46 protein-coding genes, 3 rRNA genes and 1 other RNA gene (2 of these 50 only partly in view) are annotated in these 57671 nt (G+C 46.8%); 26 read left to right on the top strand and 24 right to left on the bottom strand.

The features are described from left to right. The 14 genes from HQQ92_RS20930 to HQQ92_RS20865 all read right to left on the bottom strand — a co-directional run. Positions 1–226, bottom strand: partial view of a tetratricopeptide repeat protein gene (locus HQQ92_RS20930; RefSeq protein WP_173248128.1) — the beginning only. The gene continues 1166 nt to the left of window position 1, outside the view; 226 of the gene's 1392 nt are visible here — the first part of the coding sequence; the start codon lies at positions 224–226; its stop codon lies beyond the left edge, outside the window. A gap of 499 nt (positions 227–725) precedes the next feature. After that, the gene (locus HQQ92_RS20925; protein WP_173248126.1) at positions 726–2309 is read right to left on the bottom strand and encodes a methyl-accepting chemotaxis protein; all 1584 of its coding nucleotides are present in this window, start codon (positions 2307–2309) and stop codon (positions 726–728) included. A gap of 458 nt (positions 2310–2767) precedes the next feature. Further along, positions 2768–3751 (bottom strand): formate dehydrogenase subunit gamma, encoded by a 984-nt coding sequence (locus HQQ92_RS20920; protein WP_131525797.1) that lies wholly within the window; start codon positions 3749–3751, stop codon positions 2768–2770. A 79-nt stretch (positions 3752–3830) separates the two neighbouring features. After that, the gene (gene fdh3B, locus HQQ92_RS20915; RefSeq protein WP_105250558.1) at positions 3831–4400 is read right to left on the bottom strand and encodes a formate dehydrogenase FDH3 subunit beta; all 570 of its coding nucleotides are present in this window, start codon (positions 4398–4400) and stop codon (positions 3831–3833) included. Between the two features lie 29 nt (positions 4401–4429). Further along, positions 4430–7282 carry a molybdopterin-dependent oxidoreductase gene (locus HQQ92_RS20910; RefSeq protein WP_131525790.1) on the bottom strand — a complete coding sequence of 951 codons (2853 nt, stop codon included), beginning with the start codon at positions 7280–7282 and terminating at the stop codon, positions 4430–4432. Positions 7283–7299: 17 nt separating this feature from the next. Continuing rightward, complete coding sequence (locus HQQ92_RS20905; protein WP_105250556.1) at positions 7300–7500, bottom strand: twin-arginine translocation signal domain-containing protein; 201 nt, start codon at positions 7498–7500, stop codon at positions 7300–7302. Positions 7501–7896: 396 nt separating this feature from the next. Next, a complete protein-coding gene (locus tag HQQ92_RS20900; protein ID WP_113940318.1) occupies positions 7897–8925 on the bottom strand; it encodes a formate dehydrogenase subunit gamma in 1029 nt (342 codons plus the stop codon). A gap of 49 nt (positions 8926–8974) precedes the next feature. After that, entirely contained in the window at positions 8975–9571 is a 597-nt protein-coding gene (gene fdh3B, locus HQQ92_RS20895) for a formate dehydrogenase FDH3 subunit beta (protein WP_006083566.1), read from the bottom strand. A gap of 26 nt (positions 9572–9597) precedes the next feature. Then, positions 9598–12450: a formate dehydrogenase subunit alpha gene (locus HQQ92_RS20890; protein ID WP_173248749.1), complete on the bottom strand. Its 2853-nt coding sequence runs from the start codon at positions 12448–12450 to the stop codon at positions 9598–9600. 24 nt (positions 12451–12474) lie between these two features. Continuing rightward, the gene (locus HQQ92_RS20885) at positions 12475–12666 is read right to left on the bottom strand and encodes a twin-arginine translocation signal domain-containing protein (RefSeq protein WP_113940320.1); all 192 of its coding nucleotides are present in this window, start codon (positions 12664–12666) and stop codon (positions 12475–12477) included. A gap of 177 nt (positions 12667–12843) precedes the next feature. Next, entirely contained in the window at positions 12844–13521 is a 678-nt protein-coding gene (locus tag HQQ92_RS20880; RefSeq protein WP_113940321.1) for a molecular chaperone, read from the bottom strand. Positions 13522–13531: 10 nt separating this feature from the next. Then, complete coding sequence (locus tag HQQ92_RS20875; protein WP_173248747.1) at positions 13532–15193, bottom strand: 4Fe-4S binding protein; 1662 nt, start codon at positions 15191–15193, stop codon at positions 13532–13534. 189 nt (positions 15194–15382) lie between these two features. Continuing rightward, positions 15383–16060, bottom strand: a complete 678-nt coding sequence (locus HQQ92_RS20870) for a DUF3306 domain-containing protein (RefSeq protein WP_173248124.1) — start codon at positions 16058–16060, stop codon at positions 15383–15385. Continuing rightward, a complete protein-coding gene (locus HQQ92_RS20865; RefSeq protein ID WP_105250549.1) occupies positions 16060–16524 on the bottom strand; it encodes a DUF3305 domain-containing protein in 465 nt (154 codons plus the stop codon). Before HQQ92_RS20865 ends, HQQ92_RS20870 begins: the two co-directional genes overlap by 1 nt. Positions 16525–16861: 337 nt before the next feature. On the opposite strand from HQQ92_RS20865, the gene HQQ92_RS20860 reads away from it, so the two are divergent. The 6 genes from HQQ92_RS20860 (at position 16862) to HQQ92_RS20835 (ending at position 26349) form a co-directional block, all read left to right on the top strand. Continuing rightward, positions 16862–17734: a formate dehydrogenase accessory sulfurtransferase FdhD gene (locus tag HQQ92_RS20860; protein WP_113940335.1), complete on the top strand. Its 873-nt coding sequence runs from the start codon at positions 16862–16864 to the stop codon at positions 17732–17734. Positions 17735–17803: 69 nt separating this feature from the next. Next, on the top strand, positions 17804–18709 hold the full coding sequence (locus HQQ92_RS20855) for a helix-turn-helix transcriptional regulator (protein WP_006083558.1): 906 nt from the start codon (positions 17804–17806) through the stop codon (positions 18707–18709). A 937-nt stretch (positions 18710–19646) separates the two neighbouring features. Further along, positions 19647–21186: ribosomal RNA gene (locus HQQ92_RS20850) — 16S ribosomal RNA — on the top strand. Positions 21187–21549: 363 nt separating this feature from the next. Continuing rightward, positions 21550–24457: ribosomal RNA gene (locus HQQ92_RS20845) — 23S ribosomal RNA — on the top strand. A gap of 189 nt (positions 24458–24646) precedes the next feature. After that, positions 24647–24762, top strand: a 5S ribosomal RNA gene (gene rrf, locus HQQ92_RS20840). The 16S, 23S and 5S rRNA genes sit together here, the layout of an rRNA operon. A 312-nt stretch (positions 24763–25074) precedes the next feature. Beyond that, complete coding sequence (locus HQQ92_RS20835) at positions 25075–26349, top strand: CinA family nicotinamide mononucleotide deamidase-related protein (protein WP_173248122.1); 1275 nt, start codon at positions 25075–25077, stop codon at positions 26347–26349. Positions 26350–26440: 91 nt separating this feature from the next. Here the strand turns inward: HQQ92_RS20835 and HQQ92_RS20830 are convergent, their stop codons facing one another. Next, positions 26441–26986 (bottom strand): DUF1439 domain-containing protein, encoded by a 546-nt coding sequence (locus tag HQQ92_RS20830; RefSeq protein WP_173248120.1) that lies wholly within the window; start codon positions 26984–26986, stop codon positions 26441–26443. Further along, positions 26986–29655: a phosphoenolpyruvate carboxylase gene (gene ppc, locus HQQ92_RS20825; RefSeq protein WP_113941466.1), complete on the bottom strand. Its 2670-nt coding sequence runs from the start codon at positions 29653–29655 to the stop codon at positions 26986–26988. The genes HQQ92_RS20830 and ppc overlap by 1 nt, the downstream gene beginning before the upstream one ends. A 623-nt stretch (positions 29656–30278) precedes the next feature. Here ppc and argC point away from each other — a divergent pair. The 5 genes from argC to argH all read left to right on the top strand — a co-directional run bounded on the left by argC (position 30279) and on the right by argH (position 35765). Beyond that, entirely contained in the window at positions 30279–31259 is a 981-nt protein-coding gene (argC, locus tag HQQ92_RS20820) for an N-acetyl-gamma-glutamyl-phosphate reductase (RefSeq protein WP_173248117.1), read from the top strand. A 31-nt stretch (positions 31260–31290) separates the two neighbouring features. Further along, positions 31291–32073, top strand: coding sequence for an acetylglutamate kinase (gene argB, locus HQQ92_RS20815; RefSeq protein WP_106649098.1), 783 nt, complete (start codon positions 31291–31293; stop codon positions 32071–32073). A gap of 12 nt (positions 32074–32085) precedes the next feature. Then, complete coding sequence (locus tag HQQ92_RS20810) at positions 32086–32991, top strand: ornithine carbamoyltransferase (protein WP_105250543.1); 906 nt, start codon at positions 32086–32088, stop codon at positions 32989–32991. 59 nt (positions 32992–33050) lie between these two features. After that, positions 33051–34289 carry an argininosuccinate synthase gene (locus HQQ92_RS20805; RefSeq protein WP_173248114.1) on the top strand — a complete coding sequence of 413 codons (1239 nt, stop codon included), beginning with the start codon at positions 33051–33053 and terminating at the stop codon, positions 34287–34289. Positions 34290–34397: 108 nt separating this feature from the next. Next, the gene (argH, locus tag HQQ92_RS20800) at positions 34398–35765 is read left to right on the top strand and encodes an argininosuccinate lyase (RefSeq protein WP_173248112.1); all 1368 of its coding nucleotides are present in this window, start codon (positions 34398–34400) and stop codon (positions 35763–35765) included. Positions 35766–35862: 97 nt separating this feature from the next. Here the strand turns inward: argH and HQQ92_RS20795 are convergent, their stop codons facing one another. Next, positions 35863–38397, bottom strand: coding sequence for a penicillin-binding protein 1A (locus HQQ92_RS20795; protein ID WP_173248110.1), 2535 nt, complete (start codon positions 38395–38397; stop codon positions 35863–35865). Positions 38398–38585: 188 nt separating this feature from the next. Between HQQ92_RS20795 and HQQ92_RS20790 the strand changes: the two genes are divergently transcribed. The 9 genes from HQQ92_RS20790 to HQQ92_RS20750 all read left to right on the top strand — a co-directional run bounded on the left by HQQ92_RS20790 (position 38586) and on the right by HQQ92_RS20750 (position 47606). Further along, positions 38586–39665 carry a pilus assembly protein PilM gene (locus HQQ92_RS20790; protein WP_105253014.1) on the top strand — a complete coding sequence of 360 codons (1080 nt, stop codon included), beginning with the start codon at positions 38586–38588 and terminating at the stop codon, positions 39663–39665. Continuing rightward, entirely contained in the window at positions 39653–40237 is a 585-nt protein-coding gene (locus HQQ92_RS20785; protein WP_105250539.1) for a PilN domain-containing protein, read from the top strand. The genes HQQ92_RS20790 and HQQ92_RS20785 overlap by 13 nt, the downstream gene beginning before the upstream one ends. After that, complete coding sequence (locus tag HQQ92_RS20780; RefSeq protein ID WP_105250538.1) at positions 40234–40857, top strand: type 4a pilus biogenesis protein PilO; 624 nt, start codon at positions 40234–40236, stop codon at positions 40855–40857. Before HQQ92_RS20785 ends, HQQ92_RS20780 begins: the two co-directional genes overlap by 4 nt. Continuing rightward, positions 40857–41372 (top strand): pilus assembly protein PilP, encoded by a 516-nt coding sequence (locus HQQ92_RS20775; RefSeq protein WP_105250537.1) that lies wholly within the window; start codon positions 40857–40859, stop codon positions 41370–41372. Before HQQ92_RS20780 ends, HQQ92_RS20775 begins: the two co-directional genes overlap by 1 nt. Before the next feature lie 21 nt (positions 41373–41393). Next, positions 41394–43445, top strand: a complete 2052-nt coding sequence (locus HQQ92_RS20770) for a type IV pilus secretin PilQ (protein ID WP_113941458.1) — start codon at positions 41394–41396, stop codon at positions 43443–43445. Between the two features lie 216 nt (positions 43446–43661). Next, complete coding sequence (gene aroK, locus HQQ92_RS20765) at positions 43662–44177, top strand: shikimate kinase AroK (protein WP_006083542.1); 516 nt, start codon at positions 43662–43664, stop codon at positions 44175–44177. Between the two features lie 9 nt (positions 44178–44186). Then, entirely contained in the window at positions 44187–45263 is a 1077-nt protein-coding gene (gene aroB, locus HQQ92_RS20760; protein ID WP_173248108.1) for a 3-dehydroquinate synthase, read from the top strand. A gap of 18 nt (positions 45264–45281) precedes the next feature. Beyond that, a complete protein-coding gene (locus HQQ92_RS20755; RefSeq protein WP_173248106.1) occupies positions 45282–46718 on the top strand; it encodes an AAA family ATPase in 1437 nt (478 codons plus the stop codon). Between the two features lie 48 nt (positions 46719–46766). Then, on the top strand, positions 46767–47606 hold the full coding sequence (locus tag HQQ92_RS20750) for a Dam family site-specific DNA-(adenine-N6)-methyltransferase (RefSeq protein WP_131525404.1): 840 nt from the start codon (positions 46767–46769) through the stop codon (positions 47604–47606). An 18-nt stretch (positions 47607–47624) separates the two neighbouring features. Here the strand turns inward: HQQ92_RS20750 and HQQ92_RS20745 are convergent, their stop codons facing one another. Next, positions 47625–47810, bottom strand: a complete 186-nt coding sequence (locus HQQ92_RS20745; protein WP_131525403.1) for a DUF2970 domain-containing protein — start codon at positions 47808–47810, stop codon at positions 47625–47627. Continuing rightward, positions 47810–48175, bottom strand: a complete 366-nt coding sequence (locus tag HQQ92_RS20740; RefSeq protein ID WP_173248104.1) for a hypothetical protein — start codon at positions 48173–48175, stop codon at positions 47810–47812. The genes HQQ92_RS20745 and HQQ92_RS20740 overlap by 1 nt, the downstream gene beginning before the upstream one ends. A gap of 276 nt (positions 48176–48451) precedes the next feature. Between HQQ92_RS20740 and rpe the strand changes: the two genes are divergently transcribed. The 3 genes from rpe (at position 48452) to trpS (ending at position 50873) form a co-directional block, all read left to right on the top strand. Then, positions 48452–49126, top strand: coding sequence for a ribulose-phosphate 3-epimerase (gene rpe / locus HQQ92_RS20735; RefSeq protein WP_012090481.1), 675 nt, complete (start codon positions 48452–48454; stop codon positions 49124–49126). 2 nt (positions 49127–49128) lie between these two features. After that, positions 49129–49806: a phosphoglycolate phosphatase gene (locus HQQ92_RS20730; protein ID WP_173248102.1), complete on the top strand. Its 678-nt coding sequence runs from the start codon at positions 49129–49131 to the stop codon at positions 49804–49806. A 68-nt stretch (positions 49807–49874) separates the two neighbouring features. Next, entirely contained in the window at positions 49875–50873 is a 999-nt protein-coding gene (gene trpS, locus HQQ92_RS20725; RefSeq protein WP_113941452.1) for a tryptophan--tRNA ligase, read from the top strand. A 61-nt stretch (positions 50874–50934) separates the two neighbouring features. On the opposite strand, the gene HQQ92_RS20720 is transcribed toward trpS, so the two are convergent. After that, positions 50935–51807, bottom strand: coding sequence for a LysR substrate-binding domain-containing protein (locus HQQ92_RS20720; protein WP_173248100.1), 873 nt, complete (start codon positions 51805–51807; stop codon positions 50935–50937). Positions 51808–51927: 120 nt separating this feature from the next. On the opposite strand from HQQ92_RS20720, the gene HQQ92_RS20715 reads away from it, so the two are divergent. Continuing rightward, positions 51928–52812, top strand: coding sequence for a DMT family transporter (locus tag HQQ92_RS20715; RefSeq protein ID WP_131525400.1), 885 nt, complete (start codon positions 51928–51930; stop codon positions 52810–52812). Positions 52813–52887: 75 nt separating this feature from the next. Here HQQ92_RS20715 and dolP read toward each other — a convergent pair whose 3' ends face one another. The 4 genes from dolP to HQQ92_RS20695 form a co-directional block, all read right to left on the bottom strand. Then, on the bottom strand, positions 52888–53454 hold the full coding sequence (gene dolP / locus HQQ92_RS20710; protein ID WP_105250526.1) for a division/outer membrane stress-associated lipid-binding lipoprotein: 567 nt from the start codon (positions 53452–53454) through the stop codon (positions 52888–52890). Beyond that, the gene (locus HQQ92_RS20705; RefSeq protein WP_105250525.1) at positions 53451–54044 is read right to left on the bottom strand and encodes a phosphoheptose isomerase; all 594 of its coding nucleotides are present in this window, start codon (positions 54042–54044) and stop codon (positions 53451–53453) included. Before HQQ92_RS20705 ends, dolP begins: the two co-directional genes overlap by 4 nt. A gap of 108 nt (positions 54045–54152) precedes the next feature. After that, a complete protein-coding gene (locus HQQ92_RS20700; RefSeq protein WP_105250524.1) occupies positions 54153–54479 on the bottom strand; it encodes a YraN family protein in 327 nt (108 codons plus the stop codon). Further along, positions 54476–56377, bottom strand: a complete 1902-nt coding sequence (locus HQQ92_RS20695) for a penicillin-binding protein activator (RefSeq protein ID WP_173248098.1) — start codon at positions 56375–56377, stop codon at positions 54476–54478. Before HQQ92_RS20695 ends, HQQ92_RS20700 begins: the two co-directional genes overlap by 4 nt. Positions 56378–56465: 88 nt before the next feature. Here HQQ92_RS20695 and rsmI point away from each other — a divergent pair, with 88 nt between their 5' ends. Together rsmI and rnpB are read left to right on the top strand one after the other, a co-directional pair. Further along, on the top strand, positions 56466–57308 hold the full coding sequence (rsmI, locus tag HQQ92_RS20690) for a 16S rRNA (cytidine(1402)-2'-O)-methyltransferase (RefSeq protein ID WP_105250522.1): 843 nt from the start codon (positions 56466–56468) through the stop codon (positions 57306–57308). 65 nt (positions 57309–57373) lie between these two features. After that, an RNA gene (gene rnpB, locus HQQ92_RS20685) (RNase P RNA component class A) lies at positions 57374–57671 on the top strand (it continues 54 nt past the right edge of the window).

Genomic DNA, 57671 nt, shown 5'->3' with positions numbered 1-57671 from the left:
GGCTGGCGGTGGCATTGTCTTGCGTGACGCCACGGCCGAGATGGTAGGCTTTACCCAGTAAGAATAACGCCTCAGCATTGTTCTCTGCTGCTTGCTGCTGTGCTTGTTGCAAGAAAGCGTCGTATTGTTGTTGCTCAAATAGCTGTTCCAGCGCGGACTTTTCTGCAGTTGCTGCAAAGCTTACTGTCAACAGTAATAGGAGAGTCGCAATAGTGAATATCTTCATAACATCCTTGTCGTTAAGCGGGTACTTGTAAGCGGTAGTGCTAGTGAAGTTGTTTAACGTAGAGGCTTGTTATGCTACAAGCAAGCCTTGCGGTTTACCACTGTGTTATGGATCGGTGGATGAATTGCAGCGGTAGCACTGCCGTGTGTTGGCGTTACATGGAAGCCGACGATAGCTAATCGTTGATTAGCTGAGTCCGAAGTTTTTTAGTGGCATTTAATATTGTGGGAGTGGGAGATGGGCAATACGCATCTTCATTCCTGAACTATAGGCTTCACGCTCTTATTATTGCTTTAGTACTGTTGGCACTGAATCAATTTAATCATTTTTTGATAAATAATTTTTCTAAAAATACAGCATTAATAATAGGTTAGTTTTCTTGGCTGCGATTTATATTGCAGGTGTGTGACTCGCTTTATATCTCATCTAAAAATCTGACAGCCCAATAATTTTTGTTATTAGGCCGCAGATTTAAAAGCTTTTTTCAGGGAGCCTAAACCTAAAGCTTAAAATGCGAGACCACAACGACGAGTTGTTCCTTCGTCGCGGCCAAAGAGGTTGCGCTATTGAGGGTGGCTTTACCGCTTTGATTCAGTTCATCGACCATTTCACGAATGGTGGTCAGATTACGGTTTATCTCTTCGGTCACAGCACTTTGCTCTTCTGCTGCGGTGGCGATTTGATTACTGAGCCCATTAATATCGAACACATAAGTGGTCAGGGTATCAAGGTTTTCCGTCACCAGATTGGTGGTATCGGCGGCTTGCTGGCAACTGTGTTTAGTTTGCACCATTGCGGTTACGGCGGCATTGGCACCAAGATAAAGTTGTTCCAGCATCTGGTTGATTTCTGCGGTACTTGCTTGAGTGCGTGCGGCCAGTGAGCGAACTTCATCGGCGACAACAGCAAAGCCTCTACCTTGTTCACCTGCACGGGCGGCTTCGATGGCTGCATTAAGCGCTAGCAGATTGGTTTGATCGGCAATTTCACCTATTACATTCAAAATCGCGGCGATATGACGGGTATTTTCGTTCATATCATTAATCGCATCAGCAGCGACATCGACTTTAGCGACTAAGGCTATCACAGTGTTGGCAGCTTGTTCGACGGCTTGCTTTGATTTATCCGCTTGCGCATTTGCTTGTTGAGTAAACTGGGCTGCGGATGCAGCATCACCCGCGACATTATGGGCCGTGGCGCTCATTTCAGTCATGGCTGTCACGACTTGGTCGGTTTCAACGGCGTGGATTTGCAGTGCATGATTATTGGCATTTGACTGCACATTCAATTGCCCTATTTGGTCGGACATATGATCCGAGGCTTGGGCAATTTCAGACATAATTTCACGTAGATTACCTATCACGCTGTCGAGATCTTCTGCGAGTGAGCAGAGCTCATTTTGTCCTTTAATATTTGTTTTATGAGTTAGGTCGCCATGGGCAAGACGTTCCATTACCCGTTTTATTTCATTGATTATGTGGACGAGTTGTTTACTCATAATGAGGGCGCTAAAGAGTGACGCTACAATCGCGAACAAGATCAATCCCAGTAGGATTCTTTCTGTCGAGGTGACTTTATCTTCAGCTTGTTTGCCTAACTCATGATTTCTCTGAGTGATCAGCGTGACTAATTGGTTGATTTGATTACTGACCTTAGGCCCGAGCGCAGCACGCTCAGCGGTTAGCTCAGGTACTGCTCCAGTTTGTTTAGCGAGTGCCAGTTCTTCTTGGTAGAGACGAACATAATGTTCTGTTTGTGGTAAAAGAGTGTGAATAGCTTGAGCATCAGCGCCCATGAAGTCGGTATTAAATTTGGTCAGTTGAGAGACAAGCTGTGCGACCTTATGTTGTTGATCTGCGATAGCTTTACCGTTGTGGACTAAGGTGGCTAAGCGCAGCTCAAAAAAGGATTCTCGTACTGTAGTGAAAGTTTCTGCGAGCTGAGTGTTGTCGACTAGGCTTTTACTGGTCTCACCGAGTTCGTTAAAACTGCGATAGCACGAAATACCTATGATGATCAGTAAGATACTTGTAAACACTGATGGCAATGCCGTCAATGTACTGGTTTTGGCATTTTTAAACATGGTGACCTTCTAGGATAAAAAGCAGCAATGCGTAATTTAATTACGCTATAGGTAATTTTAGCGTGCGCGTGAGCTAGCCAGCAAGAGAGTATTTTATGGAAATGTCTACTAAGATACTGTTTTTAATTGAATTGTTTTATTGGTGTTGCATCTGGTTGGTTGCTAAGTTACGAAATGTTGTGTTGTTTAAATTCAACTTTTATCTAGATGATTGTTTTTATTATTAAATAACTATGATACATGCAATTTTTTTACAGTGATTTAGCATTTAAATTGGTCTTTGTGATCTCGTACTCAAATGCTACAAATGCTACAAATGATTCAAAATGTAATTCAGACATATAGTTAAAGCCGATGACTCATGCTGAAATAAAAGCCCCCGCCAGTAGTGATTGACGGGGGCTCTACGTTTGCTAGTGGCTAAGTATTTTTGGAATACTTACAACTAGATTTCAGTCTTATTCTTTATATTTAAGCGTGCCGTTGGCTTTGATTTCATCAAACCATAGGTTGTGATGTTGGCTGGCCCAGTTTTCATCACAGTAGCCTGACACCATACATTCCATACCACCTTCTGACATCACAGTTGCCATGAAGATGTGTACGATAGAGAAAGCACAGATCACGATAGCGCTCACTGAATGCAGTACCAGGGCGATCAAGCTTAATGTACGGCTTGGCTCGAACAGGTTAGGGAAGAGTAATAACATGCCCGAGGCTGAAATGACTAATCCAAACAGGGCAAATGCCCAGAACCACATTTTCTCACCCGCGTTAGCAAAACCTGCATCTGGGTGCTTACCTTTGAACGGACCAAAGTTAATGTAACCGCCTACTACCATGAACCACTTAACGTCGTACATTTTTGGCAGCTGGTTTTTCGCCCATAGGGTGGTCATCAATGCCCAACCTATCATGAAGGGAATCGCCATCACGTCATGGATTTGCTTCGCGCCATAGACGATTGCTTCCCAGATGCCTTCGCCCAACCAAGGTTGGAAGAAAAAGCGACCCGCCAGCAAGGTTAAGCCTGTTAAAATCAACAGTAAGCATGGAATCGCGCCTAACCAGTGGATTGAAACATCAAACTTAGACCAGCGATGCACTAACTTGCCTGAAAAACCATGGTGCAGCTTGGAGATGCCATTCACCTTGATAAATAGGACAAAGATAATGATCATACCGAATAGTGCAGCCATTAAGGCGGGCGCTAACCAGTCGCTACGCAGCGCTAATACCCGTAAATCGTAGGTATTGATCGGCTGAGCATGAAACTCACTTTGGGAGGTAGTGTATCCCGTGGCACCATCCTTCAGTTGTGCCCAAATTTGGGCATCAGACTGTTGAACTTGATTCGCCAGTTCATCACCACCATTGGCTATACACACAGCACTAAATAACAGTGCTATGGCTAAACCTATGTGTTTGAACCATTTGTTCATCATATATCCTCTCTCACTTAGCCGCGCCCACCTAGGAAGGCGCTAAGCTAAGTCTGTGGACAGATCCTGTTGACCTGAATTAATTCCAAGCCGCGTTTTTAGCACCACGATAAGCCACACGCTCACGGAAGATGCTTGAAACCACTTCGGCATCACCCGCTAACAGGGCTTTAGTCGCGCACAGTTCTGCACACATAGGCAGTTTACCTTCGGCAATACGGTTTGAACCGTATTTTTGGCGTTCTGCATCTGAGTGGTTTTCTTCTGGGCCACCGGCACAGAAGGTACATTTATCCATCTTACCGCGGCTACCAAAGGCACCTTTTTTCGGGAACTGAGGTGCGCCAAATGGACAGGCGTAAAGGCAGTAACCGCAACCAATACAGGCATCTTTGTCGTGTAGCACTATGCCGTCGTCGGTTCTGTAGAAGCAGTTTGCTGGGCAAACCGCCATACAAGGTGCATCTGAGCAATGCATACAGGCGACAGAGATTGAGGCTTCACCACGTTGACCATCGTTGATTGTCACTACGCGGCGGCGTTGGATACCCCACTCGAGAGCGGAGTCGTTTTCGTTTTTACAGGCAGTGACACAACCGTTACATTCGATGCAGCGCTTGGTATCACACAAAAATTTCATTGTAGCCATAATGGCAATTCTCCTAGCTTAAGCTGCACTTACGCTTTAACAATCTGACAGAGTGATGCCTTGGTTTCCTGCATTTGTGTCACAGGGTCATAACCATAGGTCAGCGCAGTGTTACAAGATTCACCAATAACGTAAGGCACTGTTCCCTCTGGATAATTAGGCGCTAAACTTTCTCCGTGCATCACACCCGCAAAGTGATATGGCATAAAGGTAACACCGGGTTTTACCCTTGGGGTAACCATGGCTTGTACCTTAATACGGCCACCTTCGGCGCCTTCTAACCAGACGTCTTCACCGTTACGAATGCCGCGATCGGCAGCATCGGCAGGGCTTATCTCAACGAACATTTCCTGTTGAAGTTCAGCCAGCCAAGGGTTGGAGCGAGATTCTTCACCACCACCTTCGTATTCAACCAGACGACCCGATGTCAGTACCAGCGGGTACTTGCCGCTCATGTCTTTGTCTTGGATAGACTTATACAGCGTAGGGAGACGGTGTACTTGCATGTCGTCATAGGTTGGGTATTTCGCCACTAAGTCACGACGTGCTGTGTATAACGGTTCACGGTGCACAGGGACTTGGTCAGGGAAAGTCCAAACAATACAACGAGCTTTAGCATTACCAAAGGGGATACAACCGTGCTTGATCGCCACGCGCACTATGCCGCCTGACAAATCTGTTTTCCAGTTTTTACCTTCGGCTTCCGCTTTTTCTTCCGCCGTCAGATCATCCCACCAACCCAATTGTTTGAGCATATCGGCAGTAAATTCTGGGTAACCGTCTTGAATTTCAGCGCCTTTAGAATAAGTGCCATCGGCTAAAATGCTTTGACCCTTATATTCAACACCGTAACGGGCGCGGAAGTTACCACCGCCGTCTTTAACGTGTTTGGCTTGGTTATAAAGGATTTGAGTGCCAGGGTGTTTAGCCTCTGGTGTGCCCCAACATGGCCAAGGTAAACCGTAGGTTTCGCCTTTAGCTGGGCCGCCTGCGGCTTCCAACGTCTTGTTGCTGAAAGTACCCCAGTTTTGGGTGTGTAACTTGATACGCTCAGGGCTTTGACCTGTCATACCGATAGTCCACATACCGCGGTTGATTTCACGGGTGATTTCTTCAATCACAGGTAATCCATTTTCAATCGCGATGCGTTTAGTGTATTGCTCGGCAATACCCAGTTTTTGGGCCAAACGGTACATGATTTCGATGTCGGTTTTAGACTCGAACAGTGGCTCGATGACTTGCTCACGCCACTGGATAGAACGGCCTGAGTTAGATACTGAACCGTGAGTCTCAAACTGAGTTGCCGCAGGCAGCAGATATACGCCATTCTTACGACGGTGCATAACACCTGCCATCGTTGGGAATGGGTCGACAACGACGACTGTGTCCATCTTGTCTAAGGCATCACGCACTTCACGCTGACGGGTTTCAGTGTTGACAGATTGTCCCCAGAAAAACGCCATACGGATATTATCTTTCTGCGCTAATTTGCTCTTATCTTCTAACACACCATCGTGCCAACGAGAACAAGGGATACCCGGTGTCGTCATTGGATCTTTGCCAAGGTAGGCTGTTTGATCGAAACGACCTTTCACCCATGCCATGTCCAGATCCCAAACATGTGTCCAGTGACTCCATGCTGCTGAGGTCAAACCGTAGTAACCGGGTAAGTTATCAAATAACAAACCTAAGTCCGTTGCGCCTTGTACGTTATCGTGGCCACGGAAAATGTTAGTGCCGCCACCTGAAACGCCCATGTTACCCAGTGCTAATTGCAGAATACAATAAGCGCGAGTGTTGGCATTACCAACGTGGTGTTGAGTTCCACCCATACACCAAATCACAGTGCCAGGACGGTTATCAGCCATTAATTTAGCCGCTTGATAAACCTCGGCTTCGCTCACACCAGTGATGTTTTCGACTTCTTTAGGTGGGAATTTCTTCACTTCAGCACGGATACTTTCCATCTCGAAAACGCGGTGCTTGATAAAGGTTTTATCTTCCCAACCATTTTCAAAAATGTGCCATAACATACCGTAAATAAAAGGAATATCAGTGCCTGGGCGAATTGCACAATGCAAGTCTGAATGCGCTGCAGTGCGAGAGAAACGTGGGTCAACGACGATGATTTTGGCGTTGTTTCTTTCTTTAGCGATAAGAATGTGTTGCATCGAAACGGGATGCGCTTCTGCTGGGTTTGCCCCGATCAGGAAGATGGCATGAGCATTCTGGATATCGTTGAAAGAGTTCGTTTGCGCACCGTAGCCCCAAGTGTTAGCAACACCGGCTACCGTGGTAGAGTGACAAATACGAGCTGAATGGTCGACGTTGTTTGTGCCCCACATAGCCGCCAACTTGCGGTACATGTAACAACCTTCGTTAGAAAACTTAGCGCTACCCATGAAGTACACTGAGTCTGGGCCAGATTCTTTACGAATGTTGAGCATTTGGTCGCCCACTTCGTTAATAGCATCTTCCCAAGAGATTTTTTTCCACTTGCCATCAACCAATTTCATTGGATATTTCAGGCGTTTTTCACCATGACCATGCTCACGCAGTGCAGCACCTTTCGCGCAGTGACCACCAGCGTTGAATGGGTGGTCGAATGCGGGTTCTTGGCCCGTCCACACACCATTTTGTACTTCGGCATACAGGCCACAACCGACGGCGCAGGCACTACAAATAGTACGTTTGATTTCGATTGGCGCATCATGCGGTACTTCTTTGGCTTCGACACGACGCATCATGCCTGTGCCCATCAGAGATGCTGCGGCAATACCACCAGTAGCGATACCTGCGTGCTTCATAAATTGACGACGGCTGATGCCTAACGCCGGTTTGTCTGCCACTGTGGCAACATTGGACTTGCGAGTTAACTTCATCGCTGACTTCTCCTAGATTAGCTGCGCAAGCTATCGTAATAGCTGCTGATATGCGCAGTTTCGTGGTAACCCTTTGACTCTTTAGTGGTTACCTTGCTGCTCTCGCTGACCTGTGCCACGCTCATGCCGGTTGCGGCAATGGCGGCACCCGCTACGCTGCCGACGGTGAGCGCTTTGAGCAAAGATCGGCGAGATAAATCGCTGGGTTGCTGCTTCATGCTGACTCCTGAAATTAGGGTTTAGTTTTTGAGATCGCACGGCTTTTTGTGGGGGTTTATCTTGTTATCAAAAAGTGAAGATTAGCGACGGAAAAGATAATGAAATCATCTTGTTTACCATCAATCATCGCGCGTGACGGCAATATAGTAGGAAAGGGTTGAGTAGGAATTGATCTAGGACAGTTTGCAGCCCTGAAATCGGCGACCGTTCTCTTAAAGCGTTAACTCGCTCATAGTTTAGTGAACTACTGGGGAAGAGGGCGTTGGCGGATTTTTGTATCTCGCTGTTTCAGTTGTTAATTTTTTGTGCTTTTGAATTAATGCGATGGGAACAGTGTGAATAAAAAACACCCCGCGATGCGGGGCGTTTTGAGGATGTAAAAGCTGCGGTTTAACTTAGTCTTTATACTTTAAGCTGCCGTTGGCTTTGATTTCGTCATACCAGAGATTATGGTGCTGGATTGCCCAGTTTTCATCACAATAGCCTGACTTCATACACTCCATACCGCCTTCGCTCAATACGGTCGCCATCCAAATATGCACTATAGTAAAGGCAATCAAGATAATGGCGCTGATAGAGTGGATCAGCAGCGCGCCCATAGAGGCTTCGCGGGGTAAATCCAAGCCTGGCAATACCAACATGATGCCAGATACGCTGATGAATAAACCAAACAACATCAGGGTCCAGAACCACATTTTTTCACCGGCGTTAGCGAAACCACTGTCAGGGTGCTTACCTTTGAACGGGCCAAAGTTGATATAACCACCTACCACTAAAAACCATTTCAAATCATACATCTTGAAGGTTTGTAACGGCATCCATTTCACCACACATACAGCCCAAGCCGCGATAAAAATGGGACCTGCCCAATCGTGGATTGTTTTGCTGCCATAGATCAATGGCGCCCAAAGGTCGGGGCCTAACATTGGCTGTATGACATGCTTACCTAACATTATGGTTAGGCCGGTAAACATCAGTGCCAGACAGCTGCTCGCCATGATCCAATGGATCCACAGATCCGCCTTTGACCAGCGCGAAACCATCTTGCCTGAAAAGCCATGACTCAGTTTTGATGGACCATTCACCAGATAAAACAATAAGAAAGCACCAAACACACCTACCACGGCTAGCGCCATGACGGGGGTTAAGTATTCATTTCTCAGTTCTTTACCTTGGTTACCGGCAACGTTAATCAACACCCCAGTATCTATCCCTTTGGCAGTGGTATAGCCGGCATCGCCTGCTTTTACCGCTCGCCAAAGATCGGCATCGCTGGTTTGCGCTTTCGCCTGTTGTTGACTCGATTGCTGATCACTTGCGTGTACTGGGTTTGAGCTCATGACTGAACCTAATCCCAATCCCATGACGAGCACCAACAGAGCAAACAGACTGCGCAGTGATTTGTTTAACTGTTTGTTTAACATTTTCACTCCTTGCCAGAGGTTAGGGATTTCTCCCTAACCCTCGCTCTGCTTAGTTAATCTCACCTGTCTTGGGGTTGTAACCCCAAATCACGTTAGGATTGCCTCGAGAGGCCATACGTTGACGGTAAATGTTTGATACCACTTCCGCATCACCTGCGAGCAGCGCTTTAGTAGAACAAAGCTCAGCACACATAGGTAACTTGCCCTCAGCAATACGGTTGGCACCGTATTTTTTACGCTCAGCTTCGGAGAAGGTTTCTTCTGGGCCACCGGCACAGAAAGTACACTTGTCCATCTTGCCACGACTACCAAAGGCAGTCTTTTTCGGGAATTGCGGTGCACCAAATGGACAAGCATAGAAGCAATAACCACAACCGATACAAGTATCTTTGTTGTGTAGCACTATGCCGTCTTCGGTACGGTAGAAACAATCTGCCGGACATACGGCCATGCAGGGAGCGTCAGTACAGTGCATACAAGCCACTGAAATTGAGGCTTCGCCAGGTAGACCATCGTTGATCGTCACCACGCGGCGACGTTGAATTCCCCACTCGAGAGCGGAGTCGTTTTCGTTCTTACATGCAGTGACGCAACCGTTACACTCGATGCAGCGCTTGGTGTCACACAGAAATTTCATGACTGCCATAATGGCTTATCTCCTCATCAAGTAGGTTAGGCTTTGCTGATTTGGCATAGGCTGGACTTAGTTTCTTGCATCTGAGTCACAACGTCGTAGCCATAAGTTAAAATGGTGTTTGCAGATTCGCCTATCACGTAAGGCACAGTGCCTTCTGGATAGTTTTTCGCTAGGCTTTCGCCTTCAAACACCCCAGCAAAGTGGTATGGCATAAAACATTCACCGGCAATAACGCGCGGTGTAACCATAGCCTTAACCGTGATTTTGGCGCCTTCTGGACCATGAACAAAAACATTGTCACCGTCGCGAATACCGCGATCCGCTGCATCAGCAGGGTTCATTTCGATGAACATTTCTTGTTGTAGTTCAGCTAACCAAGGGTTAGAACGGGATTCTTCACCACCACCTTCATATTCCACTAGGCGGCCTGATGTGAGTGCCAATGGGAAGTCTTTAGCAAAATCCTTGTCTTGAATTGACTTATACAGTGTCGGTAAACGTGCAACCATACGATCTTCGTAGGTGGGGTATTTAGCGACTAAGTCACGACGAGGCGTGTAAAGTGGTTCGCGGTGGCGTGGAATATCGTCTGGGAATGTCCATACAATACAACGAGCTTTAGCGTTACCGTAAGGGATACAGCCGTGCTTGATAGCAACACGTTGGATACCGCCGGAAATGTCAGTTTTCCAGTTTTTGCCTTCGGCGTGTTTTTTCTCGTTTTCGGTCAGGTCATCCCACCAACCTAATTGCTTAAGCATATCGGCGGTAAATTCAGGATAGCCATCTTGGATCTCACTGCCTTTAGAGTAAGTACCTTCGGCAAGAATATTATTGCCTTCATGTTCCACACCATAGCGAGCACGGAAGTTGCCGCCACCGTCTTTCACATGTTTGGCTTCGTTATACAGAATCTGGGTACCAGGATGTTTCATCTCTGGAGTCCCCCAACAAGGCCAAGGTAAGCCGTAGGTTTCGCCTTTGGCAGGACCGCCGGGGGCTTCTAGGCTATCAGCATCAAAAGTACCCCAGTTTTCTTGGTGCATTTTTAAACGATCTGGGCTTTGTCCGGTATAACCGATAGTCCACATACCTGTGTTAAATTCGCGGGTGATATCTTCAATCAAAGGCTCTTCACCATTGACTTTAATATGCTTGAATAGCTCTTTATCTATACCCACTTTTTTGGCGAGTTTGTACATGATCACATGATCAGGCAGGGATTCGAACAGGGGTTCTATGACCTTAGAACGCCATTGTACTGAGCGGTTAGTCGCAGAGATTGAACCATAGGTTTCAAACTGGGTTGCCGCAGGAAGTAAATAAACCCCATCTTGACGTTGGTGCATAACACCCGCCATGGTTGGGAATGGATCGACAACGACGACGGTGTCCATTTTATTTAAAGCTTCACGCACTTCACGGCCACGGGTTTCAGTGTTGACCGATTGTCCCCAGAAGAACGCCAGACGAATATTGTCTTTTTGCGCTATCTTGGTTTTATCTTCTAACACGCCATCGTGCCAGCGCGAACAAGGAATACCCGCAGAGGTTTGCGGTTTTTGTCCTAGATATTCGCCTTGATCGAAACGGCTCGCTACCCAATTAGGGTCGAGATCCCACACATTATTCCAATGGGCCCAAGCGCCAGTCGTTAAACCGTAGTAACCCGGTAAGTTATCAAATAACAAACCAAAGTCGGTTGCGCCTTGCACGTTATCATGGCCGCGGAAAATGTTAGTGCCGCCGCCAGGTACACCCATGTTGCCTAAAGCGAGTTGTAACATGCAGTATGAACGGGTGTTAGAGTTACCCACGTGGTGCTGAGTGCCACCCATACACCAAATAATGGTGCCAGGTTTGGTTTCAGCCATCATTTTGGCGACGCGGTACATCTGCGCTTTTGGTACACCCGCAACCAGTTCAACTTCTTCTGGGGGGTATTTTTTCACTTCTTCGCGGATACGATCCATGCCATAGACACGGTGTTTGATAAACTCTTTATCTTCCCAGCCGTTTTCAAATATGTGCCATAACAGGCCATAAATGAAGGGGATGTCTGTGCCAGGACGGATATGCACGTACTCGTCAGATTTCGCTGCAGTACGGGTGAAACGTGGATCAACAACGATGATTTTGGCACCGCGTTCTTTACCAATCAAAATATGCTGCATGGCAACAGGATGTGCTTCACTGGGGTTTGCCCCAATAAACATGATGCACTTAGAGTTGCGAATATCGTTGATTGAGTTGGTTTGCGCACCGTAGCCCCAAGTGTTAGCAACACCGGCTACCGTGGTAGAGTGACAAATACGGGCAGAATGGTCGACGTTGTTCGTACCCCACAATGCCGCAAATTTGCGATATAAATAAGCTTGTTCGTTAGAGAACTTAGCGCTACCCATAAAGTAGACTGAATCTGGGCCTGACTCTTGACGAATTGAAGCCATTTTATCGCCGACTTCATTAATCGCTTGATCCCAAGAGATCTTTTTCCATTTTCCGCCTTCTAACTTCATGGGGTATTTCAGGCGTTTTTCGCCGTGACCATGTTCACGCAGTGCAGCACCTTTCGCGCAGTGACCGCCAGCGTTGAACGGGTGATCGAATGCGGGTTCTTGACCCGTCCATACACCATTTTGTACTTCTGCATACACACCACAACCTACGGCACAGTGAGAACAGATGGTACGTTTGACTTCGGTGGGAACATTATGGCCAATATCTTCTTGGGCCTGTGCTTTACGCATCATGCCTGTGCCCAGCATGGACGCCGCAGCGATCCCTCCTGTGGCAAGACTTGCCGATTTTAAGAATTGACGACGATTGAGACCCAGTGCTGGCGCTTTAGTTTCGACAACCTGGTCTGTTTTGCGGGTTAATCGCATCACACACTCTCCTCTATTTTAGTTTTAAAGCGACGCATAATAGCTACGAATATGGTCGGTTTCGCGGTAGTTCTCACTTTTAGGCTCTGTGGTCGCTGCCGTTTTTGTCGAAGCTAACGCTTGACTACTCACAGTGACCACTGCGCCTGCCGCACTGCCGAGTGCCAATGCTTTAAGCAATTGACGACGGCCCATGTCGGAAGCTGGCTTCTTCATAGTGTCTCCTTGTGTTACTGGATAAGGTGGTACAAACGGCTACCACCTCGGTTATTGTGGAAGCCTAAGCTTCCGTTATTGTTGCTAAGGTGAACATTAATCTCACCTTCGCAGTTTGAACTCATCTCTAACATTTACATTTAGCACGCACATGCCGCGCTATCACTCAGTTTAGTCTTAGTTCATTAACTCTACTGGTTTTGCTAAATCGCTGGTGGCTGGCTGTAAGTCTGCGCTGCCTGGGCAATTGACTGGAATATCTAAGCTTAATTGCTCAAAAGCACTGGCTTCCATTGCAAAAAACGCTTTTGCTAGCTGTGCAACCGTGGCGTAAAACGCCGCACTTGGCGCCTTGGCTAAATTGTCGCAAAAACGGCCAATCCAGCTGCCGATATGGCGTTGGTAAAAAGCCAATTGGCGATAACTTGGCGCTTCTAAAATCAGGGTTCCCATCACTTCACACAGTGCTGCAACGTGATCTTCGGGTTCCTTGACGTTGTCTTCGCGTTCAAACCCTAGTTGCATTAAGTCTTGGCGTAGCAATGCCAGTGGTTTATCCATCAATGAGCCCGTCATAAACCAGCTGCCGTAGGGCAGGATCTCACCGCAACCTACACCGAGGAAGAGGGCAAAATACTCGTCTTCTAGTTGTGCGCTGTTGAACTGCTGTGCGGCGAGTTGGAGTGATAACCAAGCTTTAGTCATCTCGTTGTCTTCATTGGCATCAATTTCAAGATTGGCCAAAAAGTGTAGCAGTTCAGGGCTTGGCTGACGGCGCAATAGGGCGGCTAACAGTTGATAGATATCGGCTCTCAACTGATCGTTTTCTGAAACTTGTCTTACTGATTCGGTCATAGCGGATCTCTTATCGCAGTTGCTTTTCAGGATCTTGAAGAATGTCTTCAAACATGTCTTTTACCCGGCAGTCGCCACACATTTTCAAGCGTTCAATATTGGCAGAAAATGCGCTGTGCGCGCCGACCATATCCAGCATCCGATGCACCATAGATTGGGTCGCAAAAGGAGAGCCGCAGCGAATACATTCGAAGGGGGCTTCTTCTTTCAGGGTGTGTTGTTGCTGACGGGCAGCTTTATCAAAGTTAATTTGTGGCGTAAGGCTTATCACTTTTTCAGGACACGCTGCCTCACATAAACCGCATTGCACGCAGTTTTGCTCGATGAAGTGTAGTGCAGGTTTGTCGCCACCATCTTGTAATGCCATCGTGGGACAAATTGCCACGCAGGACATACACATAGTGCACTTTTCTACATTCACACTGACTTTGCCAAAGGGAATATTGTTGAGGCTAAGGCAAGTATCAATTTCACCCGCTTGGCTATTGAGGTGGTCGATCGCTTCAAATAGCGTGTTGCGTTTAGTGGTCGAGGCAAATGCAGCGGGCACGATCACGGGCCAATCTAAGCTGATATCGAGCATCGAATCTAAATCGGCAAGCATGCTCGGGTCGATGAGGCTAATGCGTTGTGGCTGGCCCATTTCATCTAAAATGCTATTGGCTAACGACAGTTCGCCTTTAAGCATTTGCGTTAGGGTTGGCGCTGTTGCATCGGTGTTGAGGATCAGCACTTGGCGCGCGCCCCAAGCGAGAACTGACAACCAATGATCTACGCTAGCAACGGTAATTTCTTCGAGGGCAACGGGGATGATGTCGCCTGCTAAATCGTCGCTAATAAAGTTGGCGCCGACGGCATTATCGTGGAACAAGATCACTGGTGCGGTTTGTGCTTGCTCGCGGAAACGGCTAACGACTTTGTTCAGGTATGAATGCAAAGCTTGCGGCGTAGGTAAATCGTAACTGATAGCACCCGTCGGGCAAGCGCTGGTACAACTGCCTGCGCCGTGGCAAAGATATGGATCGATTTCAATTTTCTTTGCGACACTGCTGATCGCATCTGCTGGGCAGAAGTTGAGGCAACGATTACAGCCATTGATGCCATTGCGGTCGTGTGCACAGATATCTGGGTTAATTTTGACATAGCGCGGCTTATCAAATTGGCCGATGAGATCGGGAATTTGCGCGAGAGCATCTTCGAGTTTTTCTGCGTCTTGGCCTACGTAAAAATAGCCGGGTGGCAGCATTTCTAAGTTCAAACAAGCTGCGCTGCTCAAATCGAGCACGATATCGAAATGGGGTTTACGGATTGACACTAAACTGAGTTCGGCAGCACCATCTTGATGTTCAACACTGACTTGAAATTGGCCTAAAAAGCCTTTTACACCAATGAGTTTGTTGTAATAGCTTTCGACATCAGTTGCCGCTGCCATGACACGTTCTAGGTGTGCTTCATCTTGGCTGGTAATGGCTTCGTTGGCTAAAATCACCCTATGGGCCATAGTGGACAATTTGTCCGCGGCGAGGCGAGCCAGATCTTCTGGGCCAATAATAAGAACATTGCCTTCGGTGGTATAGCTGACAGTTGGCGGGATCAGATTCTGCAACATCTGAGTTTGCGTTAATACCTGTTGTCGCGCTTGTTTTAACGCTTCTTGGGTTTGATTGGTCATCAAATAAGTGCTCACATTGCGTTCCTGAACAGTACTTTGGCTGTTTCTTGTTTTACTGTATCTGGGCAGATTTAGGCGGCTGGTAATAAGTAAGTCATTGCCTTTTCTGCTTTTATCTAAGCTTTTTTATATCTTAGTACAGCAATTCACATACCAAAGTTACGGACATTAAAATTAGCTAAACTGACGTTAAACAACTCGGGTATGTGCCTGAGCTAAGGGCTCTGGTGCATTTTGGGGTAGGTCATCAGTCTCCCCATCCAAATTGTCCGTTATCGGCTCAACTGCCCATTCGATTTCGACTTCATTAGTCTCATGAGTTGTTGTTTTGCTTACATCAAGACCCGCGGATGGATTGCTTTCTTCAGCTTGTTGCTTGGCTAAAGCTGATTCTTCATCCGAGATCTCACTGTCTTCGGCTATGTAACGGAAGACTTTTTGCATCAATTCAGCTGAGACTTCTGCACTGAGTTTCGGTTGATTACTGTAATCGAGTGCATATTCCAAAAGCCCATCTATCTCGTTGAAATGCGGTTGTTTCCACAGTGCACGTAGCGCTGCAGATTTAGCCGCAGGGTCAACATTGGCGCCCATAAAACTTGCAAAGCTGCCGCCTATTTCAATTTCGTCGGGATTGGGTAAATCCGCTGCAGTGAGGATGCGATTAGGATCGTCATGCTCTGCAGTATTAGGTTCAAAGGCTGACTCTGTGGGTTGAAGCTGCTCAACTGCCATAGTGGGCTCGGCTACGATGGTCTCCAGAGGTGTGGTTTCCCCGTCAGCTCGCGCTTCCTCTGCTGCAACTTGTTCGCGCCGTTGGTTCCAGCGACTCAGTAGCCCGCCTGTTTTTTGTATGGATTCAGCCATTAGTCCCTCCGTAATGGATCGTGACTCGGGCCTTGATTATTACGGCCATCGACATGTTTACGGCGATGAGCGGCAATTTCGACTTCACCATATTGGGTGATAAAGGCTTCAATCCAACAAGCGATAGCTTTTGGCATCAATAAGTTGAGGACTGGGGTATTGCCCTCAAGACAACCCGCCGCGACATTCTGATCCGCCGATAATGCCGCCGGTATCCAAGTGCCATCGGCCGTTTCATCACATACTAAATACAGCATGGCGTTATCTAAATCGAGATTGAGGCGATAGCTGGCGCGTTCGTCTTTGTGCAGTTCGAGTAGCACTAAGGTTGCATCGTCTGGGGCTTGATGGGTGGCGGGAAGTAGGTGATCAATTTCCCATTGTACTGAGGTCCAGCGGCCAACTTGCTTCTCTACTTTCTTGAGTGAAACGTACATAGGCCAAACACTAGTTGTATGTTGCATTGTCTCTCCGTCTCAGCCGTGTTGATGGACAAACCGTAGAGTGAACGGTTCGGTTTTACCAACAAATTGCGATAAAAGGTCACTGCAATATTGGTGCCAGTAAACATAGTGGATTAGTTTGAGCTAGATCATCAAAAACACCCTATAAATTGGACATTTTGTCCAGTACAGGATTTTGTTTGGGACATAAAAGGGCTAATGAAAAATCAGCATTGCGGCAGATCACGCATTTAACCCCAATTTTTATGTCTAGGTATAAATATTGCTATGCTCTGGCCATGACTCGTTAAGCGGTAACATTATGATCTCTGAAAATATCACTATTCCTGATAACAACATGAGCACAGATAGCGAAATAGCGGCAGCCAATCCTTCTCAAAAAACTCAGCATCAGTGTTCTTTTGTGAGAACTCAAGTGGAAGTACCGCTAACCATTGCTGTAAAAGCAGTGAATGAAGCCGGGGAAGTGTTGGATAAATTTGTCGCCTGCGAACGTCCGCTTACCGTGTATTTGAACTGGCGACCAATAGTGACACTTATGACCCTAGGGGCGAAACCTGAGTCACTGGCGTTAGGTTATCTTAAGAACCAAGGCTTTATTTCGGATGTCAGTCTATTGGACTCGGTTATTGTCGATTGGGATGTGAGTTCTGCAGCCGTGGTTACCCGTGAACAAACCGCCGATCTGGATGAGAAACTCTCCGAAAAAACGGTGACATCAGGCTGTGGTCAAGGCACGGTTTATGGCAGTTTTATGCAAGATTTAGACGGCATCAATTTACCAACGCCAAGTCTTAAGCAAAGCACCCTTTATAGCTTATTGAAAAATATCAACGAATATAATGAAACCTATAAAAATGCGGGTGCTGTGCACGGTTGTGGCTTGTGCGAAGACGATAAAATTATGGCTTTCGTCGAGGATGTTGGCCGTCATAATGCCGTAGATACTTTGGCTGGGGATATGTGGCTGACTCAGGATCGCGGTGATAATAAGATATTTTATACCACTGGCCGCTTAACTTCGGAAATGGTGATTAAAGTCGCCAAAATGGGGATCCCTATATTGCTATCACGCAGTGGCGTGACTCAGATGGGCTTAGCACTAGCGCAGCAGTTGGGTATTACTATTATTGCCCGCGCGAAAGGCCGTCACTTTTTGGTGTACCACGGCAGTGAAAATCTGCAGTTTGATGCCAATACGGCTCCTTAGCCCCAAGTTAGCTAAGACAGTAATGCTAAGACTTACATGCAGTAACGAAGAATAAGACAAGGAAACAAGATGACGTCTGCCAGTGAATTGGTCTACATGAGCGCGAAGCAAGTGGCCGAGTATTTAGATCTTAATGAGAAAAAAGTCTACGCCATGGCTAATGACAGAATTCTCCCCGCCACTAAAATCACCGGTAAATGGCTATTTCCGAAAGTGTTAATCGACCGTTGGGTAATGGATTCTTGCCACAGTGGCATGCTGACCGACCGTTTATTGATCACTGGTAGTGACGATCCACTATTATCTATGCTGGTGGCGCGTTTGATGGCGCAAGTTGGTAGCCGTGAGTTGATAAGCTACAGCGCAACAGGTTCACGTTTAGGGTTAGAGTTGCTTGCTAAAGGTTATGCCGATGTGTGCACCTTACACTGGGGTAGCATGGAGGATAGAAATATTCGCCACCCAGCTTTACTTAAAGGTTATAACAACCATCAACAATGGATCATGGTGCATGGTTACTCCCGTCAGCAAGGGTTGATCATGCGTGCCGATATGCACCACAGATGCCAAGAAGAAGATAAAGTCGTGAACTTGCCTTGGCGTTGGGTGAGTCGTCAGGGGGGCGCAGGTAGCCAACAGCACTTAGAGCATTGGTTGTTAAAGCAAGGTGCTCGCTTAGATCAACTTAATGTCGTGCTAACTGCCTATAGTGAACGCGAGTTGGCGGGTTATATCGCTAGGGGGGATGCCGATATTGGTTTTGGTTGTCAATCTGTGGCTTTGGAAAGTGGTTTAAGTTTCGTGCCGCTGATTAAAGAGTCTTTCGATTTCGTTATGCCGCAAAGCATTTACTTCCGTCGTCAACTTCAACAACTTTTTACTATGTTGGCGAGCGGTCACTCGAGGCAAATGGCGGCACTACTTGGTGGCTATGATCTTACCGACTGCGGACAACTGCTATGGAGTGCGAGCTAATCCACTCAACTCGGTAATGGATTAAGGTGAATAGAGTTGAATGGTCTCTGAATTACTTATTACTGCTACTACATGCTGATATCTAATGTAGCCAGTTACTAACGAATAAGTATCAAAGAGACCCTCTTTATATTGCTGATTACGTTGTTTCGACTTTCTATGGTGGGTTGATGGGAGGCAACTACTATATATAGGTAAAGTATCTTCATCGCCAAATACACTCAGAGTGCCATCTTCTTCTGTTGTTCCCCGTCATTCTCCCATAAACGACTCCATATCAAAGTGGAGGTGAGATATTCCGGTTCGAGCAGCCGTTATTCTCATTTAAATCTGATAGCATTCATGCTCATGATCCCTTTGTCTTGATACTGTACGCTGGCAATCAATTGGGCCAAATTACAGATAAAGCGCTATTTTGTGGATAACTTTGGGGGTAAGTGGTGGGTATCTTGTGGCTAGATTAGATAATTAGAATTAACTGCAAATTTACTGAAAATAGGGGTTGCGCAAAATCTCCTGCTGCCTATAATGCGCATCCACTGACACGGCAGACAGCGAAAGCCAGCTGACGAGTTAAGTTGAATTGATTAGCTTTTAAGCACTTAATTCAAGCGCAGCAAGAAGTTGTAAAAAACTCCTTGACGCGAAACGGGAAATGCGTAAAATGCACGACCCTGAGCTGATGAAGCATCAGCACGACCCGCCGGCAACGGTATGTGGTCAACGCTCTTTAACAAGATAAAACAAGAAATCTGTGTGGACACTCACAGGTGTTGAGTTAATCGAAACTGCTTAACCTTCGGGTTGGCAGTCAAAATTTAAATCAATGTAACAATGAGTGTTCATAGTAATATGTACAGTTTGTTTCTTTTAGCGAGAAACAAAAAATCAGAATTCATTGAGCCGCTGAAGTCGCAAGACGGAAGCAACAAAACTTTAATTGAAGAGTTTGATCATGGCTCAGATTGAACGCTGGCGGCAGGCCTAACACATGCAAGTCGAGCGGCAGCACAAGGGAGTTTACTTCTGAGGTGGCGAGCGGCGGACGGGTGAGTAATGCCTAGGGATCTGCCCAGTCGAGGGGGATAACAGTTGGAAACGACTGCTAATACCGCATACGCCCTACGGGGGAAAGGAGGGGACCTTCGGGCCTTCCGCGATTGGATGAACCTAGGTGGGATTAGCTAGTTGGTGAGGTAATGGCTCACCAAGGCGACGATCCCTAGCTGTTCTGAGAGGATGATCAGCCACACTGGGACTGAGACACGGCCCAGACTCCTACGGGAGGCAGCAGTGGGGAATATTGCACAATGGGGAAACCCTGATGCAGCCATGCCGCGTGTGTGAAGAAGGCCTTCGGGTTGTAAAGCACTTTCAGTAGGGAGGAAAGGATGTAGTTTAATACGCTATATCTGTGACGTTACCTACAGAAGAAGGACCGGCTAACTCCGTGCCAGCAGCCGCGGTAATACGGAGGGTCCGAGCGTTAATCGGAATTACTGGGCGTAAAGCGTGCGCAGGCGGTTTGTTAAGCGAGATGTGAAAGCCCTGGGCTCAACCTAGGAATAGCATTTCGAACTGGCGAACTAGAGTCTTGTAGAGGGGGGTAGAATTCCAGGTGTAGCGGTGAAATGCGTAGAGATCTGGAGGAATACCGGTGGCGAAGGCGGCCCCCTGGACAAAGACTGACGCTCATGCACGAAAGCGTGGGGAGCAAACAGGATTAGATACCCTGGTAGTCCACGCCGTAAACGATGTCTACTCGGAGTTTGGTGTCTTGAACACTGGGCTCTCAAGCTAACGCATTAAGTAGACCGCACGGGAGTACGGCCGCAAGGTTAAAACTCAAATGAATTGACGGGGGGCCCGCACAAGCGGTGGAGCATGTGGTTTAATTCGATGCAACGCGAAGAACCTTACCTACTCTTGACATCCACGGAATTCGCTAGAGATAGCTTAGTGCCTTCGGGAACCGTGAGACAGGTGCTGCATGGCTGTCGTCAGCTCGTGTTGTGAAATGTTGGGTTAAGTCCCGCAACGAGCGCAACCCCTATCCTTATTTGCCAGCACGTAATGGTGGGAACTCTAGGGAGACTGCCGGTGATAAACCGGAGGAAGGTGGGGACGACGTCAAGTCATCATGGCCCTTACGAGTAGGGCTACACACGTGCTACAATGGCGAGTACAGAGGGTTGCAAAGCCGCGAGGTGGAGCTAATCTCACAAAGCTCGTCGTAGTCCGGATTGGAGTCTGCAACTCGACTCCATGAAGTCGGAATCGCTAGTAATCGTGGATCAGAATGCCACGGTGAATACGTTCCGGGCCTTGTACACACCGCCCGTCACACCATGGGAGTGGGCTGCAAAAGAAGTGGGTAGCTTAACCTTCGGGGGGCGCTCACCACTTTGTGGTTCATGACTGGGGTGAAGTCGTAACAAGGTAGCCCTAGGGGAACACGGGGCTGGATCACCTCCTTACCTATACGACTAACTTAATGTTTGTTGAGTGTTCACACAGATTGCTTGTTTAGCTTCTCTTAGGAGAAGTCAGAGCTAAATGCGCCGCGAGCCGGTACGCATTGTTCTTTAACAATTTGGAAAGCTGATAGTATTTAATTGCATGAGTCTGTCATGTGATTAATTACAAAACGTTTAATGCGAAAGCATTGAACATGAGTTCTCAAACACTTTATTAAGTGTCTTGAATATTCAAAAAGTAAATTATTCTTTATTGAATAGTTTACGTCTAAGGCGCGTCCACTTCTTTGGTCAGAAGTGAGACAAGTAAAACCAAGCTGGTCGCAATGCGACTCAGGTGAGTGAAACTCATTTGGGTTGTATGGTTAAGCGACTAAGCGTATACGGTGGATGCCTTGGCAGTCAGAGGCGATGAAGGACGTAGTAACTTGCGAAAAGCGTTGGCGAGCTAGTAACAAGCATTTGAGCTAACGATGTCCGAATGGGGGAACCCAGCAGCATAAGCTGTTATCGCAACATGAATACATAGTGTTGCGAGGCGAACGAGGGGAACTGAAACATCTAAGTACCCTTAGGAAAAGAAATCAACCGAGATTCCCCTAGTAGCGGCGAGCGAACGGGGATTAGCCCTTAAGTCAGTGGGGTGTTAGTGGAATGCGTTGGAAAGCGCAGCGGCACAGGGTGATAGCCCCGTACATGAAAACTAACCATTGATGAAAACGAGTAAGGCGGGACACGTGACATCCTGTTTGAATATGGGGGGACCATCCTCCAAGGCTAAATACTCCTGACTGACCGATAGTGAACCAGTACCGTGAGGGAAAGGCGAAAAGAACCCCTGTGAGGGGAGTGAAATAGAACCTGAAACCGTATACGTACAAGCAGTGGGAGCGGTTCTTGAGACCGTGACTGCGTACCTTTTGTATAATGGGTCAGCGACTTACATTTTGTAGCGAGGTTAAGCGAATAGCGGAGCCGTAGGGAAACCGAGTGTTAACTGCGCGTTTAGTTGCAAGGTGTAGACCCGAAACCCGGTGATCTAGCCATGGGCAGGTTGAAGGTTGAGTAACATCAACTGGAGGACCGAACCGACTAATGTTGAAAAATTAGCGGATGACTTGTGGCTGGGGGTGAAAGGCCAATCAAACCGGGAGATATCTGGTTCTCCTCGAAAGCTATTTAGGTAGCGCCTCGAGCGAATACCATTGGGGTAGAGCACTGTTAAGGCTAGGGGGTCATCCCGACTTACCAACCCTTTGCAAACTCCGAATACCAATGAGTACTACTCGGGAGACAGACGGCGGGTGCTAACGTCCGTCGTCAAAAGGGAAACAACCCAGACCGTCAGCTAAGGTCCCAAAGTACTAGCTAAGTGGGAAACGATGTGGGAAGGCTTAGACAGCTAGGATGTTGGCTTAGAAGCAGCCATCATTTAAAGAAAGCGTAATAGCTCACTAGTCGAGTCGGCCTGCGCGGAAGATGTAACGGGGGCTAAGCTAGTCACCGAAGCTACGGGTGCACAGTTTACTGTGCGCGGTAGAGGAGCGTTCTGTAAGCCGTTGAAGGTGAAGGGGTAACCCACGCTGGAGGTATCAGAAGTGCGAATGCTGACATGAGTAACGATAAAGGGGGTGAAAAACCCCCTCGCCGAAAGACCAAGGGTTCCTGTCCAACGTTAATCGGGGCAGGGTGAGTCGACCCCTAAGGTGAGGCCGAAAGGCGTAATCGATGGGAAACAGATTAATATTTCTGTACTTCCGCTAACTGCGATGGAGAGACGGAGAAGGCTAGGCTAGCGCGGCGTTGGTAGTCCGCGTTTAAGGTGGTAGGTGGTGTTCTTAGGCAAATCCGGGGGACACGTACTTTAATGTACACACTGAGAGCTGATGACGAGGTCCTAAGGGACTGAAGTAGTTGATGCCATGCTTCCGGGGAAAATCTTCTAAGCTTCAGGTTAGTGGGAATCGTACCCCCAAACCGACACAGGTGGTCGGGTAGAGAATACCAAGGCGCTTGAGAGAACTCGGCTGAAGGAACTAGGCAAAATGGTACCGTAACTTCGGGAGAAGGTACGCTCCTGTTGGTGATGAGACTTGCTCTCTAAGCTGACGGGAGTCGCAGATACCAGGTGGCTGCAACTGTTTATCAAAAACACAGCACTGTGCAAACTCGCAAGAGGAAGTATACGGTGTGACGCCTGCCCGGTGCCGGAAGGTTAATTGATTGGGTTATCGCAAGAGAAGCTCATGATCGAAGCCCCGTAAACGGCGGCCGTAACTATAACGGTCCTAAGGTAGCGAAATTCCTTGTCGGGTAAGTTCCGACCTGCACGAATGGCGTAATGATGGCCACGCTGTCTCCAGCCGAGACTCAGTGAAGTTGAAATTGCGGTGAAGATGCCGTATACCCGCGGCTAGACGGAAAGACCCCGTGAACCTTTACTATAGCTTGGCACTGAACATTGAACCTACATGTGTAGGATAGGTGGGAGACTTTGAAGTTGTGACGCTAGTCATGATGGAGTCGTCCTTGAAATACCACCCTTGTAGTTTTGATGTTCTAACCTAGGTCCCTTATCGGGATTAGGGACAGTGCACAGTGGGTAGTTTGACTGGGGCGGTCTCCTCCCAAAGAGTAACGGAGGAGCACGAAGGTTGGCTAAGTACGGTCGGACATCGTACGGTTAGTGCAATGGCATAAGCCAGCTTAACTGCGAGACATACACGTCGAGCAGGTACGAAAAGTAGGTCATAGTGATCCGGTGGTTCTGAATGGAAGGGCCATCGCTCAACGGATAAAAGGTACTCCGGGGGATAACAGGCTGATACCGCCCAAGAGTTCATATCGACGGCGGTGTTTGGCACCTCGATGTCGGCTCATCACATCCACGGGGCTGAAGTCGGTCCCAAGGGTATGGCTGTTCGCCATTTAAAGTGGTACGCGAGCTGGGTTCAGAACGTCGTGAGACAGTTCGGTCCCTATCTGCCGTGGGCGTTGGATGATTGAAGGGAGCTGCTCCTAGTACGAGAGGACCGGAGTGGACGAACCGCTGGTGTTCGGGTTGTCATGCCAATGGCATTGCCCGGTAGCTACGTTCGGAATCGATAACCGCTGAAAGCATCTAAGCGGGAAGCGAGCCCTAAGATGAGTCATCCCTAGGAATTTAATTCCTCTAAAGAGCCGTTCGAGACTAGGACGTTGATAGGCATGGTGTGTAAGCGTTGTGAGGCGTTGAGCTAACATGTACTAATGACTCGAGAGGCTTAACCATACAACCCAGATGGGTTTTACTGAAAATGTTCCAGACATTTTCTAGCACTTCCTCCTTCCATGGAGGTCGTACGAAAGCCTTAGACAGAATACAGATACTTGATAAAGTTTGAACTCAAACAAAGCAAATCAGCTTTCCGAATTATTATTAACGTGAGTCAGAGATGGACACGGTAATAAACAGAATTTGCTTGGTGACAATAGCCTTGTGGAACCACCTGATCCCATCCCGAACTCAGAAGTGAAACGCAAACGCGCCGATGGTAGTGTGGGGTCTCCCCATGTGAGAGTAGGTCATCGCCAAGCGCCTAATTATCTCATTGAGATGTAACCAAGCCAGCTGAATAAGCTGGCTTTTTTGCATCTGCAATTTGTTAAATCCAGCCTAGTGTCTATTTAATTAGTCAGTTTTCCTCCCATTTTTCTCTCCTTAACACTCTCTTTCACTCTTCATGACATCAATAGTAAGTAATGGTTGTCGATTATTTGTTCGGTTATTTTGTCAATGCTCCGATTTTGCTACAGCTATCTTAGTTCTCGATCGAGCCTAGCTATTGCTATTAGTTAAGCGGTTACTTACCTTATGTTTTAATTTATTGGGGTAGATAAGGATCTGAGATGAAGTTAGAGATGATTTGCACTGGGGAAGAGGTGTTGGCGGGACAGATTGTTGATACCAACGCCGCTTGGTTTGCTAGTACTATGATGGAGCATGGTGTCGAGATCCAGCGTCGAGTGACCGTCGGCGATCGTCTCGAGGATCTGATTGCGGTTTTCCAAGAACGTAGCTTACATGCCGATGTGATTCTCGTTAATGGTGGTCTCGGGCCGACGAGTGATGATATGTCTGCTTTAGCGATGGCGAAGGCGAAGGGCGAACCATTGGTTGAGAATGCGGAGTGGCGTGAGCGTTTAGAGGAGTGGTTTACCCGTAATAACCGTGAAATGCCTTTAAGTAATCTCAAGCAAGCTATGCTACCAGCCTCAGCTGTGATGGTTGATAACCCAGTGGGAACCGCTTGTGGTTTTAGAGTTAAACTTAATCGCGCTTGGTTATTCTTCACGCCTGGAGTGCCTTTTGAGCTTAAGCACATGGTTACAGAGCAGTTTGTGCCCTTTATTCGCGAAGAGTTTAACCTTGATTCCAAGGTTGCCTTAAAGAAACTATTGACCATAGGTCAAGGTGAGTCCGCTTTGGCAGATAAGTTAGAACCGCTAGAGCTGCCAGAAGGCATTACTATTGGTTACCGCTCTTCTATGCCGCATATTGAGATTAAGATTTTCGCCCGTGGCGAGAAGGCGATTGCGGTATTACCTCGCGTCGCTGGGCACATCAAAATGGTGCTGGGTACTGCGGTTGTGGCGGAAGATAAAGCCACCCTTGCCGAAGAAATTCATTATAAGCTGCTTAACTCAGGCTTGACCTTAAGCGTTGCCGAGTCTTGCACTGGCGGCATGATCACCAGTCAGTTAGTTGATTTCCCAGGCAGTTCATCTTACTTACAGCACGGATTAGTGACTTACAGTAATGAATCTAAAGTTCGCGTGTTAGGTGTAAATCCTTCAACCTTAGATGATCATGGTGCAGTCTCCATTGCAACTGTGGAAGAAATGGCTAAGGGGGCAAGGCAAATTTTAGACAGTGATTATGCGCTGGCAACCAGTGGAATTGCGGGGCCCGATGGTGGCACAGATGAGAAACCTGTGGGCACTGTGGCGATCGCTTTAGCAACTCGCGGCGGTGTTTATAGTCAGATGATTAAACTACCGAGACGTTCGCGGGATCTGGTACGCAGTTTAAGTGCTGCTGTGGCTTACGATATGCTAAGACGTGAGCTTTTAGCTGAAGCTGTGATCGTCGATTATCAGTCGATTGGGCGATTCAGTAAGTAACTCTTATACGGGTATATATCCATTTATGCCCGCCAACAAAAATGCTCCCGAGGGAGCATTTTAACTTCTACAGAGATACAAAAATGGCAGATTATTTAGTGAACTTAAGCACTAATTTGCCTGGGGCAACTTGAATGCTTTCGGTCATTTTTGCCATCAGTGCTTGGTTACTGTCCTTGGTATCTAGTACATACACAGGCTGGTTTTCTAAGAATTGCCTTAGATAACCCATCACCTGCGGCGTGGCACTGCTAATCGCTTTTTCAATATCCTTGGGCGTTGATTCCACTTTGACTAATTCGAGTTGGCGCAGATAGACACTGTGCGTTGCGCTGTCATACCAAGGCTTGGCTTCGAAAGTCGTCGTGAGTTTGGCACTCAATGGAAAGATCGGATTCTTAATTGATACTTGAGTTGCGGCACTTACGCTCATAGTGTCAGGTTTTGCACCTAGCTTAACACTGATGTCGTTAATGCGCACTTCTGCGCCAACTAATTGATTGCCTTGTTTAATCTCAAAATGGATCTCTTTACTGAGGTACTGCTCCATTTCGTGCTCGCTGATACTATACTGCGAGACGCAGCCGCCAAGCAGTACAGTCAGTCCCAAGCAAATCGTGCGGGAAAGTTTTTTCATTAACCAGTGTTTCTCATACCCGCTGCCACACCTGCAATGGTCAGCATTAGCGCTAACTGTACATGTTCAGACGCAGGAGTTTCGGTTGTTTCCTTACGTGTCCGCGCTAATAGCTCGGTTTGTAAGAAGTTTAATGGATCGATATACGGATTTCGCAGTTTAACTGATTCGCGATTCCACGGTGTATGCGCCATTAAACTATCCGATTTTGTCAGCTCAAGCACGACTTTAATGCCCAGATCTAAGCGTTGGCGCAAGGTTTCGCCTAAGTGATGCAATTCCTTAGGTACTAAACAGGTTTCGTAGTAGCGGGCCAAATTAGGTTCCGCCTTGGCGTAGACCATTTCCAGCATTGAAATACGAGTGCTGAAGAAGGGCCATTCCCGCTCCATATCTTGCAGTAAGCCCATCTCACCACGTTCACTGGCGGCTTGTAGTGCTTCACCTGCGCCGAGCCATGCAGGTAACATCAAGCGGTTTTGCGACCAAGCAAAAATCCACGGAATAGCTCGCAGACTTTCGATCCCACCATCGACACGACGTTTGGCTGGACGGCTGCCGAGTGGCAGTTTTCCTAATTCCACTTCTGGCGTTGCCGCGCGGAAATAAGCAACAAAATCAGGTTCATCACGCACTATGCCACGGTAAGCACCCACTGATTCTTCAGCGATACGTTGCATGCAATTGCGCCATTCTTGCTTCGGCTCTGGCGGTGGTAATAGGGTTGCTTCCAATACGGCCGAGGTATACAGGGCCAAGCTTTGAACCGCGAGTTTTGGCAAGCCAAACTTGAAGCGGATCATTTCGCCCTGCTCAGTCACACGAATGCGGCCATCTACCGAACCTGGTGGTTGCGATAGGATTGCCTTGTGTGCAGGACCGCCCCCGCGACCAATGCTGCCACCACGGCCATGGAATAATGTGAGCTTGACGCCTGCTTGTTTACAGACCGCCACTAACTGCTCTTGGGCGTGATACTGAGCCCAAGCCGCCGCCATTACGCCGGCATCTTTAGCTGAGTCAGAGTAACCAATCATAACTTCTTGCATGCCTTTGGTATAACCACGATACCAGTCGATATCGAGCAAATCGGTAATACAGGCCGCGGCGTTGTTTAAGTCGCTTAAGGTTTCAAACAGCGGTACCACGCGCATTGGGTGCGAACAGCCCGTTTCTTTGAGCAAGAGTAAAACCGTTAAGACATCCGATGGTTTACCCGCCATCGAAATCACATAGGATCCGAGTGCTTTTGCCGGATGTTTAGCAATCAAACGACAGGTATTAAGCACTTCGGCCACATCGGCTGAGGGTTGCCAGTTACTTGGGATCAGTGGACGACGGTTGCTGAGTTCACGTAATAGGAAGGCTTGCTTCTCGGTTTCATCCCAATGGTTGAAATCACCCATGCCGAGATAGCGAGTTAACTCGGCGAGCACATCGCTGTGACGGCTGGCGTCTTGGCGAATGTCGAGTCTGAGCATATGAATGCCAAAACAGGCGAGACGGCGGAGAATGTCGAGCAATAAACCGTTGGCGATTAAGCGCATACCGCAGTCGGTTAAACTCTTATAGAGCATTTCTAGCGGCGCTTTGAGATCACTTTCTTGCCAAATCAGGCTCGACTTATCGACTTCAGGATTGTGGCCTTCGATGCGCGCATTCAAATAATCTATGGTGTCACGCAGTCTTTGACGAATAGATCGCAGCACGTGGCGGTAAGGTTCGCAGCTGTTATTGGTATAAGCCTTTAACTCATCATTGGCTTCTTCCATCGACAGTTCACCGACCAGTAGGACTATGTCTTTTAAGAATAATCTGGCGGCAGCATGGCGGTTACGATCGAGCACCTCTTGGGTGACTTTGGCAGTTACAAACGGGTTGCCGTCGCGATCGCCGCCCATCCAGCTTGAAAAGCGCACTGGCGCTATATCAATCGGTAATTGCTGCCCTGTGCGTTGCTGCACTCGATCGTTAAGTTGTCTTAAGAAGTCAGGCACCGCATGCCAGAGTGACTCTTCAATGGTGGATAATCCCCAGCGAGCCTCATCTACTGGAGTTGGGCGCTCGCGGCGGATCTCATTGGTGTGCCATATTTGCGCGATTAATTGGCGCAGGCGCAGGTTGATCTGTTGACGTTCTCTATCCGACAGTTGGTCGTTTTCTTGCTCTGTTAAGCAGTCGACAATGGCGGCGTATTTTTGGATCAGGGTGCGACGGGATATTTCAGTGGGGTGCGCTGTTAGCACCAGATCAATATCCAGTGTTTTTAGACAGTCGAGCATTTTAGCTTGGTCGACACGACCATTGAGCATGCGGCCTAGGAGTTGTTCCACTGGGTCTGGTACGCAGACAAGTTCGTCGCAATTACGACTGATAGTATGAAATTGCTCGGATAAGTTAGCTAAGTTAAGAAATTGGTTAAAAGCTTTTGCAAAAGGGACTAATTCTTCGTCTGGCAAAGCTGTCAGTAACTCGAGCATTTGCTCTCTGGCGGCTTGATCGCCTCGGCGTGAGTCTTTGGCAAGCTTACGGATCTGTTCAACCTTCTCAAGAAAAGAGTCCCCAAGATGGGTACGCATAGTATCGCCAAGGATTTGGCCTAACATACTCACGTTCGATCTTAATGACGCATACATATCTGTCATATTGTCTGCCATGGTTACTGACATAGTTACTCCGAATAGAAAAACATGAAAATTCCGCTGTGCATTTAGCCCGTTAGCACAATACCTATCACTTGGGGCTATGGTCAACAGCAGAACTTATAACTTATACGACTGGCTTATCCGATATGCAACCAATCACGGTATTTGATGAAGAATATTCAATAGAAATGCGAAGTCACGCAATATTTTTTGATGATTAGTGCAAGTGAATATGAAGTGCATCATTTTCTGCTTTGCAGACATGTATCTTAGCTGTTAATGAAAAGGACTGATTTTGACTCATGTTGACCCTGGATAACTGTGTTATTAACGAGTTAACTGAATGGGAACTGTGTCTTCGATATCCCAGTTTGAGCTTAAAATATGAAAATAAATTAAAAATATATATTCACATATATTGCATAAGTAGATCTTTGTGGTAGTCTAGCCATCAGTTGAGATGAGTCACCCTCTGTGACCTGTAGAGTGAATATCATGATGCACAGTATTAGCCTGACAGTGAATAAAATAACAACCTATTACGATTTCCTGCGACGATAGTCTTGTCATCATAGATATGCGCGGTTGCGTGTAAGCTATTCATCTACTCTTTAAGTTTCTTTGATTCGGTTAATAAGACAAAAAACATGAAAAATATCGCCATTATTGGTGCCAGTGGTTACACAGGCGCGCAACTGACCGCTTTAATCCATGCAGAAGCAGATCTGACGATTCAGGGGTTGTATGTTTCTGAAAACAGTTTAGATAAAGGTAAACCTTTAGCGGATTTGTATCCTAGCTATAGCCATATTGCATTAACGCTGTCGCCATTGTCCGATGAAGCTAAGGTAAAAATCGTTGCCGAAGCTGATGCCGTGGTGTTAGCGACTGAGCACTCGGTGAGCCTGCATTTAGCGGCTTGGTTTTATAGCCAAGGGTTAGCGGTATTCGATTTAAGCGGTGCTTATCGTTTTAGCGATGTGGCGCAATATCCGAAGTGGTATGGCTTTGAGCATGAATATCCTGAAGTTTTAGCCAAAGCTGTGTATGGCCTTGCCGAATGGAATGCTAAAGAAATCGCTGCGACTAAGATGATTGCCGTGCCAGGTTGTTACCCGACCGCATCATTGACAGCGTTAAAACCGCTAGCGAGTTTACTGACATCGGCTTATCCGGTGATCAATGCCGTGAGCGGCGTAACAGGTGCGGGCCGTAAAGCGCAGTTACACACCAGTTTTTGTGAAGTGAGCCTGACACCTTACGGCGTATTAGGCCACAGACATCAACCCGAGATCGCCACTCAGCTTGGTCAAGAAGTGATATTTACCCCGCACCTTGGCAACTTTAAGCGTGGCATTTTAGCGACCATTACCGTGCAGCTAAAACCAGGCACTACGACTGCCGATGTGGCAGCGGCCTATAGCGTGTATGACAAGGCGCCATTGGTAACCGTAAAGCACAATCAGTTCCCGAAAGTGGACGATGTGGTGCTGACACCTAACTGTCACTTAGGTTGGAAGTTTGATGAGAATAGTGGTTACTTAGTGGTAGCCAGTGCCATCGATAACTTGATGAAAGGTGCTGCCAGCCAAGCGCTGCAATGCATAAAGATTCATTTTAACCTTTAATTGTTCATCCTTATTTAAGAGAGTCGTCAAGATGTCTACAAACAACTCAGTATTAGTGCTTAAAGTGGGCGGCGCGCTGCTGCAATGTGAAATGGGGATGGCGCGATTGATGGATACGGCTGCGGCTATGTTAGCCAATGGTCAGCAAGTGTTGATGGTGCATGGCGGCGGCTGTCTGGTGGATGAGCAGCTAGCAGCGAATGGTATGGAAACCGTCAAGTTAGAAGGTTTGCGTGTGACTCCGCCTGAGCAAATGCCGATTATTGCCGGCGCACTTGCGGGTACTTCGAACAAAATTCTTCAAGGCGCAGCGACTAAGGCTGGCATTGTGAGTGTGGGCATGAGCCTTGCCGATGGCAATACTGTTTCGGCTAAGATTAAAGATGAGCGTTTAGGCCTAGTGGGCGAAGTCACGCCAAACGATGGCACTTATCTTAAATTTATCCTCGCCCAAGGTTGGATGCCGATTTGTAGCTCCATCGCCATGATGGACGATGGCCAAATGCTTAACGTCAATGCAGACCAAGCGGCAACTGCATTAGCCAAATTAGTGGGCGGCAAGTTAGTGCTACTGTCGGATGTTTCTGGGGTGCTCGATGGTAAAGGCCAGCTCATCCATAGTTTAAATGGCAAGCAGATAGCAGACCTTGTTAAGCAAGGTGTGATCGAAAAGGGAATGAAGGTCAAAGTTGAAGCTGCGCTCGAAGTAGCACAGTGGATGGGGCAGGCGGTACAAGTTGCCTCGTGGCGTGATGCAAGCCAATTAATCGCATTAGCAAAAGGTGAAGCCGTAGGAACACAAATCCAACCATAAGTGGAGTAGGTTATGAAGCATTTACTATCGATAAAAGACTTAACCCAGCAGCAGTTACAGGATCTAATTGCCTTGGCAAAAACGATTAAAGCCAATCCGGCTGAGTATCGTCATGCGCTGGATGGCAAGAGTGTGGTGATGTTATTTGAAAAGCCCTCACTCAGAACTCGCGTCAGCTTTGATATCGGTATTAATAAGCTCGGTGGCCACTGTTTATACCTAGACCAGCAAAATGGTGAACTGGGAAAACGGGAATCGGTTGCTGACTTTGCTTCTAACCTGTCATGTTGGGCCGACGCAATTGTGGCGAGAACCTATTCACACACCACTATCGAACAATTAGCCGAGTTCGGCTCAGTGCCCGTGATCAATGCGCTGTCGGATCTTTATCATCCTTGCCAAGCCTTAGCTGACTTTTTAACTCTGGCAGAGCAGTTTGAGGATGTCAGTAAAGCTAAATTAGCTTATGTTGGTGATGGTAATAATGTCACTAACTCGCTGATGTACTGTGCGGCTATTCTCGGTGCCACCATGACAGTGATCTGCCCGGCGGGTCACTTTCCTGATGGCTACGTAGTGGCAGAAGTGCAAGAGCTCGCCAAACGATATGGCGGCAAGATAGTGCTGACTTCAGATATCGATGCGATTGAAGGTCACGACGCTATTTATACTGATACTTGGATTTCAATGGGCGATCCAACGCCTTTGTCGGATATCAAAGCGAAGTTTGCACCATACCAAGTAAACAAAGCTTTGATGGCGAAAGCGGGCGCTAACTTCTTTATGCATTGTTTGCCCGCCCACCGTGGTGTAGAAGTAACAGATGAAGTGATGGACGGTGCAGGATCCTTAATTCTGCAACAAGCCGAAAATCGGATGCATGCCCAAAATGCGGTACTGGTAACCTTATTTAGTTAAATTAACCCTGTTTAGCAGCCTGTTTTCTCCCTGAGAGAAACGAGTCATAGGAATTTAAGATGTCTATCGAGATAAAAAATACTGGCGTGAAAAAAGTGGTTTTAGCCTATTCAGGTGGTCTAGATACCTCGGCCATTATTCCTTGGTTAAAAGAAAACTACGATAACTGTGAAATCATCGCATTCTGCGCCGACGTTGGCCAAGGCGAAGAAGAGCTGGTTGGCTTGACTGAAAAAGCTTTAGCTTCAGGTGCTTCTGAATGTCATATCGTCGATCTAAAAGAAGAATTCGTTAAAGACTATATCTACCCAACGATTGCGAGCGGTGCGATTTACGAAGGCACTTATTTACTCGGTACGTCAATGGCGCGTCCTATTATTGCCAAAGCGCAGGTTGAAGTGGCTCGTAAAGTGGGCGCCGATGCTCTGTGTCACGGTTGTACCGGCAAAGGTAACGACCAAGTGCGTTTCGAAGGTTGCTTCGCCGCATTAGCACCTGATTTAAAAGTGATTGCCCCATGGCGTGAATGGACTATGCAGAGCCGTGAAGATCTACTGGCCTATTTAGCTGAACGTGACATCAAGACGTCAGCGTCAGCGACTAAAATCTATAGCCGTGATGCCAACGCTTTCCATATTTCCCATGAAGGTGGTGAGTTAGAAGATCCATGGAACGAGCCAAGCAAAGGCGTATGGACACTGACTGCCGATCCTGAAGATGCACCGAACAAGCCTGAATATGTGTCGCTAGAAGTAGAACATGGCCGTATCACTAAAGTGAATGGTGAAGCCCTAACGCCTTATGCTGCACTGATGACATTAAACGCCATTGCTGCGCCACACGGTGTGGGCCGTATCGACATTACCGAAAACCGTTTAGTGGGTATGAAGTCTCGCGGTTGTTACGAAACACCCGGTGGCACTGTGATGTTCGCAGCACTACGTGCGATTGAAGAGCTCGTACTCGACAAGACTAGCCGTAACTGGCGTGAGCAAGTTGCCGCACAAATGGCGCATTTAGTGTATGACGGCCGTTGGTTCACGCCACTGTGTAAGTCACTGCTGGCAGCATCTGAATCACTGGCTGAATCAGTTAACGGTGAAGTTGTGGTAAAACTCTACAAAGGCCAAGCGAGCGCAGTGAAGAAACGTTCACCTAACAGCTTGTACTCTGAAGCGTTTGCCACCTTCGGTGAAGATCAAGTTTACGATCAAAAGCATGCAGAAGGCTTTATCCGCCTGTACTCATTAGCGAGCCGCATCCGCGCACTCAATGCTAATGATGTAAAGTCTAAGTAAGAGGTCGTTTAAAAGGGCGCCTAGCGCCCTTTTTTGTTTTTAGGTTTTGATTTAGTTTTTGATTCAGATGAGTCGATTTCAAATAAGCAGTGAGTAAGGGGAGTTAGCATGGCTTTATGGGGTGGAAGATTTCAGGGCGAAACGAGCGCGCTATTCAAATTATTCAACGATTCGTTGCCTGTGGATTATCGCTTGTTCGAACAGGATGTGGTCGGCTCCATTGCTTGGGCGGATGCGATTGTCAGCGTGGGAATTATCTCGGCAACTGAATGCCGCGACTTGAAAAAAGCGCTTAATGACTTACTGGTGGAAGTGCAGGGCGATCCAGCGATTATTCTCGCCTCGGGCGCTGAAGATATTCACAGTTTCGTCGAGTCGGCCTTGATTGCCAAAGTGGGCGATCTCGGTAAGAAATTGCACACCGGTCGTAGCCGTAACGATCAAGTTGCCACCGATTTAAAGCTTTGGTGTCAATCCGAAGGCAAAGCATTACTCGCGCGCCTTCAAGGTTTACATGCTGAATTACTGGCGTTGGCTGAGCGTGAATTTGATGCGGTAATGCCGGGTTATACTCACTTGCAGCGCGCGCAACCTGTGACATTTGGCCACTGGTGTTTAGCGTATGTGGAAATGACTGAGCGGGATATCAGCCGTTTAAGCGATGCGTTAACCCGCGCTAATACCTGTCCTTTAGGTTCTGGAGCATTAGCAGGCACAGCTTATAAGATGGATCGACATGCTCTGGCCGCGGCGCTGAATTTTGCCTCGCCAACGCTGAATAGCTTAGATAGTGTATCAGACAGAGATCACGTGGTAGAGCTTTGTTCAACCGCATCGATCAGCATGATGCACTTAAGCCGTATGGCTGAAGATTTGATTTTCTTTAACTCAGGTGAAGCGAACTTTATTTCCCTGAGTGATGAAGTGACCTCGGGTTCATCCCTGATGCCACAGAAGAAAAATCCAGACGCATTAGAGCTTATCCGTGGCAAAACTGGCCGGGTTTATGGCAGCTTAGTGGGCATTCTCACTACGATGAAAGCGCTGCCTTTGGCGTACAACAAAGATATGCAGGAAGATAAAGAAGGCCTGTTTGATGTGGTCGATAGCTGGGCAATTTGCCTCGATATGGCGGCGTTGGTGTTGTCAGGTTTGAAGGTCAATCGTCCTAATGCACTGTTAGCCGCACAGCAAGGTTATGCAAATTCTACTGAGCTTGCTGATTATCTCGTGTCTAAAGGTATGCCTTTCCGTGAGGCGCACCATGTTGTGGGTGAAGTCGTGGTTGCTGCGATAGCGAAGCAAATTCCGCTCGAGGATTTCTCCTTGGCCGAATTAAAAACTTTTGCCGCCATCATTGAAGATGATGTCTATCCAAACCTGACTATTGAAGCTTGTTTAGCGAAACGTGACGTGCTCGGTGGTACTGCATTGCCACAAATTCAGCAGGCGATCGCGGCTAAGAAAGCCCGCTAAAGTAAGTTGTTCAAATCAACAAGCCAATAAAAAACGCGACTTAAGGTCGCGTTTTTTATTGGGCCACAATTAGTGGTAATGACTTTTTAGCATTTGTTTATTGGAATAAATCATCAGTTGGTGCATCGATGAATAAATTGTTTTCATCCTGAGTTTCGCTGATGTATTCCTTCGGCTCTGTACCTGAAATAAAGTACTCGAACGCACTGGTATAGTCGGTTTTACGGGTCAGTTTACCCGTCGCTAAATCGATGCGTACCGAAACTATGCCTTCTGGTGGAATCGAGGTTGTTTCAGGTGTGCCTTGTAAGACACTGTTCATAAACTCGTTCCAGCCCGGACCAGCTGTTTTCGCACCCGCTTCGGCGCCAGTTATCTGATCTTTTTCGCCGTTTGCATTCCATGCGGTTCTGCCCAGTTGGCGACCATGATCGTCGAAACCGACCCAGAACGTACTGGTGATGACAGGGCTAAAACCACTGAACCAAGTGTCGCGCGATTCGTTGGTAGTACCCGTTTTACCTGCAATATCATGGCGCTTAATCAATTTTGCTGCGCGCCAAGCCGTACCTTGCCAACCCGTGCCTTTACTCCAATCGCCGCCACCCCAGATCACGCTCTTCAGTGCTTCGGTAATGAGGAATGCCGTTTGCTCTGAAATAATTTGCGGAGCGTAGCGACCAGTTTGTTCGAAACACTGCGCAAAGGGGGCACTAGGTTCTGCACTAGAGTCTCCACTTACGCTGAACGCCATAGGATCGCTCGGTGTAACTGGTTGGCTAAGACTTTGGCTAGGCTTACAGGCCAATGTAGGATTCGCTTTTTCGATAACATTGCCGTAAGCATCTTCTACGCGATCAATATAGAAAGGTTCGAGTAAGAAACCGCCGTTAGCAAATACGTTAAATGCAGTAACTACTTGCAATGGCGTGACTGAAGACGAACCTAATGCAATCGATTCGTTGCGAGGTAAGTCGTTAGGATCAAAACCAAATTCAACGAGTTGAGCAATGGTTTCGTCGAGTCCGACATGGCGCATTGCACGCACAGACATAACGTTAATAGATTGCGCTAAACCCACACGTAAACGAGTTGGGCCGCCATAGATATCGGGTGAATTTTTAGGGCGCCATGCAGTGCCTTGGCTGATATCGGGTTTATTAATTGGCGCATTGTCTATGAGGGTCGCTAAGGTAAAGCCTTTCTCTAATGCTGCGGCATAGATGAAAGGTTTAATATTCGAACCTAATTGACGTTTCGCTTGAGTCACTCGGTTGTATTGGCTTTGGCTAAAGCTATAACCACCAACTAAAGTGCGAATAGCACCATTTTTGGGGTCGAGTGATACTGTTGCGCTGGCGACTTCTGGTACTTGCGATAGTTGCAAATATTGGCCGTTATCACGGATCCAAATACGTTCGCCGACCTTGAGCATGTCAGAAGCTGATTTCGGTACACTGCCTTGACGCTTATCAGTAATAAACTTACGTGCCCACTTCAATCCATCCCAAGTAATGACTTTGGTCTCGCCCTTGGCGGTCATTATGCTGGCTTGCTGATCTGCAATGCTGATGACTGCGGCGGGTTGCAATTCTTGTACTGAAGCAATCTTGGCTAGTTCAGTTTTGATTTGAGCAGGCTCAGGTTTTTCGTCCGTCCACAATACGGCAGCAGGACCACGGTAGCCATGGCGTTCATCATAGGCATAGACGTTATTACGCAGTGCCTGTTGAGCTTTAAGTTGTAGATCCGATGAGATAGTCGTATAGACGTTGTAGCCATTGGTATAGGCCTCTTCTTCACCGTACTTCTGTACCATGTAATCCCGAGCCATTTCAGAAATATAAGGGGCATAGAGATCAATTTCAGCGCCATGATATCTGGCCACCAATGGCTCTTGTAGTGCCGCTTGGTATTCGGTTTGGCTGATGTAGCCGACTTCATTCATCCGCATGAGGACGACATTACGGCGAGCCAGTGCACGCGAAGGTGACGTGATTGGATTGAGTGTAGAGGGCGCCTTGGGTAGGCCTGCAATAACGGCCAGTTCAGATAAGCTGAGTTCCTGCACGTTTTTACCGAAATACACTTGCGCAGCAGCCCCAACACCGTAGGCCCGTTGGCCTAAGTAAATGCGGTTTACGTAGAGCTCTAAAATTTCATCTTTGGTGAGTAACTCTTCAATATGATAGGAGATAAAAATCTCCTTCACTTTACGAATAATAGTCTTATCGCGGGTTAAGAAGAAGTTACGTGCGACCTGCATGGTAATCGTACTCGCACCTTGCTTTTTCTCACCAGTGGTCAACATCACTAATGCGGCGCGAAGCACGCCAACAGGATCTATACCACCATGTTCATAAAAGCGGGCATCTTCGGTTGCGATAAACGCCTGTAGCAGAGGTTTTGGCACTTCGTCTAACGTTAGTGGAATGCGACGTTTCTCACCGAATTGAGAAATAAGTTTGCCGTCACTACTGTAAATACGTAAAGGTGTTTGAAGTTGCACATTTTTTAGTGTTGAAACATCCGGTAAATCCGGCAAAACATAAAAGTATGCTGCCACAATGGCGCCTACGCCCAAAAGGGCTAGACTGAATAGTGCTATAACAATACGTTTTAACCACTTCACCAAAATTTATCCTAATGTTCTGTTAAGTGCGACAGTATATAAGGCGCACACGTCTTGGTGAAGTAAAAACGTGAGACTCACAAAATAGCATTTGTAAAATGATGAAACATTCGATACAACTAAGTATAACAAGTTGATTTTGTGCTAATCTCTTTTACTGAAATATAAATAAAAAAGTGACAATGGATATGCTTTCAAATTTATGGAAGCGTCAGGCTCCGCAGATGGTGGGAATCGATATCGGTTCCCATGAAGTTAAGGCCATTTTGTTGAGTAAGACTGCTGACGGATACAAAATATTGAGTCATGCCGCGGTACCCATTAAGAAGGGGGCCGTTAACGATCATGATATTCGTGATGCTGATGCCGTTGTTGAATGCCTTAAGCAAATAAAACGTAGCCTGCCTAAATCCGTTAAATATGCCGCTGTTTCTGTTTCGGGTTCTGCTGTGATGACGAAAGTGATCTACATGGATGCCTCCCTTAGTGAGGAAGAAATGGAGGCACAGATAGAAATTGAAGCCGATAACCTTATTCCGTATTCACTCGATGAAGTTAGCATAGATTTTGAAACGCTAAACGTAAACAGTACCGATCCTACTAAAGTTGATGTGCTGTTGAGCGCATGCCGCACTGACAATATTGATGTGAGAGTCGATGCGCTGGATAGCGTGGAACTTGAGGCTAAAGTGGTGGATGTTGAAGGTTACGCTTTAGGTAGAGCTGCAGAGTTAATTCTGGCCCAGCTTCCAGAAGGAGCGAAACATAAAGCCGTTGCTATGGTTGATATCGGCGCGAATATGACGACTTTCTCTGTGGTTGAATCGGGTGAGACGACTTTTATTCGTGAGCAAGCTTTCGGTGGTGAGCAATTTACTCAGTCAATATTATCCTTCTATGGCATGTCTTATGATCAAGCTGAGAAAGCAAAGATTGAAGGCGACTTACCACGAAATTATATGTTTGAAGTTTTGTCACCTTTTCAAACTCAGCTATTACAACAAATAAAACGTACGCTGCAGATTTATTGCACTTCCAGCGGTAAAGATAAAGTCGACTACCTCGTATTATGCGGTGGGACATCTAAATTAGAAGGTATGGCTAATTTACTGACGAATGAATTGGGTGTTCACACTATTATCGCCGATCCTTTTCAAGGGTGTTTGCATGCCGATGAGTCTGTTAAAAGTGCGCTGCAACCTACAATCAGCAAATATATGGTTGCTTGTGGCTTAGCATTGAGGAGTTACGGTCAATGGCGAACATAAACCTACTCCCTTGGCGAGAAGAGGCGAGAGAAAAACAAAAGCGCGACTATATTGGTATTTTAGCTGCAGTATTTTTAGCGTCGGCGATTTTAGTCTATGTCGCAGTATCTTTATTAGATGTTATGACCGATGAGCAAAAAGCACGTAACGCTTATTTGCAATCGGAAATCAGTCTGCTTGAAACACAAATTTCTGAGATCAAGAAAATTACTGAACGTAAGAAAGATATTGAGCGGCGTACAGAAATTATTCTTAATCTACAGCAATCCCGTAATTTGCCTACTCACGTGTTAGATGAGCTTGTTCGAATTGTACCTCCAGGAATATATCTGTCTAGCCTAGAGAAAAAGGGCAGTTTGTTGCTGATTGAAGGGCGTAGTGAATCGAACAATAACGTCGCCAACATGATGCGAAAAGTGAAAACATCCGAATGGTTAACCGATCCTAATATGCAGTCGATCGTGACCCAAAATGAAGAGTTACGGCAATTACAGCGTTTTAGTTTGAGAGTCACTATTAAAGGCGCGAGTGTAGATGAGCCTGAGAAAATGACAAAAGGAGCGAGTAAATGAAACTCGATCTAAGTCAATTTAATGATATCGACTTTGAAAATATTGGTGGTTGGCCAAATCAAGTTAAAACCTTTTTCGCGATCCTTTTAGCACTCTGTGTTTTTGCTGCGGGATATTTCTTGGTCGTCTCCGATTCGGTAGATATTTATACCGCAGAGCAAGATAAAGAAGTGCAGCTCAGAGATGATTTCAAGAATAAGTATCAACTTGCGGCAAATTTAAAACTCTACCGAGATCAGCTAGCGACGATGGAAGTGCAGTTTGCAGAGTTACTGAAGATGCTGCCCTCTGAAAATGAAATGCCAGGTTTGCTAGACGATTTAACTTTTGTCGCTACGGATGCAGGACTCAAAATTAATAGTTTGAATTGGGAGGCCGAAATTCAGCGGGATTTCTATATTGAGTTTCCAATTAAAATGTCTGTGACGGGAGATTACCATCAGCTAGGTAGTATGGTGAGTGGTGTCGCTAAGCTGCCGCGTATCGTTAGCCTCCATGATTTCACCATTAAGCGAGACGAAGCCGGCAACTTAGCAATGGATATCTTAGCCAAGACATACCGCTTTAAAGAAGGGGCTGAATTACCGCCTGAAAAACCTGCTAATAAGGGGAAGAAATAATGAAATTCTTACCTTTGTTAGCCTTGAGTCTTTTTTTAATGGGTTGTGTTGGCGATCGTAGTGATTTAGAGCTATTTGTTACTACAACCAAAGCGCAACACGTTGCTCATATCCCGCCCTTGAAAGAGCCGCCAAGATTTGAGCACTTTGCCTATCAAGCCGAGTTAATGCGAAGCCCTTTTGTACCACCTTCGCGTGAGTTAACGGAAGAAGTTGTTGATACCAGCAAAGATTGTTTACAACCGGACTTAAAGCGTCGAAAAGGACGATTAGAAACTTATCCTTTAGATAATTTAAAAATGCGTGGCACCTTAAGTGAAGCCGATACAACTTGGGCGTTAGTTGAAACAAATGACGGCAGTGTTTATCGGATGGGCGTTGGTGAGTATTTAGGTCTGTTTAATGGACGCATTTCTAAAGTTACTTCACAAAATGTCGAAGTAGTAGAATTAATTCCAGATGGTTCAGGTTGTTGGTCCGAAAGGACGAGCAATTTAGAACTTTCTGGAGAATAACGAGCGAAGGATGAGGGAATAATGAAATCTTCTGCCGCGATAAAAGTCCCGTTAATTTCTTCAGGCTTAATCAAGTCTGTTATTGGGATCGCATTGGTATTTGGAATTTTGCCATCGAGTTATGCTGCAAACCGATTAATGGATGTTAAGTACCATGCCTTGGTTGACCATCAGTTAGAGCTAGAGTTGGTATTTGAAGAAGCGGTCACTCCGCCAGTTATTGACTCTAATGCATCGCCTGCAGAGCTCGTATTAACCTTTGATAATAGTATTTCTGGTTTATCTAAGGATCGCTTACCCATTAATCAAGTCGGTGTAACTGACATGATGACTGAGCAGCAAGATACTCGTCTTAAAGTCACCTTAGGTATGTCCAAAGTGAAACCTTACCAAGGTTCAGTCATGGGCAACTCATATCGACTCACTATTAATGATGAGGTTGCAGGCGCTCAGACTCAGGCAGAAAATCCCTTCGTTAACAGCATTAAAAATATCGATTTTCGTCGTAATGAAAATGGTGGCGGTGAGTTATTAGTCTATTTGAATAACCGCTCGGTTGCCGTTAACGTTGAGCAAGTGGGCGCTAAACTCGAAGTTAAGTTATATAACACTGATATTAATAGTGATCTGCTTTATGTTATGGATGTGAAAGATTTTTCAACACCAGTAAAAAGCTTCGAGACATTTAAAGAAGATCTAACAACGCGCATTTTAGTTGATATTGCTGGGGAATATGAGTTCAGTTACAAGCAAGAGGATAATCTCTTTAGACTCTCGATGAATAAAGTTGAGAGAGTTGCCGCCAAGAAAGATGTTAAAAAATACAATGGCCGTACTTTGTCGCTTAACTTTCAAAATATCCCTGTACGTACTGTTTTGCAGATCATTGCTGACTATAACAATTTTAACTTAGTCACGAGTGATACTGTTGAAGGCAACATCACCTTGAGATTGGATGATGTGCCCTGGGACCAAGCATTAGATTTGATTCTACAAACCAAAGGCCTAGATAAGCGTATCGAAGGCAACATCTTAATGGTGGCACCGAGCGAAGAGTTGGCTATTCGTGAAAGCCAAAATCTCAAAAATAGGCAAGAAGTTAAAGAGCTAGCACCTTTGTATTCTGAGTACTTGCAAATTAACTATGCCAAAGCGATCGATATTGCTGAGCTGCTTAAAAGCGCAGATTCTAGTTTACTCTCGCCACGCGGCTCAGTCGCGGTCGATGAACGTACCAACACTGTACTTGTGAAAGATACGGCAGAAACGATTGAGAACATCCATCGTTTAGTCGAAGTACTCGATATCCCTATTCGTCAAGTGCTGATCGAGTCACGTATGGTAACAGTCAAAGATGATGTCTCTGAAGACTTAGGCATACGTTGGGGCGTAACGGATCAGCAGGGCAGTAAGGGAACCTCTGGTACATTAGAAGGTGCTCAGAGTATTGCCAACGGCATCATTCCAACTCCTGACCAGCGTTTGAACGTTAATTTGCCTGCGGCAGTGACCAATCCAACAAGTATCGCATTCCACGTTGCTAAGTTGGCAGATGGTACTATTCTTGATTTGGAATTGAGTGCGTTAGAGCAAGAAAATAAAGGTGAAATTATCGCCAGCCCTCGTATTACTACCTCTAACCAAAAGGCGGCTTATATTGAGCAGGGTGTGGAGATCCCTTATGTGCAGTCGACTTCAAGTGGTGCAACCTCGGTCACTTTTAAGAAAGCCGTGTTGTCCTTGCGTGTTACTCCACAAATTACACCTGATAACCGCGTTATTTTAGATTTGGAAATCACCCAAGACTCTCAGGGCAAGACGGTTGACACACCAACGGGTCCCGCAGTCGCCATCGATACCCAACGTATTGGCACTCAAGTGCTAGTTGATAACGGTGAAACCATAGTCCTTGGTGGTATTTATCAGCAAAACTTGATCAGCCGGGTGAGTAAAGTCCCTATTCTCGGTGACATTCCCTTAGTCGGTTTCCTGTTTAGGAACACAACAGACAAAAATGAGCGTCAAGAGCTACTTATTTTCGTAACCCCCAAAATAGTCGGTGAGAAGATCTAAGCACTTGCTATGTATCGACTAAAGCCAGCAGTGATTGCTGGCTTTATTATTACTGGAATACAATTCTTTGCATAAATAGCGCACATGGCTTGCCATAGTAGACCCTAAGCTGAGATAATCCTCGGTCAAGTCTCATAAGAGCAAGGTAACATATAGGTCGGCTTGATGTTGAGTCGATATAGGCATACTTTTCAATAAGATTCAGACGTACAAGAAATGGCTGAAAAACGTAATATTTTTCTGGTAGGCCCTATGGGCGCAGGTAAAAGCACAATTGGTCGCCATCTGGCGCAAATGCTGCATTTAGAATTCCACGATTCGGATCAAGAGATTGAACAACGCACAGGCGCTGATATTGCTTGGGTGTTTGACGTCGAAGGTGAAGAAGGCTTCCGTCGTCGTGAAGCTCAGGTTATTGCTGATTTGTCTGAGAAACAAGGTATCGTCCTTGCCACCGGTGGTGGTTCAGTACAAAGCAAAGATATCCGTAATCATCTGTCTGCTCGTGGCATTGTGGTTTACCTGGAAACCACTATCGACAAACAGGTTGCTCGTACTCAAAGAGACAAGCGACGCCCATTATTGCAAGTGGATGATCCTCGAGAAGTGTTGGAGAATCTTGCAGAGATCCGTAATCCATTGTACGAAGAAATTGCCGATGTGATTGTCAAAACCGATGATCAAAGCGCAAAGATCGTCGCAAATCAGATCATTGAGCAATTAGGTTTTTAGGCAGAATTTATGAAGCAAATTCAGGTTGATTTAGGTGTACGTAGTTATCCCATTTACATTGGCCAGAATTTGATGAGTGATGGCGAGACCTTGTCTCGCTACCTGCTTAAAAAACGTATTCTTATCGTCACCAATGAAACTGTCGCGCCTTTGTATCTTAAACAGATACAAGAGACGATGGCTTCGTTTGGTGAGGTAGAGAGTGTTATCCTTCCCGATGGTGAACAATTCAAAGACTTAGCACATCTAGATACTATTTTTACTGCATTGCTGCAGCAAAACTATGGTCGAGATTCTGTGCTGGTGGCTTTGGGTGGCGGCGTGATTGGTGATATGACGGGCTTTGCCGCGGCATGTTATCAACGTGGGATCGATTTTATTCAAATTCCGACAACTTTATTGTCGCAGGTGGATTCTTCCGTCGGCGGTAAAACGGCTGTTAACCATCCTCTTGGTAAAAACATGATTGGGGCCTTTTATCAGCCACAAATCGTGCTTATCGATACTTTATGTTTACATACGCTTCCAGCGCGCGAGTTTGCGGCGGGAATGGCGGAAGTCATCAAGTATGGCATCATGTGGGATGCTGATTTTTTTCAATGGCTTGAAGATAATGTAACGGCGCTAAAAACCTTAGATGCCGAAGCATTAGTTTATGCTATCTCTCGTTGCTGTGAGATTAAAGCCGATGTGGTTAGCCAAGATGAAACTGAGCAGGGCGTGCGTGCTTTGTTGAATCTGGGTCATACCTTTGGTCACGCGATTGAAGCCGAAATGGGCTACGGTAATTGGCTGCATGGTGAAGCCGTGTCAGCTGGCACAGTCCTTGCTGCTAAAACAGCTAAGGCACAGGGGCTTATCGATGAGTCAATAGTTTGTCGTATCATACAGTTACTACAAGCTTTTGATCTTCCAGTGAGTGCGCCGGAATCTATGGATTTCGACAGTTTCATTCAACATATGCGACGCGATAAAAAAGTTTTAGGCGGTCAGATTCGACTGGTGCTCCCAACGGCAATAGGCCGCGCGGATGTGTTTAGTCAAGTCACAGAATCTACCCTTGAACAGGTTATTCGCTGCGCATAAAAACTGTGTGGTGGGCGAGTGACGTTTCAGGGTTCTGTCTTGCTTCCTTCTCAGGAAGCCCTCATACAAAGAATGCATCATGTTGCCAGTTATAGCGATCAGCTGCTGGTGCTTTCTGGTGTCAGCGGTTCAGGAAAAACGACCTTAGTTACCGGATTAGCGACCGATTTTGACGAGTCAAATGCGGCATTTGTGATTTGTCCTATGCATGCCGATAACGCTGAGATACGCCGCAAAATTCTAGTCCAGCTAATTTCATCCCCTATTTTTGACGACGACATTCCCCTCGCCGATACGCTGTTGCGGCTTGCGAGTACGCAAACTAAACCTTTACATATTATTATCGATGATGCGCATTTATTACCTAAGGCGCTCTGGGCTGAGTGTATTATTCTCAATCAGATCCAGTGTGCGGGTAAGAATATTGCCGTCACGCTCACGGTTCCACCGGCATTCTTAGCGGACCTATTGCCACAATTACCCGAGCCATTGCGGCGGCAAATATTGCCTATCAGTATTGAGCCGTTAACCATGCCAGAGCGTGAAGCTTTGTATCAAACATTGCTGAGATACAGCGATCAAAACCCTTTTACGCCAAGGGAAATCGTACGCAGTCAGCTTGAGAAGCAAACGGGTACGCCGCAAGAAGTGGTCAATCTGTTAGATAAAGCCTTGCATAGCCCGCAAGAGAAAACATCTTCTTGGATGAAATATAAAGCTGTGATGGTGACAGCTGTGAGCATGTTGTTAGCGCTAGGTATTTGGCTTGGTGTTACTCAACCATTTTCTGAAGAGCAAGCCCTAGAGACTGCGACTTTTCCTGCGATAGATTCCCCCGTTTTCTTGTCCTATGGGCAAAAAATCTTAGCCCCCTATTTTGCTCTGCGCGCTGATCAATTAAAGTTTGCCGCCGTACCCGTGACAGTTAACGAAATAGAAACATCCAAAGCCAAAACAGAACCGGCTGTCGATCCATTAAGTGAATTCCATGGTGAGGCACCACATCCTGAGCCTGATGATGCAGCCTTAGTGAGTGTTGGTGAAGTGAGTAGCAAGTCTTTTGGTGGTGATGAGCCAACTGTGGATGCAGAGCCTCAAGCTAAAACGGTAGGTGTTCAGTCCCCAGCGCCAGAGGTGGCAAAGGTTGATAAAACAGTTTTGGAACCGCAAAAGCCACTCAAAGGTTATACCGTACAAATAGCGAGTGTTGCTCAGCTAGATACCCTGCGTTCGACATTAAAGAGTCTTGAGAATGTCGAGGGCGTTCGAGTCGCAAAGTATAAACAGCGATGGGTTGTCCTCGTTGGTCACTATAGCAGTAGCAAATTGGCTTCGAATGCGGCGGCGCAATTGGTTAAGGAGTATCGTTTTGAGCAACCTTGGGTCAGAAAATGGGCCGATTTGAAAGATTATCAAGTAGAAGAAAGTCTCTCAAATCGTGAAATTTCAGAATAAACAGAGTACAATCATGGCCTTTATTTTTGTCGGCATTCATCAAGTTAAATGATAAAAAAACACAGAGCCTTCCTTAAGTGGGCTGGCGGTAAATTTAAATTGGTGGATGATTTAGCCAGTTATTTACCCGCAGGAGACCGTTTGGTCGAGCCGTTTGTGGGTGCAGGATCCGTTTTCTTGAATACGGATTATCCTAGCTACCTGCTCTGTGACATTAATCAGGACTTGATCGAGTTATATCAGATAGTGAAGCATCAACCGGAAGCATACATTGCCGCAGCTAAAGCATTGTTTGTCGATGAGATGAATCAAAAGGAAGCTTACTATCAGGTGCGTACCGACTTTAATAAATGTCGCGACCCTTTCCAGCGTTCTGTGTATTTTCTTTATTTAAATCGCCATGGTTTTAATGGCTTATGCCGTTATAACCGTAAGGGTGGCTTCAATGTGCCCTTTGGCTCCTATAAAAAACCTTATTTCCCCGAAAAGGAAATCTGGGCCTTTTCTGAAAAAGCGCAACGTGCTGAGTTTAAATGCATTGGTTACGAAAAAGCCTTTGAGCAGACACGCAGTGGCGATGTTATCTATTGCGATCCACCTTACGCACCGTTATCTACTACATCCAGTTTCACGACATATGTTGGTGCCGGTTTTAGTTTAGACGATCAAGCACTACTGGCTCGTCATTCGCGCCATACCGCGTTAGAGCGTGGTATTCCGGTATTGATTAGTAATCACGATATTCCATTAACTCGCGAGTTATATCGCGGCGCGCATTTAGCGAAAATTCAAGTGCAACGCAACATTAGCCAAAACGGCAGTGGTCGTAACAAAGTGGATGAGTTGATGGCGCTATATGATGAAAACTACGATCCAAAAGACGACTAGTTTCAACATAAATAACGTTTAGCTAAGCACTTGTCCTACGAGAAACATCAGACTTGCCACTAAGATGACAGCTAATACTATGCCCATCACTATGTAGGGCAATGGGGAACTGGTTTGAAAGTCTTTTTTACGATTTTCGCTAGTTTGTACCCCGAAAAAGGCGGCAATGGTACTGTGAAATACTTGCCAAATGCGGCTAAGCATTAATAGGCGAGATGCGACGTAGTGGGCTTGAGATCATCCATAGGTTTATCTTGATGACCATGTAATAGCTCAAGTAGATCGACAAAGTGGAACTGACTCGAACGGTTTTTACCTGTAAGCCACGTTTTCCAGCTTAAGGTTTGTGCTTGATCGGCGCAGCGATTATTAGGGTGGCTACTGGGCAGTGCATTGTTGTAACGAGTGTCATTGCTACAAGCGCAAGATGCAGTTTCGGTATTTTCCGTAAGTTTTTCAACGCCCAAAGCTAGCGTGGCCACTACAACTGCAGTAAATGCCAACATCATAGATGACTTAAATGTCACCGACCTAACATAGTGTGAAAACTGACTAAACCGCTCCATCATAACGCTTCCTTTGGAATGAACCAGCACTGCGCCTCGAGTATAACAAACTCGCTTAGTTTATGAACAAAAAATTATCAATTCCAGCCAAAATGCTCGGAAATATTAGCTTATTTTACCGAATCTAAGCCCCAATTTACTGCGATAGCTGCAGAGTGTGCTGCTTTGCTGACATAGGCACAGCGGATCAATTGCCAGAAATGTGGCTTTAGCTATAGAGGCTTAGCTTGGCTCAGGGTAAAATAAGGCACTTTTTATCCAAATAGCAGCGAGTGTTTTATGCGTCCATTCTTGATTGCTCCATCAATTTTATCTGCCGATTTTGCCCGTTTGGGTGACGATGTAAAAGCTGTGTTAGATGCGGGAACCGACGTAGTACATTTTGATGTGATGGATAATCACTATGTTCCTAACTTAACGATTGGCCCTATGGTGTGCCAAGCACTGCGTAACTATGGGATTACCGCTGATATTGATGTGCATTTGATGGTTAAGCCAGTTGATCGTATCGTGCCTGATTTTGCTAAAGCGGGCGCGTCTATTATTACTTTCCACCCAGAAGCTTCTGAGCACGTCGATCGCACACTTCAGCTCATCAAAGAGTGCGGTTGTAAGGCAGGTCTCGTGTTTAATCCTGCGACACCACTGCATTATCTTGACCATGTGATGGATAAGCTCGACGTGATCCTATTGATGTCAGTGAATCCTGGTTTTGGTGGTCAATCCTTTATTCCATCAACCTTAGATAAGCTGCGCCAAGTGCGTGCGCGTATTGATGCCAGTGGTTTTGATATTCGCTTAGAAGTCGATGGCGGCGTTAAGGTCGACAATATCGCCGAAATCGCGGCCGCCGGTGCGGACATGTTTGTTGCGGGCTCGGCTATTTTCGGCAAGCCCGATTATAAGGCCGTTGTTGATGAGATGCGTGCCGAACTTGCTAAAGTTGGGGCATAGCCATGTGGGATAAGATTAAAGCGATTGCGTTTGATCTAGATGGCACGCTGATTGACAGTGTGCCTGACCTAACCGTTGCCACGCAGGAAGCCTTAGCCGAGTTAGGTTTGAAGAGCTGCTCTGAGGCGCAAGTTCGTACTTGGGTCGGTAACGGTGCAGAGATGTTGATGCGCCGTGCTATGAGTCATACTTTGGGTACGGATGTTGAGCAAACAACCCTTGATGCGGCTATGCCGATTTTTATGCATCATTATCAAGAAAATCTTGAAAAGCACAGTGCGCTGTATAGCGACGTGCATCAAGTGCTGCAAACTTTGTTTGATGCAGGCTTTAAGTTAGCGGTTGTCACCAATAAACCCTATCGTTTTACCATGCCATTACTCAATGCTTTTGGGATTAACGACTTTTTCAGCTTAGTGTTAGGTGGCGATACCTTAGCTAAGATGAAGCCCGACCCTTTGCCGCTGCAGCATTTATTGCATGAGTGGCAATTGGAGAAAACTGAGTTATTGATGGTCGGCGATTCTAAAAACGACATTTTAGCGGCGAAAGCGGCTGGGATAGCGTCAATCGGCTTGACCTACGGCTACAACTACGGTGAAGATATTGGGCTCAGTGGCCCAGATGCCGTATGTGAGCAATTTAGTGAGATTCTGAACTGGGTAAAACCTACCAAGTAATGGGGGTTACCTGTTTTTTAGTCGATTTTTTTAGTCTTTTTATATATAGATAGTGGAGCAATGACGTAATGACCAAACCCATAGTACTCAGCGGTGCACAGCCGTCCGGCGAATTAACCATAGGTAACTACATGGGTGCATTGCGTCAATGGGTTGCGATGCAAGATAGCCACGACTGCCTGTATTGTGTAGTTGATTTGCATGCCATTACTGTGCGCCAAGATCCTAAAGCGTTGCGCGAAGCGTGTTTAGATACCTTAGCCCTGTATTTGGCCTGTGGCGTCGATCCTAAAAAGAGTACAGTGTTTATCCAGTCACAGGTGCCACAACATACGCAATTGGGTTGGGCATTAAACTGCTATACCCAAATGGGTGAGTTGAGCCGCATGACTCAGTTTAAAGATAAATCACAAAAGCACGCCAACAACATCAACGTGGGTTTATTTGGCTACCCAGTGTTGATGGCGGCGGATATTCTGATTTATCAAGCGAACGAAATCCCCGTTGGCCAAGATCAGAAGCAACACCTTGAGTTAACGCGTGATATCGCTACTCGCTTTAACAATGCCTATGGTGATACTTTCACCATTCCTGAGCCGTTTATTCCTGAACTTGGCGCTAAAGTCATGTCGCTGCAGGAGCCGCTAAAGAAGATGTCTAAGTCAGACGATAACCGTAATAACGTTATCGGCCTGCTAGAAGATCCGAAATCAGTGCTGAAGAAGCTGAAAAAAGCCATGACAGACAGTGATGAGCCGCCAGTCGTGCGTTTTGATGTGGATAATAAACCGGGTGTTTCTAACCTGCTGAGTCTCATGTCGGGTGTGACAGGGCAAAGCATTGCGAGCCTAGAAGCCGAGTTTGAAGGCAAGATGTATGGTCATTTGAAAGGTGCAGCAGGTGAAGCGGTTGTGAGCATGTTAGAGCCACTGCAAGAGCGTTACCGCGCGATTCGTAGCGATCGCGCTTACTTAGACCAAGTGATGAAAGCTGGTGCACAGAGTGCGCAGGCGCGCGCCGAAGTGACCCTGAAGAAAGTGTATGAGAAGATTGGTTTGTTAGTGTAATCAATCGATCGATAAATTAAGCCGACGTTCGCGTCGGCTTTTTTGTGCCTGTAAATTCATCCTAAGCCTGTGATTTTAGCCAAGATGAGAAAGCGGCAATCGCAGGTTCTGATAAACGGCGTTGCTTACAAAAGAAGGTAAATTCAAATCCGGTATGTACATCGGGCAGATTCAAGGTGACTAAACGCCCCGTTGTGATATCGCCAGCCACCATAAAGTCCGGCGCTAGGGCTAAGCCTTGGCCAGCAATCGCCGCTTCAATCGCCATCACAATATGACTAAACACATGCTGTTGTTCGTTATCGAGTGGTATTTGGTGCGCCGATGACCACTTGTGCCAGTCGAGCCCTAATGGTCCTTCATCAACCACCAGCAGAGCTTGTTGCTGGAAATTACTCAGGCTTATATCGCGCCATTTAAGGTAAAAACTGGGGCTGCATACAGGAATTAAACGCTCTTTGTGCAGTAACTGTTGCCAATAACCACGTTGATTTAGCTTACCGGCGATGAAGATATCCGCAGTGCTGGTGCTTAGATCAGGATCTTGGGTGATCATCTCGAGGCGGATTTTCACGCTCGGATATTGGCGGCGAAAATCGGCGAGTCTTGGGATCAACCATTTTACTGAAAATGAGCTGTAAACGGCTAGGCAGAGCTGTTGATTTGGCGTATCGCGTACTTTCAAGTTGAGGTCGCTTAACTCGTTGAATATCCGCTCTAACTCTAAAAATAGTCCGTGCCCCTTAGGCGTTAACTGCAGTTTACGCCCCTGACGGTCGAACAGTAGCTCGCCAAAATACTCTTCTAATACTCGCACTTGGTGCGACACTGCACTTTGGGTGATGCACAGTTCATCGGCGGCCTTAGAAAAATGCTGCTGTCTGGCGGCAGCTTCAAACACTTGTAGAGCGCGTAATGGCGGGAGCTTTCTCATGATTTTCAATATCTAAAGGCTTTAGTATGAATTTAATTCATCTAGCATGAGAAAGCATCATTTCAGCTTAAGTTTTGCGAGGATTATCATGCCGCCATTGAGATTTATGGATGTTAAAAAATGCAACGCCCAGTAGTTATTGGTTTGATTTTATTGATAGTAGGTAACCTATTCAGTGCCTTCTATGATGTATCGATCAAGTGGTTACCGGACGATGCGAGTGCCTCGACTTTCCTCCTTGTCAGGCAAATCTCTTCAGTATTTATGTTGTTGCCAGTGTGGCTGTATTCGCAGCGTCCGATGACGACACATATCTCAGTTCACCTTTGGCGTGCCAACATAGGCTCAGTTGGCGCGCTTTTTTTAATTATTGGCTTAATGGCATTGCCGCTCGCGACAGTTAGCTCATTGTTTTACTCCGCACCGCTAATGATTATTTTGATGGGGTATTTCTTCTTGAGCGAGAGGATCACCGCTGCTCAGACAATCTGTACTGGCTTAGGTTTTGTCGGCATCTTGATTATCCTGCGGCCGAGCGAAATGAACTGGTACGGCATTGCTGTACTGTTTTCTGCTTTTACTTTTGCAGTGAATCAGTTAGCACTTAAAAAAGTACCCCATGCTGAGCATCCCGTGCTAACGCTAATGCTATATAACTTGCTGGGTATTCCGGCAACGTTAGTGATTGCAGCGTTTCAGGGGATTGAGGGTTTGAGTTGGGAGCTGGTGGGTGTGGCCTTGCTGAGCAACGCATTTTTATTGGTTTATCACTGGTTTTGTGTGCTGGCTTACCGCAAGGCACAGGCGAGTGATATCGCGATTGCGGAATACACAGGCTTGTTGTTTATTGTCTTTTTAGGCTGGTTGTTGTTCGATGAATGGTTGGATAACTTAAGTTGGCTCGGTGCCGCCTTAATCGTATTGCCTTCGTTGTTTTTACCTTGGCTAGGATCGCTCCTATCAAAATCGGCACCTAAGATAGCGGATACACTCACGGGAAAATAACAGCAAGGGTTAAAGCCTAAGTGGGCGAGTTAGCTCACCACTTAGGCTCAAGTTTTAAATAGGTAAACTGCAAAATTACTTAGCATACTCAAATACTTTCACCACTTTACGCACGCCAGCAGTATTACGGGCGATATCAACAGCTAAGTCTGCTTGTGAGCGATGAATAACTCCCAGCAGGAAGACTTCACCATTTTCAGTGATGACTTTAATGCGAGTCACATCCAAATCTTTTTCGTTCAGCATGCGGCCCTTCACTTTGGTTGTAACCCAAGTGTCATTGCTGCGGGTGGTGAAAGAGGTTGGATTGCCAATGCGGATTTGATTATGTATTTTGCCGCCGAGCTTAAGATCTTGTACGACCTTGATGGCTTTATCCCTTAACGTAGAGTTAGGGGCTTGGCCTATCATAAGTACATTGCCATTGACGGATACACCTGTGATATTCGTTTGTTTTTTAAGATCTTCTTGCTCTAGCAGTGCGCTGGTGATCTTAAAATCAGTATTGGTATCATCAAGCTGAGTCTTAACAGTACGTTCGTCGTTGGCCATCATAGCGCCACTGACTGCGCCCACCATAACGGCACCGGCGCAGCCTTGAAGCAGCAAGCAAACCATTAACAGCGGGGCAGCGTGTCTCATTGCTGCTCGTCCTGTGGGAAGAGGGTGCGGTCAATATTGTCACACAGGCAATGGATCACCAGTAAGTGCACTTCTTGGATACGTGCAGTGACATTTGAAGGTACGCGGATTTCCACATCGTTCACGCTCAGTAGGCCAGCCATAGCGCCGCCATCTTTACCTGTTAGCGCTACGATAGTCATGTCGCGGCTTAATGCGGCTTCAATGGCTTTAATCACGTTACCTGAGTTACCACTGGTCGAGATAGCTAGCAGAATGTCGCCCGGTTGACCTAAGGCAAAAATCTGTTTTGAGAAAATCTCATCATAGCTATAGTCGTTGGCGATCGCTGTGATGGTTGAAGTATCGGTAGACAGAGCTATGGCCGGTAAGGGTGGACGTTCAATCTCGTAGCGGTTTAGCAATTCTGCTGAGAAATGTTGCGCATCGCCAGCACTGCCGCCGTTACCGCAAGCAAGGATTTTATTGCCACCCAAAAGACAGTGCACCATCATCTCGGCCGCTTTGGCGATTGATTCTGGCAGTGCTTCGGCTGCATCGATTTTTGTCTGGATAGATTCAGTAAAGCTGTCTTTAATGCGTTCTAACATGGATAAATCCTTTCAGGATAAAGTGTTGCTATCATGCCATATTTCCACAAGCGTGTTGAGGCACAGACGTTAAAATAATTTGTGTAGTCACTCTTTCACTATTGGCGCTTAAAAGGCATCGACCAGCCAATGAATTTGATCGGCTTCCATGGCGATGACATCGAAACGACAGGGCACATCGAGTCTATTGAGTTGTAAATAGTGGCTAGCCGCTTTGCGAATTCGCGAAATCTGCGCGCTGCTTAGGGCCTGTAATGCGCCGCCATATTGATTTGCCGAACGATACTTCACTTCGACAAATACCCAATGGTTTTTATGGCGCATGATTAAATCAATTTCCCCAAACGGATAGCGGACATTACGTTCGACAAAAGTTAAGCCTTGTTGTTCAAGGTAACGTTGGGCGTGCGATTCTGCCTGCTGTCCGAGTGTCATAACTGGCGGAAGCTACCTCTTTCATAACGTCCCCAGCTTAATTGGCGGTTGACTATGCCATCTGGACTGACAGATAAAGCACCACTGCGACCATTGAATTGATAGCCTGTGAATGAGCGCATTTGCGCTAAACGGCCGATCAAATCCATTGCATCATAACCCATAACAAACAAACGTTTCTGACTGTTATTCCAGCCCGAAAATAGTGTGTTGACCATCAGATTTTCTTCGCCGTTTTGCATTAGCCAAGGTGCGTCGCTTAGGGTCAGGTTATTTAAATCCTGCGCCGTTTGTGTGCTTTCATTTTCAACTCGGCTGCGGCTTGAGGTATATAAAGGCACAGGTTGTGTGAAAACGCTAAAGTTTACGTCGATAAAGGCCTTGAGCAGGGTTAGATCCTGTGGCGTTGAAATCATATAAATGGCATCAATATCTTGGCGTGAACGGAAGTCGGCTTGTACTGAATTGCCTAACAACTCTTTAATACGGGCGATCCGCTCTTGGCTATCGCGCACGCCAAGGGCATCTTGTACTGTGGTGCGCATTTTATCACCGCCATCGAAGTAGTGAACTTCGACAGGGTTATCGCTCTTCTTTTTCCATGCTTGAATAAAGCTTTCGGCCATGCGTTTGCCAAGGGCATCGTTACTGGCGAGCAGTAACGGCATAGTTACGCCATCTTGATATAAATGCTCCGCCGCATCGGCCGCCTCTTGTGCGGGAGATAATGCAAAGTAGAACCTATTCGGATCGGGGGTGAACTTATCAACTTGATTTAAAAATAGTTGTGGTACAGGCGCAGCAGGTGCTGTTGCTGTATTGGCCGTTTTGTCTGGGTTGGTAGTATTAGTCACCGTATTAGTGGTGGCTGTGTTTGCCGCATTGATCACTTGCAGTTGTTCAATTTCAGTAGGCAATAATGGGCCAATAATAAATTCGGCTCCCGCAGTTAGCGCCTGTTGGTAAGCGCTGGCAGCATCGTTTGCCGTGTCATAAAAGTTGACTGCGACTTGGTCATTTTGCTTGGCCATGTAACTGGCTAATATGCCTTGGCGAATTGCATTGGCAGCGTTAGCTCTTGGGCCCGTCAGCGGCAACAGCACAGCAATGTTTTTTGGCGTAAATGGCTTAGCGTTTAAGGCTCTGTCAAGATCGGCGGGCAGCTTAGCCGCTGCAGGATGATAAGGATTTTGTTTCTGCCATTCGCCTAAGTAGCGTACTAACTGTGTCGGATCGACAGCATAATGCTTCGCGATATAAGCCAATTGCAACCAACCCGTAAACACAGGAGTCTTAGCATCTTTGGTAAAGGCTTTTAAGGTTTGTTCGTGCATTGGCTGCAGAACTTGCCAAATCGCGTTATTCACCTCGTTGGCTTGGGCGGGGGGCAAGTAAGTCGTCAGTAAACTCAGTTCACGCACTTGCTCAATAGGTTGTTTATTCAATTGATATAAATGTGCCTTGAATTGGTGATAGGCCGTCATCTGCCAGCTTGGCAAACTCCAATTGCTTGGATAATTGAGAACTTTAAGTGCATCACTATAGGTGGACGTGTGTTCAAGCACGCGCGCGGTCAAGTATTTATGTTCGGCCAGAAATGTTGGGCTCTGATTCAAGCTTGGCTGTATCGATTTTAGTAGCTTCTGCGCCGCTGCGTAGTCGTTGGCATTGATATAGGCATGGGCTGCGAGCAGCAGATTAGTATCGCGCTGCTGCGGATCTTTGCTATTGGCGGCTTGTGCCAAATACACATTGGCCGACAAAGGTGCAGATGCTAAAGAGGTGGCCACTGTGGGTGCAGTTCCGGTCGAGGTGGGCGTTGAAGTGCCACAACCCGCCAAGATTACCGATAAAATGGCCACGGAAACGAACTTAGTTGTATTCAGGCTTTTTAACACTGGGCTTCACTCTGGTAAGATGCAGCCTCTAGTTTAACCTTCTCTCGCGCTTGACGAAAGTCTTGGCACTGTCATTACAGAGGTATATATGGACCAAAGCGTCGCACTCTACATAGTTCCTACTCCCATAGGTAATTTGGGCGATATGAGCTCACGGGCAATAGAGGTGCTGAATCAGGTTTCATTGATCGCCTGTGAAGATACTCGCCACAGCGGTAAGTTATTGAGCCACTTTGGTATTACTACAAAAACTACGGCGCTGCATGATCATAACGAGCGTGCTCGTGCCCAGTGGATTGTCGATCAGCTTGCAGCTGGGCTGTCGATTGCATTAATTTCAGATGCGGGTACCCCGTTGATTTCCGATCCGGGTTATCACTTGGTCTCCCATGTGCGCCAATCTGGGTTTAATGTGATCCCTTTGCCCGGCCCTTGCGCGGCAATTACCGCCCTGAGCGCCTCGGGTTTGCCATCGGACCGTTTTTCTTTCGAAGGTTTTCTGCCCTCTAAAGAAAAAGCCCGCGCTGATAAGTTATTAGCATTGAAAGAAGATCCGCGCACGCTGATATTTTATGAATCACCCCACCGCATTGAGCACAGTCTAACGACTATGGTTGAAGTGCTTGGTGGCGAACGCCACGTCGTCATGGCGCGTGAAGTGACCAAAACCTTCGAAACTTTTTTATCTGGCCCTGTCTCAGAGGTGCTTGCCACCGTAAGTACTGACCCGAATCAGCAGAAGGGTGAAATCGTGCTTATGGTGCATGGCTACCATTTGAGTGATGACGAAGCGATTCCCACCGTCGCTATTAATACGCTCAAACTCTTATGTGAAGAATTACCATTGAAGAAAGCCGCAGCAATTGCCGCGCAAATTCATGGACTTAAAAAGAACGCTCTGTACAAATACGGCCTAGAGTCTGATTTATAAGCGCTAAAACGGTTACGAGCGGATTATCTGTGGTGCATCAGGGTGGCTTAGGCTATAATCCGCGCCGAGTTGGCCAGACAGTCGCCGCGTTCGCAAGAACGGGGAGGAAAGTCCGGGCTCCAAAGAGCGGGGTGCCAGGTAACGCCTGGGCGGTGCGAACCGACGACAAGTGCAACAGAGAGTAGACCGCCTGCCTGATTTATCAGGTCGGTAAGGGTGAAAGGGTGCGGTAAGAGCGCACCGTGCGGCTAGCAATAGTTCGTAGCAAGGTAAACTCCACCCGGAGCAAGACCAAATAGGGTTCCGTATGGCGTGGCTCGCGTTGGAACCGGGTAGGTCGCTTGAGCCTGTGAGCGATTGCAG

This window comes from Shewanella sp. DC2-4, assembly GCF_013248875.1.
In the GTDB taxonomy this organism is placed as follows: domain Bacteria; phylum Pseudomonadota; class Gammaproteobacteria; order Enterobacterales; family Shewanellaceae; genus Shewanella; species Shewanella oncorhynchi.
The sequence above is the reverse complement of the archived record's forward strand: the minus strand, read 5'-3'. Positions and strand labels throughout refer to the sequence as shown.

What these genes read in the sequence shown, in the direction of transcription:
- HQQ92_RS20925 (WP_173248126.1), bottom strand. Translation starts at nt 2,309, where the DNA reads ATGTTTAAAAATGCCAAAACCAGTACATTGACGGCATTGCCATCAGTG.
- HQQ92_RS20920 (WP_131525797.1), bottom strand. Translation starts at nt 3,751, where the DNA reads ATGAACAAATGGTTCAAACACATAGGTTTAGCCATAGCACTGTTATTT.
- fdh3B (WP_105250558.1), bottom strand. Translation starts at nt 4,400, where the DNA reads ATGGCTACAATGAAATTTTTGTGTGATACCAAGCGCTGCATCGAATGT.
- HQQ92_RS20910 (WP_131525790.1), bottom strand. Translation starts at nt 7,282, where the DNA reads ATGAAGTTAACTCGCAAGTCCAATGTTGCCACAGTGGCAGACAAACCG.
- HQQ92_RS20905 (WP_105250556.1), bottom strand. Translation starts at nt 7,500, where the DNA reads ATGAAGCAGCAACCCAGCGATTTATCTCGCCGATCTTTGCTCAAAGCG.
- HQQ92_RS20900 (WP_113940318.1), bottom strand. Translation starts at nt 8,925, where the DNA reads ATGTTAAACAAACAGTTAAACAAATCACTGCGCAGTCTGTTTGCTCTG.
- fdh3B (WP_006083566.1), bottom strand. Translation starts at nt 9,571, where the DNA reads ATGGCAGTCATGAAATTTCTGTGTGACACCAAGCGCTGCATCGAGTGT.
- HQQ92_RS20890 (WP_173248749.1), bottom strand. Translation starts at nt 12,450, where the DNA reads ATGCGATTAACCCGCAAAACAGACCAGGTTGTCGAAACTAAAGCGCCA.
- HQQ92_RS20885 (WP_113940320.1), bottom strand. Translation starts at nt 12,666, where the DNA reads ATGAAGAAGCCAGCTTCCGACATGGGCCGTCGTCAATTGCTTAAAGCA.
- HQQ92_RS20880 (WP_113940321.1), bottom strand. Translation starts at nt 13,521, where the DNA reads ATGACCGAATCAGTAAGACAAGTTTCAGAAAACGATCAGTTGAGAGCC.
- HQQ92_RS20875 (WP_173248747.1), bottom strand. Translation starts at nt 15,193, where the DNA reads ATGACCAATCAAACCCAAGAAGCGTTAAAACAAGCGCGACAACAGGTA.
- HQQ92_RS20870 (WP_173248124.1), bottom strand. Translation starts at nt 16,060, where the DNA reads ATGGCTGAATCCATACAAAAAACAGGCGGGCTACTGAGTCGCTGGAAC.
- HQQ92_RS20865 (WP_105250549.1), bottom strand. Translation starts at nt 16,524, where the DNA reads ATGCAACATACAACTAGTGTTTGGCCTATGTACGTTTCACTCAAGAAA.
- HQQ92_RS20860 (WP_113940335.1), top strand. Translation starts at nt 16,862, where the DNA reads ATGAGCACAGATAGCGAAATAGCGGCAGCCAATCCTTCTCAAAAAACT.
- HQQ92_RS20855 (WP_006083558.1), top strand. Translation starts at nt 17,804, where the DNA reads ATGACGTCTGCCAGTGAATTGGTCTACATGAGCGCGAAGCAAGTGGCC.
- HQQ92_RS20835 (WP_173248122.1), top strand. Translation starts at nt 25,075, where the DNA reads ATGAAGTTAGAGATGATTTGCACTGGGGAAGAGGTGTTGGCGGGACAG.
- HQQ92_RS20830 (WP_173248120.1), bottom strand. Translation starts at nt 26,986, where the DNA reads ATGAAAAAACTTTCCCGCACGATTTGCTTGGGACTGACTGTACTGCTT.
- ppc (WP_113941466.1), bottom strand. Translation starts at nt 29,655, where the DNA reads ATGTCAGTAACCATGGCAGACAATATGACAGATATGTATGCGTCATTA.
- argC (WP_173248117.1), top strand. Translation starts at nt 30,279, where the DNA reads ATGAAAAATATCGCCATTATTGGTGCCAGTGGTTACACAGGCGCGCAA.
- argB (WP_106649098.1), top strand. Translation starts at nt 31,291, where the DNA reads ATGTCTACAAACAACTCAGTATTAGTGCTTAAAGTGGGCGGCGCGCTG.
- HQQ92_RS20810 (WP_105250543.1), top strand. Translation starts at nt 32,086, where the DNA reads ATGAAGCATTTACTATCGATAAAAGACTTAACCCAGCAGCAGTTACAG.
- HQQ92_RS20805 (WP_173248114.1), top strand. Translation starts at nt 33,051, where the DNA reads ATGTCTATCGAGATAAAAAATACTGGCGTGAAAAAAGTGGTTTTAGCC.
- argH (WP_173248112.1), top strand. Translation starts at nt 34,398, where the DNA reads ATGGCTTTATGGGGTGGAAGATTTCAGGGCGAAACGAGCGCGCTATTC.
- HQQ92_RS20790 (WP_105253014.1), top strand. Translation starts at nt 38,586, where the DNA reads ATGCTTTCAAATTTATGGAAGCGTCAGGCTCCGCAGATGGTGGGAATC.
- HQQ92_RS20785 (WP_105250539.1), top strand. Translation starts at nt 39,653, where the DNA reads ATGGCGAACATAAACCTACTCCCTTGGCGAGAAGAGGCGAGAGAAAAA.
- HQQ92_RS20780 (WP_105250538.1), top strand. Translation starts at nt 40,234, where the DNA reads ATGAAACTCGATCTAAGTCAATTTAATGATATCGACTTTGAAAATATT.
- HQQ92_RS20775 (WP_105250537.1), top strand. Translation starts at nt 40,857, where the DNA reads ATGAAATTCTTACCTTTGTTAGCCTTGAGTCTTTTTTTAATGGGTTGT.
- HQQ92_RS20770 (WP_113941458.1), top strand. Translation starts at nt 41,394, where the DNA reads ATGAAATCTTCTGCCGCGATAAAAGTCCCGTTAATTTCTTCAGGCTTA.
- aroK (WP_006083542.1), top strand. Translation starts at nt 43,662, where the DNA reads ATGGCTGAAAAACGTAATATTTTTCTGGTAGGCCCTATGGGCGCAGGT.
- aroB (WP_173248108.1), top strand. Translation starts at nt 44,187, where the DNA reads ATGAAGCAAATTCAGGTTGATTTAGGTGTACGTAGTTATCCCATTTAC.
- HQQ92_RS20750 (WP_131525404.1), top strand. Translation starts at nt 46,767, where the DNA reads ATGATAAAAAAACACAGAGCCTTCCTTAAGTGGGCTGGCGGTAAATTT.
- HQQ92_RS20745 (WP_131525403.1), bottom strand. Translation starts at nt 47,810, where the DNA reads ATGCTTAGCCGCATTTGGCAAGTATTTCACAGTACCATTGCCGCCTTT.
- HQQ92_RS20740 (WP_173248104.1), bottom strand. Translation starts at nt 48,175, where the DNA reads ATGATGGAGCGGTTTAGTCAGTTTTCACACTATGTTAGGTCGGTGACA.
- rpe (WP_012090481.1), top strand. Translation starts at nt 48,452, where the DNA reads ATGCGTCCATTCTTGATTGCTCCATCAATTTTATCTGCCGATTTTGCC.
- HQQ92_RS20730 (WP_173248102.1), top strand. Translation starts at nt 49,129, where the DNA reads ATGTGGGATAAGATTAAAGCGATTGCGTTTGATCTAGATGGCACGCTG.
- trpS (WP_113941452.1), top strand. Translation starts at nt 49,875, where the DNA reads ATGACCAAACCCATAGTACTCAGCGGTGCACAGCCGTCCGGCGAATTA.
- HQQ92_RS20720 (WP_173248100.1), bottom strand. Translation starts at nt 51,807, where the DNA reads ATGAGAAAGCTCCCGCCATTACGCGCTCTACAAGTGTTTGAAGCTGCC.
- HQQ92_RS20715 (WP_131525400.1), top strand. Translation starts at nt 51,928, where the DNA reads ATGCAACGCCCAGTAGTTATTGGTTTGATTTTATTGATAGTAGGTAAC.
- dolP (WP_105250526.1), bottom strand. Translation starts at nt 53,454, where the DNA reads ATGAGACACGCTGCCCCGCTGTTAATGGTTTGCTTGCTGCTTCAAGGC.
- HQQ92_RS20705 (WP_105250525.1), bottom strand. Translation starts at nt 54,044, where the DNA reads ATGTTAGAACGCATTAAAGACAGCTTTACTGAATCTATCCAGACAAAA.
- HQQ92_RS20700 (WP_105250524.1), bottom strand. Translation starts at nt 54,479, where the DNA reads ATGACACTCGGACAGCAGGCAGAATCGCACGCCCAACGTTACCTTGAA.
- rsmI (WP_105250522.1), top strand. Translation starts at nt 56,466, where the DNA reads ATGGACCAAAGCGTCGCACTCTACATAGTTCCTACTCCCATAGGTAAT.